The following is a 57671-nucleotide window of genomic DNA, read 5'->3' as shown; positions in this document are numbered from 1 at the left end:
CGCCTTGAGGGCAAGTCCGTGCTCATCTCCGATACGGAGCGTTTGGCCCGCCGCGCACGTTAGCTTGTTGCGCACGTTAGCTTGTGGCGCACGTTAGCTTGTTGCGCTTGTGGCGCTGCCCAAACGACTCACATCCCGCAGCCTCTGCTTTTGGATCCCCGGTTCCCGTAGGAGCACATGAAACGCATGAGGCTCGCGGGATTTTTGTTGTCTTCCCCCGCTGGCCTGGCATGCTGACCTGGTATGCCGGCCTGCCATGCCGGCCAAGTTTGGCGCACTTATCGACGCTTTTCTGCCACTTATCGATGCTTTCCCGGCACCTATCGATGCACCATTCACCGATTTCTCCTTGCATCAATCACTTATCGATGCGCTGTTCACTTGTGCGCGCGCTATAGCTCATCGACAAGTGGATACCTCATCGATAAGTGATTGAGCTGGCCCCGACGAGGCCAACCCACCCAACCGGTACTAGCCCACCCCAACCAGCACTACCCCAAACAAAAAGCGCGCAACCCGCAAAACTGCAGGTCACACGCTCTTTTCATGCGGTGAGTCAAGCTCAGCTTCACTCAAGCTCGGCTTCAGCCCAGTCTCAATTAAGCCCAGCCCAGACCAGCCCAGCAACCGGCCGAAGCCCAAGCCGAAGCCAAAGCCGAAGCCCAGCAATTACTCCCCGTGATCGCGCAGGTAGCGCAGGGTCACACGAGTCGACTGCTCAGCAGCATGACGCAGCACCGGATCGACATCCGTGTAAATCTCATCCACAATCTGGTCGACCGTAGCTTCGTCGCCCAGCTTGGCAACGGCATCCTTCACCTGCTGCAGGCGCAGCTTACGACGCTCAATGTACTTCTGCGTCATTACAGTGATGTCCGGCAGGTCAGCACCATGACCAGGCAGCAGACGAACACCCTTGCCGCGCGAATCCAGCATTTTCAGGGTTTCCATGTACTTACCCAGGTCGCCGTCGGTCTCCGAAATCATAGTGGTGTGGCGGCCAGCGATCGTGTCACCGGTAACGATGCCTTCAACATCATCCTCGCCATCACCAGTGTGGATGAAGTAGCAGACAGAATCAGCGGTGTGACCAGGGGTTGCCACGACCTCAATCTGCGGAGTCACTCCGTCGAGGACGATACGTTCGCCGTCGACAAGCGGATCCTGACCTCCCGCGCAGTACTGAGACTCCAGCTCACGAATCGGCGCGCCGGTGAGCTGACGGAAACGTGCGGCGCCATCAGCATGGTCGCCATGACGGTGCGTCAGCAGAATCAACGCAACGTCGCCGGCATAGCGCTGGAGGACGTTCAGGTGTCCCTCGTCCTCCGGACCCGGATCGATGACAATGCTGCGGCTATCCCCCTCAGCCTTAATAACGTAGGAGTTCGTACCCTCCAGCGAAGAGTAGCTGGGGTTCGGGCACAGAACGACGCCCACGGACTGAGAAATCTGACGCAGTTGGCTATACGCAGGATGCTCCATGTCCTCTATCCTACGTGGTTGTGCAATCCGGGGAGCGGGCTACGCCCTCCAATTCGGCTCATTTGGGTGTAAGCACGCTTTACGACGTCCCGGAGAACGCAACATCCCCACTGGTCACGGCACCAAATACAGCAGCTACTGGGCTACTTCAACGATGATCTCGACTTCCACGGGTGCGTCCAGCGGAAGCTGATTCACACCCACTGCCGAACGAGCATGCTGGCCGCGTTCGCCGAAGACGTCGCCGAAGAGTTCCGAGGCTCCATTGATAACGCCCGGCTGACCAGTGAATCCGGCGGCGGAGTTGACGAAGCCGACGACCTTCACGATGCGGGTGACATTGTCGAGACCGACCTCGGCATCGACTGCGGCCAAAGCGTTGAGAGCGCAGGTGCGGGCGGCCTCCTTGGCCTCCTCAGCAGTGACTTCCGCGCCGACGTGGCCGACGTGGGTGAGCTCACCGTTTACGAATGGGAGCTGACCGGAAGTGAAAACAAGGTTGCCCGTACGCGTTGCGGGTACGTAGGCCGCAACTGGCGCGGCAACGGCAGGCAGGGTAAGCCCGAGGTCCTCGAGGGCTTGGGAAGGAGTGCGAGATTCAGAGTTGCTCATTTAAGTTAAGCCTTTCCACGGCGGCTAAGGGCCCGGCGAATAAAGCCGGCCAAAGAAAGATGGCAGCCAACCGTGAGTCAGCTGCCAATCGAAAGCACAACCGCCGTTGCTAGTTAGGTGCTAGACACCGAGGTAATTAGTCAGCCTTCGGGCGCTTGAAGTAACCAACGTGGTTTTCGCCGGTCGGGCCCGGGAGAACGGTGACGAGTTCCCAGCCGTCCTCACCAAAGTTGTCCAGGATGGCCTTGGTGTTGTGAATGAGCAGCGGTGCGGTGAAGTATTCCCATTTAGTAGTCATGGAAGCTACTTTATCTGTCCCCCAGCCTCGCGCGCTGGGGGTTCAGTTTTACTTCGGTCTAAGTTCGGTTTTTACTTAGCCAGCTGTCCGCCAGTCCGGCGGCTTTACTTAGCCAGCTTTGCCTTGCGCTGAGCTGCGTACTGCACAGCGTAGAAGTCGGCCCACGAAGTAATTTCCGGGTGCTCGCGCAGCATTGCGCGGCGCTGACGCTCGGTCAGGCCACCCCAGACGCCGAACTCGACGCGGTTATCCAGAGCGTCGGCACGGCACTGCAGAACCACTGGACAGTGGCGGCAGATAACTGCGGCTTCGCGCTGTGCGGCGCCGCGAACGAACAACTTATCCGGGTCAATATCGCGGCACTTAGCGCGCGGGACCCACTCCTGACGATCGCGGAAGCTCTCTACACCGAGCTCGTAGTCTGGCGTAGTAGCAGTGCGGTTGCGATCGGGAATCGTGGCGGTCATTGTAGCCTCCTCGTGCCTGCGATTTTCGTTATTTCGAAATAGTTTCAACTAAATAGTGCTGAAATTTTGTTGTAAGTCTATTCACACCAACCAAATAATGTCGATTGGGTCACACTGGGAGGGTGGGCGTGGCGCAGCTCTAAATGCAACGATGCAGGTGGGGCAACTTTTTCCAACAAAAGCACGGGGGTGATTTACGTCACTATGAAAATCTTTTTCCAGAAACCACCACACGATGAGTTGCCCGGTATTGTAAGGGCGCTCGTAGCACTCCTCCCCCGCTCGCCAGGCGTTTTTCTGGGCTCGCCGGGCATGTCTCTAGGCGGATTTTCGAAAACTCACTTCGGCTCAATCCGCCCTACCTTGTAGTGTGATTGCTGTGAATAAAGGTTCGACGCTGTTCAAGCTCTCCGTTGCCACTGTGTTGGCTGCGTTGATTGTGGCCAGCGCCCTCTTTCCTCTTGTGGGCGGCTCGGCCTACCTCGTCGCGCGCACGGCTGATGAATTCGCGTCGGCGTCGCGGTCGGTGATTTCTAAGGACGCACCGGGGGTCACCACTATTACGGATCGTAATGATCAGCCAATTGCGTGGCTCTATGATCAGCGGCGGTTTAATGTGCCGTCGGAACGTATCTCGCCAGCTATGAAGGATGCGCTGGTCAGCGTGGAAGATAGGCGCTTTTATGAGCACTCTGGTGTGGACTGGAAGGGTACTGCTCGTGCGGCGGTAAAGAACTTCATGTCCCAGTCGGTGCAGGAAGGCGCCTCCACAATTGAGCAGCAGTTGATTAAGAACCACACGCTGCTGGTGGACGCAGAGTCGGAGTCGGAGCGCCGCGCTGCTACTGCCACGGATTATGGTCGCAAGATCCGCGAGATTCGCATCGCGTTGGATCTGGAAGATGAGCTGACGAAAGACGAGATTCTGACTAAGTACCTGAACTTGGTCCCCTTCGGCAATGGCGCGTTCGGCGTGGAAGCTGCAGCTCAGACATACTTTGGCATTCCCGCGTCCGATCTGAATGTCCCGCAGGCCGCTCTGCTCGCGGGCATGGTTCAGCAGTCCTCCGGGCTCGATCCGTATACAAATCCGGAAGGTGCGCATGCACGGCGTAACGACGTGCTTGCGGCTATGGAATCCACGGGGGCAATTGGCCCGCAGGAGGCTCAGGACGCCAAGGCAGCTGATCTCGGTATTCTTCCGGAGCCTCAGCGCCTGCCGCAGGGTTGCATCGCGGCGGGCGATCGCGGTTTCTTCTGTGACTATGTGGTCTCCTACTTGGAGAACCACGGTATTGAGACCGAGAAGCTCAAGCGCGGTGGCTTCCATGTGAAGACCACACTGGACCCGCGTGTGCAGGACAGCGTGCAGGAGTCTCTGCGTCAGCAGGCGTCACCGACTGCGGATGGCGCAGCCGAGGTTATGAGTTTGCTTGAGCCTGGGGATGACTCCAGGAAGTTGCTCGCGATGGCGTCGTCACGCGTATACGGCCTCGATGCGGAACAAATGCAGACCGTGCAGCCTCAGCCATTTACGCCGGTGGGCAATGGCGCGGGCTCGATTTTTAAGATTTTCGCGGCGACGTCGGCGGTGGAAAAGGGGCTGGGTATTGACACCAACTTCCCGGTGCCGCGTCGTTATGAGGCCTCCGGGCTGGGCACCGGTGGCGCAGAGGGCTGCCCGCCGGGCCTGTACTGCGTGGAGAACGTAGGTAGTTTCCCGCCGTCGATGTCGCTGCGTGAGACGCTCGCACGGTCGCCGAATACTCCTTTTATTCAGATTTCGGAGCTGGTCGGCGTCGATGGCGTGATGGACATGGCGGTACGCCTGGGCATGCGCTCATACACGGAGCCGGGCAGTTTTGATGGTGAGTCCTCGGTGGCGGACTATGTCTCGGAGCATAAGCTCGGCTCATTCGTGCTGGGTCCGACGGCGGTGAATAACCTTGAGCTGTCCAATGTCGCTGCCACCCTGGCCAGCAATGGCCGCTGGTGCGAGCCCTCTCCAATTGAGTCGATCACGGACTCCAAGGGCAATGCGGTCAAGCTGAATGTGCCACCGTGCGAGCAGGCAGTGGAGCCGGGTGTCGCGCACGCGATCGCTAATGCGCTCAGCAATGACGCCACCGATGGCACCGCGAAGGATGCCGCGAAAGAGCTGAATTGGGAAGGCCCAGTCGCGGCTAAGACCGGTACCACCGAGTCGAACCAGTCCGCGGCATTCCTGGGCTTCACCGGCGGTCTGGCCGGATCGGTGTACGCCTACAACGACACCCCGACGGTCACGGAGCTGTGCACGTCGCCGCTGCGCCAGTGCCCAAGCGGCAACCTCTTTGGTGGTCGCGAGCCCGCGCGGACATGGTTCGGCGCAGTCGGCCCGGTCATCGAGGACTATGGCGGAAAGAACCTCCCACCACTGGATTCGGACTACGGACTGGGTACCTCTATCACCCAAATGCCGAATGTGGTGGGCATGCAGAAGGCCGAGGCCCGGGAGACCCTTAAGAAGGCCGGCTACAAGGTAGAGGAACGCACAGTCTCCCTCACCGGCGAGTCGCGCGGAATCGTGGTCGGGTTGGATCAGCCGCCGCTACTACTCAAGGGTGGCACCGTCACAATCCGCGTGGCCGATGGCACCCGCCGTCCGACCCCGCCACCAGCGCCGTCGCCACGACCGGACTCGACGACGACCCGGCCGGATCCGCTACCGCAGTTCCCTCGCCCGAACACTCCGCCAGCGCCGAGCTTGCGGGATCTGATTCCGCTGCTGCCGTTCTAGTTCACCCTAGAAGGCAGCTCCAACGCTTATCGCCGAAAAGGGAAAACGGCGAAAGGTCGCGCTAGCCCTGCAGGGCAGCCTTAACGGACTCGGAAAGCCGCTTGCCATCGACCTGGCCAGCGGCCTTTTCCTTAGCCACCTTCATAACCTGGCCCATGATCTTCATGCTCGGCGCATCATCGCCAGCAACCTCGGCCACGGATTCCGCAACGAGGTTCTTCACGGCGTCGTCGTCAAGCTGTTCCGGCTGGTAGCGGGTGAAAACCTCTGCTTCGGCGAGCTCGGCGTCGGCAAGTTCCTGGCGGCCGTTCTCGGCATACATCTCAGCGGACTCGCGACGCTTCTTGACCTCCCGTTCAATCACACGCAGCACCTCGTCATCGGTGAGCTCGTGCTTGGAGCCGGAAACCTCTTCGGTCTGGATGGCGGCCTTCAGCATGCGCAGCGCCGCGACGGTTTCCTTGTCGCGGGCCTTCATTGCGGCGGTCATATCGGAGACAATTGTGTTCTTCAGTTCACTCATACGCCCTAGATTACCGCTGTAGTTGATAGTGTCTCTGTCATGACATCGCGCGCTTTTTCCAACCGAATTCTGCGGTCTGCCGCAGCTATCGCCACGCTTGGCTTGACGACGTTCCTCTACGCGAACCAAATCGAATTGCGTGCATTTAAACTCCACCGTGTGCAAGTTCCCGTGCTGGCACCCGGCACGCTCGCCCGGGTGGGAAAGCGCGAGGGTGAGCCTTTCCGGATTCTGCATGTCTCCGACTTCCACATGCTCCCCGACCAGAAGTTGAAGCAGAAGTGGGTTGCCAGCCTCGATGCTCTGAACCCTGACCTGGTGATTAATACCGGCGACAACCTGGGCAGCGACAAGGCCGTTCCCAGTGTCCTCGCAGCGCTCGGCCCCCTACTGAACCGTCCGGGCGCCTTCGTGTTCGGTACGAATGACTACTTCGCGCCACGGCCTGTCAATCCGCTGAAGTACCTGACAGGCAAGAAGCGCAAGCCCTCACGCGTCGAACTGCCGTGGCGCGGCATGCGCGCTGCGTTTATCGAGCACGGCTGGCAGGATGCCACCCATGCCCGGCTGGAGTTTGTGGCGGGTGGCGTGAAGGTGGCGCTGTCCGGTGTAGATGACCCTCATCACGAGTTGGAGGATTATTCGCAGATCGCCGGTGCTCCGAATGCGGATGCCGACATCGCTATCGGCCTGTCGCACTCGCCGGAGCCCCACGTGTTGGATGCTTTTGCGGAAGACGGCTACGACCTGGTGCTTTCTGGTCATACCCACGGTGGCCAGGTGTGCCTGCCCGGAGGGAAGGCCATTGTGACCAACTGCGGTATCGACCGCTCGCGGGCCTCGGGGTTGTCGCGCTGGACCGAGAAGACATGGCTGCATGTCTCCAATGGCCTTGGCACTTCCCCTTACGCTCCGGTGCGCTTGTTCTGCCGCCCATCCGCGACCTTGATTGAGGTTGTGGAGCGGGATTCGTAGTTCGTAGTCCGTCGGGGTGCAGTTCGTAGTTTGTAAGGGCGCGGCGGAGACCGCGGCTTGTTCCCACAGCCCGTTAAGCAGGCGTTTTGCATTCTGACTCAGCGTCGGGCTAAAGTAAGTCCTCGCAAGCACAGCACTGAGACGTATGTTCCCAGTTCGTGTCTGCGGCCTCGGGGTATGGCGCAGCTTGGTAGCGCGCTTCGTTCGGGACGAAGAGGCCGTGGGTTCAAATCCCGCTACCCCGACCAAGTAGAAACCCTCTCTCACCTGGAGTTATCCGGGCGAGGGAGGGTTTCGTCGTTGGCTGCTGAACCCTACTATTTGCCGCGGTTCAGGGTTGATAGCCAAAGAGTGCGTCCAGTTCTCAAGGTAGCGACTAGTCAGGCCCCAACTGCGGCAGCACCACAGCCCGGAGTTACGGGGTTACGTGGCAAAACTGTCAACCCGAAAACTCAGGGGCTGCAAATGTGAAACTGTCTGAGTTTATGACACTTTCAAGCCATTTTTCGGGCCATTTTTGTCATAAACGCAGTCAGTAACTCGCATCAATCCAACACCACCTGTCATAAACGCAGTCAGTAACTCGGTTCGACACCCCGTCCATCACTCGTACCTATGTATTTTCACTACTGGATCCGCAGAGCCTTTCCCCGCTCCCCCAAATGCCCCTTTCACCCCGCGTGGAGCATTTTCGTGGCTGTTAGTCTGTAGAAGTACGAACCTTTTTAACAGCAATGTGAAAGTAGCCCCCAAGTGACGCACCTGGCAACAGCTCTGGCATCAGCCAGCCCCTTTACAGCCAGTCCGCCGTCGGCGACCGCACCACCAGACCAGACATTGGCTTCTGAGTTTGCGTCCGGCGGCGTATCGGCAACATTGAATTCTTTAGATTCCATTCTTTCTGCCCCGGCAACGATTACCCCCCAAGCAAGCAGCTCCGCAGAGCACGCAACAACGCTCGCAGCTCAAGCAGCTCAAGCAGTCCAAGCCACCCAAGCAGCCCAAACCTCCGCCAACAGCCTGACCCTCCTTTCGGTCCCGCTGTTGGTCGCGGTTGCCCTGGCGCTGACCCCGCTGTTTGTGAAGCTCCTTGGTCGTCACGCAGGCTGGCCCATCGTCGCGTTTTTTCTCGCGTCGGTGGTCCAGCTTTCGCGTGTAACGGGCGATATTCTCGACGGCACCACCTTCACCTGGTCCCGCGTCTGGTCCCCGGAACTGAACGCGGCGTTTGCGCTGAAGCTCGATCCCCTCTCCATGGTGTTCAGCTTCTTGGCGCTGTTGGTGGGCTCGATAGTCTTCATCTACTCCACCGCGTATTTGCCGCCGAAGAAATCCGCGATGAGCTTCTACGTCTTGATGACGGCGTTCATGCTGGCGGTTTTGCTCCTCGTGCTTGCCGACGACATCATGCTCCTCTTCATCGGGTGGGAGCTGGTCTCGATGGCCTCGTTCCTGCTCATTGCGAGGTCGGGCTCGTCGGGCGAGCTGGGCTCGTTGCGCACACTCCTGCTGACCTTCACCGGTGGCCTGCTGCTTCTGGCCGCCCTCGGCGGTGCGGTGTGGCTAACCGGTTCCACGAATCTCACCGAGGTTTTGGCTTCGCCTGAGTGGGAGGCCAACCCGGCGGCGCGCAGTCTCATTGCCGCGTTGGTGGCCCTGGGTGCTTTCACGAAGGCAGCTCAGTTCCCCTTCCACGCCTGGCTTCCAGAGGCTATGGCGGCAGCAACTCCCGTCTCGGCTTTCTTGCACGCTGCGGCCGTCGTCAAGGCGGGCGTTTACCTGCTGATGCGTTTTTCCACGGTCTTCGCGGACGTGCGCGTGTGGCAGTTGCTGCTGATTGTCATGGGTATGTGGACGGCTGTTGCCACGGCCTACTTTGCGCTGCAGCAGACTGATTTGAAGAAGCTGATTGCGTACTCGACGGTCTCGCAGTTGGGTTGGATTGTCGCCACGATTGGTGTGGGCACGAAGTTCGCCATTATGGCTGCGGTTGTGCACACCATTGCGCATGCGATGTTTAAGTCTTCGCTGTTCATGATGGCTGGCGTGGTTGACCATCAGGCGGGCACGCGCGACATTCGTCGCTTGGGTCCGCTGTGGAAGCAGATGCCGTGGAGCTTTAGCTCGATGATTTTCGGTGCGGCATCGATGGCGGCAATTCCGCCGTTCTTCGGCTTCATGTCGAAGGAGGGTATGCTCACCGCGTTCGAGGGCGCACCTTTGTCCAACACCGGTGTCGTCATCCTGCTGACGGTTGCGGCGATTGGAGCGATTGGTACTTTCGCGTACTCGGCACGCTTGGTGTTCGGTGCGTTCGTGGATGGTCCGCGCGATGTTGACCACATCACTGAGGCTCCGATTTCGCTGTGGCTTCCGGCCGCCATTCCTGGCGTGCTGAGCCTGCCTGCAGCCTTCGCTGCCGGTGCTATTTTGAACCGTCCGCTGGACCGCGTGGCGGATACGGTCGGTCAGCTTCCGGCCGGCACGACTCAGGAATCGCACTTGAGCCTGTGGCACGGCGTGAATGTGCCGCTGATTATCTCTGTGATTGTGCTGGCTGTCGGCGTGGGCTTCATCTTCACTCGTGCCCGCGTCAACGACGTTATGGCCGACCGCAAGCTCTTCCCGTTCACTGGCGTGGAGGCGATCAACGCGTCGCTGAGCGTCTCGCAGCGTGTGGGACGCGCGATGGGCAAGGTGGCGCGTTCGCATCAGCCATCGCGTCACCTGTTGCCGCTGCTTGGTTTGCTCGCGGTGTACGCCCTGGCCATTGCAATCGCTTCGGGTGTCGGTGGCGCTCCTGTGCTGCCGAAGATCGACGGCATCGATCACCTGACCGATCTGATTCCGCTGGTCGTTGTCCTGATTGGTGTGTGGGCCACGCTTCGGGCGAAGAACCGTTTGCAGGCGGCTGTGCTGCTCGGCGTCACCGGTGTTGGTGTCACGCTGCAGATTCTCCTGCTGGGCGCACCGGATGTGGCATTGACGCAGTTCATGGTGGAAATCCTGACTGTCGTGCTGATGATGCTGGTGCTGCGCTTCCAGCCGCGTGCGTTCTCTGAGACCTCGAAGAACCGCCGTGCCTCGGCGGCGGTTGTGGCAGTTGCCGTGGGCTTGGCTACGTTCGGCGCGGTGTGGTTCCTCACTGGCCGTCGTCAGATGCCTGAGGTCGCGCAGTGGTACATCGATAACACTGAGAAGGTCACGGGCGAGACCAACATTGTCAACGTGATCCTGGTTGAGTTCCGTGCTTTCGATACCATGGGTGAGCTGGCGGTTCTCGGTATGGCGGGTGTCGCGATGGCGGCGGTTGTCACGTCTATGCCTCGCTTCCCGCACCTGCTCGATCAGCCTTCCCCGCTTGCGGAGCCCGCTCTGAATTCCATCATGATGCGCTGGCTGGTCCGCTGGCTGTCGCCGGTTCTGTTCGCCCTGTCCGCTGTGGTTCTCTACCGCGGCGGTACCGCTCCGGGCGGCGGCTTCAACGCGGCGCTGATTGGTGCCGCTGCCGTCATGCTGATTTACCTGTCCAAGGACCGCGACGAGCTGGTCTTCGGCGAGAAGATCCCGGCAGTGCTCAGCGCTGCGGGTGTCATCACGGCTATCGGCACGGGCTTCATCGGTTTCGCCAAGGGGTCGTTCTTGGCACCGCTGTACGGCGAGTTCCTAGGTCAGCACCTCACCACGGCATTGCTTTTCGACGTCGGCGTGTACCTGGCCGTCATCGGCATTGTGGCAACCGCGCTGAATCTCCTGGGCGGCCCGAACCGTCCTGGTGTGACCGGGTCGGACGATGTGATGCAGGATCTCTACTCAGACCGCTCGAGCTTGCGGGTGCCGCCGGAGATGGGCGTGTTCGCCTCAGAAGCGGAGAGCGCTCCCGCCCCCGCCCCAGCTCATGCCACCGTTGAGGAGGCCAAGAAGTGATTATCGCCATCATGGCTGCCGTCCTCGCAGGCGGTGGCACGTACCTGGTGCTACAGCGCGGCATGCTGCGCACCATCATCGGCATGACTCTGATTTCCCATGCCGCCAACCTGATTATTTTGTCCACGGGTGTCGGCGCCTGGCGCGGCGAACCGCTGCTGGGCAACGAGACCACTGCGGGCGCTGGCGCTGCTGAGCAGATGGCTGACCCGCTGCCGCAGGCATTCGTGCTGACGGCCATCGTGATTACCATGGCCGTCACCGCGTTCATGCTGGCTCTGTCTGGTTTGGGCCGCGATGACGACACTCGTATCCATGAGGACCGCGAGGCTATGCGACAGCTGTCGACGGCTGGTCGTCGTGCGGGTAAGCACATTCCGTCGGACTCGGATTCCACGGTCACCGGCACCCCAGGGGTCTCTTCGGCTCCGAATAAGTTCCCGCGCGAGACCACATTCGGCGGTGACGAGAAATGGTAGAAGCCTCTGCAATGACCTCTGCAATGTCCCCTTCAACTCTGTCTTCGCTACTGCCGCTGTTTGCGGCACTGCCGCTGATTCTGTCGGCGGTCGCAGCCATCCTGCCGAAGCTGTGGATGCGCGCGACGATGGGCATCGCCGTTCCGGCACTATCGTCGCTGGCTGCGTTTTGGGTGATGTTCTACGTCACTGAAAACGGCCCGGTCGGCCACGGTGTGGGCGCGTTCCCCGGTGGTATCTCGATTCCTTTCTTGGCGGACACGTTCTCCATGCTGATGCTGGGCGTGGCCGCAGCGGTGGTGGCCTTCGGTAACTGGTTCGCCCACGTCGCAGGCGAAAACACATCGCGGTTCTTCCCCTCCCTGACGCTGATGATGTTGGCCGGCATGTCGGGCGCTTTCCTGACTGCCGATCTGTTCAACTTCTTCGTGTTCATGGAGGTCATGCTGCTGCCCTCCTACGGTTTGATTGCAGTAACCGGTACCTGGCACCGCCTGGCCGCTGGCCGTAGCTTTGTGCTGGTCAATCTCTTGACCTCTACGGTGCTGCTGATTGGTGTCGCGCTGATTTACGGCTCGGCGGGCAATGTGAACATCGCAATGCTGGCCGACATGGCCAGCGAGGGCGGCCCCGGCGGCACGGGTGTGGTCGCACTCGGCATTGTCATCATTGCGCTGTGCGTGAAGGCTGGTTTGGTTCCGGCGCACACGTGGCTGCCGAGGACGTACCCGTCGACAAGCCCTGCGGTGATGGCACTGTTCTCTGCGGTACATACAAAGGTTGCGGTGTACATGCTCTTCCGCATCTACGTCGTGATTGTGGGCATGAACCCCTCCTGGCACTGGCCGATCATTATCATCATGGCGATCTCGATGCTGGTCGGCGCGTTTGCTGGGCTTGCGGAGAACACCATGCGTGAGGTGCTGGCCTACCAGATGGTCACGGGTATGCCGTTCATTCTGATTGTGCTGGCGTTCACGGACGCTAACGACGGGGGCGGCGCCAAGGCGGCGCTGGCTGCGGGTATTTTCTACGCAATCCACCACATGGTGACTGTCGGCGCCCTCATTCTGGGCTCCGGCGCAGTGGAAGAGACCTACGGTACGGGTACGCTCTCCAGGCTTTCTGGGCTTGCTCGCCGCGACCAGGCGGTTGCTTGGGTGATGGCGGCAATGAGCTTCTCCATTGTGGGCTTCCCACCGTTTTCCGGCGTGTGGGGCAAGGTGGGCATTGTCTTTGCCTCTGCCGCCACTGGCGATGCTCGCTCGATTGTTGCGATCACCGCAATCATCGTTGCCTCACTGGGCTCGCTGCTGGCCATGATTCGCCTGTGGCGCGCGGTCTTCTGGGGCCGACCCATGCAGGGCGTGGATGATTCGGTTCGTGTTCCGGGAACGCTGGTTGCGCCGTCCGCCATGCTGGCAATTGTTTCTGTGACCATGTTCGTCGCGGTCGGCGCCGTCACTTGGGCGACCACCGGCGCGGCTGATGCGCTGCTGAATATTGATGGCTACCGCGAGGCGACTCTCGGCGGAGTTGAAAACGCCATCGGAGGTATTTACTGATGAAGTTTCTGCATGTTATCCGCTATTCCCTCTGGCTGGTCTGGCAGGTTGTTGTGGCTGCGACGGACGTGGTGCTCGATACTCTGCGCCCGAACCAGAAGCAGCAGCCGGTGCTCATTGGACTGCCGCTGCGTGTGAAGTCTGACCTTGAGGTCACTCTCTTTGCCGAGTCCATCACCATGACCCCGGGCACGCTGGTCTGTGGTGCCCGTGAGACCGATGCGGGGCGGTTGTTCATCATCCACGCAATCTTCGGTGCCGACCTGGACTCACTGTACGACTCCCTCTACGACATGGAGGAGCACCTCGTCCCCCGCCTCCGCGATGTCCCCCGCCCGAAGGCGTTCGTCTTCGAGGAATACAACGCAGACCAGTTCATTGACCCGGATGCCGTCGTCGGCGTTGCTGCCGAGGTCGACCGTGGTCTGCCGCTGCCGGATGGCATTGCCTCCAATGGCGAAGACAAAGGAGCACGCTCATGAATGACACACTGATTGATCCCACCGCAGTACAGGTAATTAGCGGCATTGGCATTGCTCTGTGTTCAGTGGCGCTGCTTGTGGGCGTGGTGTTGATCTTCCGGGTCAAGGGCAATGTCTCACGCGCAGTGCTTTCCGACGCCGCTTTCTACCCCATGGTGGGAGTGTTCCTCACAACTGCCATGCTGCGGACTACGGCCATTACTTTCGATATTGCAATGCTGGCGGGCTTGCTTGGCATTCTGTCGACCGTGGGCCTGGCCCGAGTTATTTCCCGTGGCCGCCGCTAAGACCGATTAAGGACGAATCGCAATATGAGTATCGCTTCAATCCTTGTAACTATCTTGTTTGCCGTGCTGGTCATTGGCGGATCTTTGTACCTGCTTCTGGCGGGTGTGGCCATGTGGCGCTCTAAAGATGCATTGAGCCGGTTGAACCAGCTTTCGGCCGGAATCATGGTGGGCATCCCCGCGCTGGTGATTGCCAACTTGGTCTTAGAGGCCGACCAGGGCGATCTGACGTGGGGCAAAACCCTCACCGCCATTCTGGCCATTGTTGCTGTCCTGGTCGTCGCTACCGTCGCCTCCGAGGTACTTGGACGCGCGGTCCTGGGTGCCCGTGACGGCTCCGCTGAGGACTACGTCCCGGAGCGGTAGCTAGTGGCGCGGGAAACGTCCTGAACACACCGTTAGCGGCCAGTTTCACAGCGACCCCTCAGCGCGCTCCGACACCCCCTTTAGGCCACCCGGCCTACCCAAAAGGGGGTATATTTCCCCACACTTTTGGCCTCCCACAATGTGATGTACATCTCATGGGCTATGACCCGCTCGTTAACTCCGTTTATGCCCCTAAATTGAGTGGCAGTTTTTGCCATTTACTAAAGTTTGACTACCTTTACTTAGGGAACCCTTAATCATCATTTTTGATGAATTCGCCGTTTGCCTGCACCTTTGCGACACCAAGAACAAAACAATCAATGCAATTCCGGTAAATTTTAAGAAAACAACACTCTTGTCATCCGATATTCAGGCAGATACCGGAGTCGTCACAGACACCACCAAACCGCCCTCTTTCCAATATTTTTAGGCGAATTTGAGCGAGATTCAAGGGACACAACCGACCAGAAGCGGGCCGAAGCACTTATTTTTTCATTGCAGCCCCTTGCCCCATCGGTTAACTTAATTTCTGTGAGTCAGCCAAGAGCGACTCAAAATCTTTACCCCCGAGAACCTAAGGATTTTCTCATGTCCTGCTCCGCAGAAGATATCGCAACCATCCTCGAAGCCCTTCCGGCCGTCACCGTCGAGAGCCCGCTGCCGGCTTTCGAGCAGCTGGCTGGCAACGACGTCAACTTCGCTAACGTCGGTGGCGACCTGAACCTGCCGTTCGGTAACGACTTCCTGGACATCTCCGTCACCGACGACCACTCCACCCACGACTCCCACGACGTCGAGGTTTCCGACTTCCTGAACCCGGAGACCACCGTCGACAAGTCCGACCAGCGTAAGTTCGACTTCCTGAACCCGAGCATCTCTGGCATCGGCGCCAAGTAAGCTCCTGGGCTTCATGGCAGGACAATAGCTCCGCCAATCCTTGACACAATAAACCGCCAGTCTCTAAAAAAGACTGCGGTTTATTGTTCAGTTAAAACCGATATTCTTCATTTCGTTACTGTCTAAAAGGAACACCAAAAATGGACGTCACTCCTATCGTTGAGGTTCTGGAAGCAATGCCTTCCGGCCCGACCGTCAACGTCACCTTCGAGATTAACCCGACCATCGATGGTGACCTGACCCTCCTGGAAACCGGTGACTGGAACGCTCCGTTCGGCCGCGACTTCATGGACATCAACATCACGAACGATCAGTCCACCCACAACGACAACTCCACCCACGTCTCCGGCGTTGAGGCTGATAGTGTCTCCGACGCTGCCGAACAGGGTCGAGAGGTGTCCGAGTCCGCCGAAGAAGCCGACGAGGCTGCAGCTGCTCCGAAGTCGCTTTTCAGCGGCTCCCCGAGCCTGCCGGGCATCGGTGCCTAAAACAGCTCACACTTAGGGTTGTTCCTTAGCCGCCCAAACCGGGCCGGCGTGCAGGCAACCACAAAGCCGTGGCTGTCATGCACAGACAGAAGTTTTAAATAAAGCGTTAGCCCTGCAGATGGTTCAACCATTTGCAGGGCTAACGCTTTTCTATTTACTTTGATCTACCGCGTGACTGTGCAGCTCTACTCTGCGGTTTTACTGCACAGCCCTACGCGGTTGCTTTACTTCGTTGCCTTAAAGCGCTTTTCCACCTCGGCACCGAGCCAGGAATCAACGTTGGTCCAGTACTGGTAGACACGCTGCTCCACCTCTGGGGAAACACCCTGCATGGCACCGACGATGTTGTTTGCCAAGCGATCGCGCTCGGCATCGTCCATCACGTTGCGAACAAGGTCGCCTGGCTGCGAGAAGTCATCATCCTCAGGGTGCTGCACGTAGGCGCCAGCGTAGAACTCTTCGCCCACGCTCTCCCACTGACCAAAGGCACCAGCATCGACCTGGCCGGCGTGACCGGAGCGCACTGGGCAGCCAGCGGCCTTAGCCGCAGCCGTGGTATCGGCCTCCGGGCCGCGAGCGGTGGCGTTGGAGCCGTGAACCGGCAGCTTCGGATCCGAGTAGTAGTACGTGGCCGCACCATCCTGCGAGAAGGAATTCACTGGGCAGCGAGACTGGTTCACCGGCAGCTGATCGCTGTTGACGCCAAGGCGGTAGCGGTGCGCATCAGCGTAGGAGAACACACGCGCCAGCAGCATCTTGTCCGGCGAGAAGCCGACACCCGGGACCGTATTCGACGGTGCGAAGGCGGCCTGCTCAACCTCAGCAAAGAAGTTGCCCGGGTTGCGGTTCAGGGTGAAGTGGCCGACCGGAATCAGCGGGTAGTCCTTCTGGGACCAGGTCTTGGTCAGATCGAACGGGTTCACCTTGTAGCTGGCGGCCTCGTCGTAAGGCATGATCTGCACCTTGACGTCCCAGGTTGGGTAGTCGCCGCGCTCAATTGCCTCGAAGAGATCCTGGCGAGCGTGGTCGGTGTTTTCGCCAACCAGCTCGGCGGCTTCATCATCCGCCAGGAACTCCCAGCCCTGGCGAGTCTTAAAGTGGTACTTAACCCAGAAACGCTCCCCTTCAGCGTTAATCCACTGATAGGTGTGAGAACCGAAGCCATCCATATGACGGAAGTCCTTCGGAATACCGCGGTCACCCATCAAGTAAGTGACCTGGTGAGCGGACTCCGGAGAGGCAGTCCAGAAATCCCACTGCATATTGGCGTCGCGCAAACCTGTGTCCGGCAGGCGCTTCTGAGAGTGGATGAAGTCCGGGAACTTAATGCCATCGCGGATGAAGAACACTGGCGTGTTGTTGCCCACGATGTCGAGGTTGCCCTCTTCGGTGTAGAACTTCAGTGCAAAGCCGCGCACGTCACGCCAGCCATCCGGGGAGCCCTGCTCACCTGCGACAGTAGAGAATCGCGCCAGCATCGGCGTGACCGTGTTCGGCTGGAATACTGCAGCCTTGGTGTACTTGGAGACATCCTCGGTGATGGTCAGTTCACCGAAAGCACCTGCACCCTTAGCGTGAACAACGCGCTCCGGAATGCGCTCGCGGTTGAAGTGCGCGAGCTTTTCCAGCAGGTGGATGTCGTGGAGGTTAATACCTCCCTGTGGGCCATTGGTTAGCGAGTGCTGCTCTGTAGGAACCGGCGCACCGTTGAGGCGAGTGGTCGGACCATTGGAACCTTCATAGAGATTGGACATGGGGATTTCCTCCTAAAGACAGGGGCTAGATGGCAGTCACAACATGCCCTGACGTTTTCCACCCTACACGAAGTTTCATATTTTCCCTATTAGTCTCCCGCGATTGATATGTGGACTTAATTATTAGTCCGATTAGGTTCGCTGTATCAGCCGCAAACACTCGGCCCTAAAAAGGGCAAAATTCCCTCTGCGAAAACCACCCGCAATGACCGTCGAAAAGCACTTACCGCGCTTTCATGCAATACCTATCAGCACTGAATAAAAGGTATAGCCAGCACTACCACTGCCCACGGGGGGTTAAGGGTAGGATTTCACGCGTACCACGCTGTCAATTTGGATTCTGATCGGATACTTCTGCAGACATGAAAAAACAAGGGAGGGGCGCAAAAGCGCTCACAGTCTTCAAGTACACGCTGGCGTTGCTGGCGACCGTTGCGCTTCTCAAGATCGCATTCTTCCCCGCTAACGACGAGGACTATGCGCAAGCAACCGGTGATTTCTCCCAGCCCACCACGGAGCTATCCCCTCAGCGGATCAATAACACGCAGAAGCTGTCTGCCACCATCGTCCCGGACGAGCCCACCGTGATCCGCGCCAACGCTTCCGGTGAAATCACCGACGCCTATGTCAACAGCGGCGGCAACGCCGTAGAGGGGCAAAACCTGCTCCAGGTGAAGAAGACCTCGGTATCTGAGACTGCCAGCACCTCCGGCGGCGCGGATTCCGATGAAGAAGGCGCCGCAGCCGCCACACCCGAAACTACCGTGACCTGGGGCAACATCACCGCTAAGGCTTCCGGCACTGTGCAGTGGGATATCGTCATCGGCCAGACGGTTGAGATCGGCCAGGAAATTGGCACGATTTCGCCGAACAGCTTCCACGCCGTAGCACCTATTAAACCGAGCCAGCTGTACACGCTGGGAGACTCGATTAACAATGGCCGCCTCGCCATCACTGATGGCCCGGCACCGTTTTTGTGTGATTCGGTGAAGACTGTCACTGGAAGTAGCGCGGGCTCGCAGAACACTGGCGCCGGGGATGGCGCTGGCATGGGCGCCACCGCTGCTGGAAATTCCTCGGGCGGCCCACAGCTGCGCTGTGACATTCCCGCAGATCAGACCGTCTACGAAGGTGTTCCTGCCACGCTGATTCTTGGCAGCGGCACCACCTCGGAGGTCCCGGCACTGCCGGTGACCGCGGTGGAGGGACGCTTCCGCGAAGGTGTCGTCTACGCTCCGGCTAAGGATGGCGGCAAGCCCACCAAAATCAAGGTTGAACTGGGCGCCAACGATGGCACTTTCATTGAGATCAAGCGCGGCCTGAAGGAAGGCCAGCAGGTTTTGGAGTACGCGCCTTCCTACAAGGACGATTCCGCCGGCGACGGCACTGACACCGGCACTGGCGCTGGTGATGGCAGCGACACCGGCTTCGATGAGTCCGGCGATGACGCTGGCTCTGAAAAGTAGGCCCGCGCCATGCTTAGTTTGACCGCAGTCACTCGAACAGTGACGCTCCCCAACGGCGAGGAGCTGCCTATTTTGAAAGGCATCGACCTCGAAGTGCCCCGCGGTGAGCACCTCAGCATTGTCGGCCAGTCAGGTTCGGGCAAGTCAACGCTGCTGAACATCATTGGCATGCTCGATTTGCCGGACTCCGGCACGTACACGTTCGACGGCACTGATATTTCCACCTTGTCGGACAGGAAACGCGCTGCTCTCCGGGGCGATAATTTGGGATTCGTCTTCCAGCAGTTCAACCTCTTCCCCTCCCGCACCACGCTGGAAAACGTCGAGGTTCCGCTGATGTACGACCGGGGCGAGAAGTTTTGGAATCGCACCGAGCTTGCCGCCGCGATGCTGGAGCGCGTTGGCCTGGGCGATCGCCTAGAGGCCACACCTTCCCAGCTTTCCGGCGGTGAACAGCAGCGTGTGGCTATTGCCCGCGCGCTCGTGCGCCAACCGCAACTCATTCTTGCCGATGAGCCCACCGGTGCGCTCGATGTCGACACCGGCAAGATCGTCATGAATTTGCTCGAAGAAGTCGCGGCGGAAAACAACGCCGCATTGATTCTGATCACACACGATTTAGAGGTCGCCGAGCGCGGCGATCGTGTGCTTGAGCTTCGCGACGGTCAGTTGCACGCCGACTCCGTCCTGCTATCTGCTGCCAACGTCATGCACGGCTCCGAGGAGGTTGCTGATGACGACGAATAATGAAACCGAATCGAAGTCACGGCCTTCCTTCCTCTATGCAGCAACGCCTTATCTCGGCGCTCTGCTGGAAGCGTGGCATGAGCTGCGCATTAACCGTGGCCGCATCATGCTGTCGCTGGTCAGTGTGGCCGCCGCAGTGTGGGCGATGACTACGGTTATCGCACTTGGCAATATTCTCACCAGCTCTCAGGATGCGGTCACCGCACAGAGCACGGGTGTCGCCGGAACGGTCACGTTGACGGCCGGAGCGGGTAATTCCGATTCCGAGGAAGGCGGTAACTTCGGCGACGGTGGCTTCAGCGGTGACGGCAGCGCCGGCACAATGGCCGATAGCTTTGGAAGCTTCGGCGGCGAGGGCACCGGCGGAAACGGCCCGGACGATTTGAGCGTCATCAACCCAGACGGGTCTATCAACGACGCCTTTTCCGCTGCCACCCACCGCCTGGTGGAGACCACTCACGCCAACTTGTGGTCGCGAGTTCGAATGCAGCCAGCGACTCCCGAGCAAAATATGGATGACTGCGCCCCGGATGATTACGAGTGTTTTTCGCCAGGTACTCCCGAGCTGATCGCCGCTGACCCGGGCTGGTTCGATATCTACGCCCGCACCATCGTGCAGGGACGCCGTTTGGAAGATGCCGATGGCCAGCGCTTGATGAACCCCGTGGTGGTCAACGACCAGTTCTACGAGAGCCTGGGAAACCCAGCGCTAGCCGACCACCCAACCTTCACCTTGAAGGAAACCGGCAACACCACCTTCACCGTGGTGGGAGTGTATAAATCCCTCGGATCGTGGGACGCCCCGAGCATTGTCACGCACTATGATTCCTTCCTCAACGCCGGCTACGAGGGACAGGTGGGTGAGCCGCAACTTCTCGTCGCAACGCCTGAAGAATCCGCGAAGGAGAACCAGAAAGCGCTGCACAACATTTTCCAGGCGGAGCTTGGCCCCAGCTGGAAGGTGAATACCTCCCTGTCGGAGAAGGACACGCAGATTTCCCAGGAGATGAATAACACCATCACCACTGCGCTCGGCATTATCGGCGGCATTGTGATTGCGCTTGGTGCATTGGGGCTGCTCACGGTCTCGATTGTCACCATTGGCCACCGCGTCCGTGAGATTGGTATTCGTCGCGCAATGGGCGCGTCGGCAGGCAGGATCTTTATCTCTGTGTTCCTGGAGTCGATTGTCGCCACGACGGTGGCGGGTGTGGTTGGCGTGATTGCCTCGATCATCACGGTCAAGCAGCTGCCGCTGGATAAGATGCTGGCGTTGCCGCTGGAGACCGGTGCCGTGGCCTACCCCGTCACGGCCGCTGTGATTGGCGTGCTGGTCGCAACATTAGTGGGTGCCTTGGCGGGCATCATCCCCGCCACTATTGCCGTCCGCGTCAAGCCCATCGACGCCATCCGCTTCTAGCATTTCAGCCCCTAGTTCGCCTGGCTGCGTCGCCTCCTGCTTTTGCAGGTGAGGCCACGTGCAGCCAGGCGAATTATCTTTAGGTTTTAAGTTGCTAAGCTATGTCCATGACTCCCGCACGCCTCGTCTCTAATGACGAATACATCACGCAGCTGGCGCTGAAGGCCGGCCGCGGTGATCAGGCTGCGCTGACGGAGTTCGTGCGGCTGACCCAGAAGGACGTGTGGCGTCTGGTCGCACATCTGGGCGGCGTTGATGCCGCGGATGATTTAACGCAGGAGACGTATCTGCGCGTGATGGGGGCACTTCCCCGCTTTGCGGCGCGTTCTTCTGCCCGCACGTGGCTGTTGTCGCTGGCTCGGCGCGTGTGGGTGGATTCGGTCCGCCATGATTCGGCACGCCCAAAGAAGTCTGCGATGGAAGTGGAAAACGCTGCCGAGCAGTTCACGACCGGCGAATCGTGGTCAGAGCTCGCTGACGCCCGCGTGCTGCTGGAGCAGCTGCCGGAGGAACGCCGCGAGGCACTCATTCTGACGCAGGTGCTGGGGTACTCCTACGCGGAGGCCGCGGAAATCGCAGGGTGCCGTGTGGGCACCATTCGCTCCCGCGTCGCCCGTGCGCGCCGCGATCTGGTTGCCGCGCTTGACGACGGCGACAGCGCCAACGGCGACTCTGCAGCTGTGTAAACCCGCTCCCCCAATGGACGTTGATCTTTCTTCTACCCCATTTTTGGAACACTATCGCGCATGATTGCTCAGTTGAGCGTAGGTTCTGCCTTAACTGATAGTTTTATACATTTCCTTATATTCGCGATACGAAACGGGTATATGAACTGCCCCAGTACGCATACGTTCCATCTTTTCCGACGAGATTAGCTTTGTTTTGGGCCACCACCGACCAACTCACTGAGGAGCAGATTTCCCCATGAATAGACCTTCATGGATTTTCACTGTCACTGCCGTTATCACCGCTACAACCGGACTACCCGCCTACGCCGCCACCATTAACCAAGGTGATCCAGTAGTCATCATTCACGCTAATGGCCCACAAGCTAGTGTCTGTACAGCTGGCTATGTCGACAAAACCAATTCGCAAATCTACACAGCAGGTCATTGTGGACAAGAGGGAGACACAGTGACGGATGGGACATTTCAGAAAATTGGAGTTTTCCAACCGTCTCCCACATATGACCATTCACTAGATACGGGGAACGATATTGGCGTTGTCTCGCTTGACGACCCCGCTACTGCAGGCGTGAATTCGTATTCAGGCGACTCAATGCTATCCCCCACCGATGTTCAAACTGGCGAGACAGTCTGCATATACGGAAATACTACGGGGAAAGTTTCCTGCGGTTTAGCCGCTGATCGCGAGGCATACCAAATCGAGGACAACGCTCTACAGGTTCAAAACGTACAGGCTCAACGCGGCGATTCCGGAGGGCCTGTATGGGTTCCGGAGAAAGGTGCTGTCGGTGTTGTTTCAACTACCTGGAACATCATCGATGGGAACGGACAGAAGCTTGGTTCCTATATCACCGCTAATTCACCCTGGTAAGAGCGCTTTGTTTACGTAGGGCTTGTCATCCTCTGAGGTCACGTCACCCGACCGAGGAAAACAAGCCATCACCGATAGCCAAAGGCGAAAGCCCGCCTCTCCTACCGATTACTCAGTAGGAGAGGCGGGCTTGATTCGTCAGAGGGAATTGGCTCCCTCCGAATCCCTAGCTCTTAAGCGTTACGGCGTCGCATTGCGAAGACTCCGGCAGCTGCCAAAGCAGCACCAGCCATCGCCCACAGTGCCACACCGTTGCCACCAGTCTTAGGCATTTCGCCCTTGGTCACATCGGCAATCTGCAAAATGCCCACCTTCGAATCACACTCTGGAATGCCAGTCTTATCGCACTGATTTCCAGACACCGCGACACCGCCACCGGAGAGAACTTCGATAATCGCATTGCCCTTTTCATCCCACGCCGTGGAGAACTTAATGGGCTCAACGAGCAAGTTGTAACCCTGCGGTGCCTTAGTTTCAATCAGGTAGTAAACACCCGGCGCATCCAGGCCCTGGAGTCCAACACGGCCCGCAGTGTTTGTCTGAGACTGTCGCACTACTGGGTTCGTATCAAGGTTGACACTTCCGTCAGAATTCAAGTTCAGCGCGCCATTGGGGTCGGCACGGTGAACTGCAAACTCTGCACCGTCGAGCAGTCCGCCGGTTTGAATCTGATCCGGCGCATCCGGGTTGTAGCTGACCTTCTCCAAGAAGATTCCCATCTTCTTTTCTGGAGGGGTCAACGGGATGCAGTCGGTATCCTTCCAACCACCCATTTCTGCCTCATTCATAAGGCCAAAGTTGGGTTCGTAGAGACCATTCTCCTCATAGCAACGGTAGTTACCGGACGGCTCTGATGGGTGCCCTTCAGGCACAGATGTTTCATCCAACTTCGATGCGTCGAGAGTGAAACGAACAGTGACCTCATAGACATGCTTGCCGGTACTACCGTCAACACCTTCTGGTTTCGTAATCTTCGGAGTGTTGTTGCCATTTAATGCATACGGACCTGGGCCACGGAAATCCCTAGGCTCACTTAGGCGGTTAAATTCGTCGCGGAACACTACCGTTGCCCCGGTGACGGCCGCCGCACCGACAAACTTCGGCGTGTCTAGCAATTGTCCATAGACGACTTCGTTCGACTCGTATCCCGGAGTCTTGGGGTACTCCACGACCACGTTGTACCTTGCAGTAAATTCGTTTTGCGTGCCCGGTACCGGCTGAGGTTCTGTATCTACCGCAACCTTGTCTACGCAAGCTTCGGTGGAGACATTGTCCGCGTCACCCGGACCCGACTCGGAGTCTGTTGCGACGAGCTTCACACGGTTAGGGCTACATACCGTCTTAAGGTTGCCGTGTTCATCTGTACGCACTGGAGCGGATACAACGAATTCAACCTTTGCATGGGGAGGAATCGTACCGACATAGCCGGTCATGTATTTTCCTTCGCCGCCGGATGGTGCTTCCGCATTCATACCTGCCAAAATGCCACTGCCGGCACCAATCTGGTCCGGTCCAGGCTTACGCCCGTTGACCAACGAAGAACCGGGACCAAAGCCCTCGAACTTTGCGGTTGGGCCGCTCCTATTAATACCGAAATGAGTATCTGTTGGAAGGTACTCGTAGAAAGTGCCACCAGAGCTCGGGTGATCGCTTGTGTTTTCTACCGTAATCGTCCAGAAAGTCCTAGGTTCACCATTGATTATCTCCGTCTTCGAGCGGAGCTTCTTCACAGCGAGGTTTGATTGAAACTCTGGCGGTGGTGCCACCAGGCTAGAGGCAGCATCAGTATTGAACGAATCCGGAAGATTATTCAGAATGTTAACCAACTCAAAGGTCGGCTGGCTGGAGGAAGGATTATCAATCTTTAGCTCAAAACCATTTTGACCAGCCTGGTCACTACCCGCACCGAAACCTAGGTTTCCGTTCGAGTAAGTCCAAGCCTTACCCCACGATGCCGACGAAAACACAATTCGGCGACCATCGAGTGTGGTCAAATTGGACAAATCCCAGGTAGAAATTTGTCCTGTTGCAGTGTCGATGCGCTCCAGAATCACCCTATCCTTTGAACCGGCCTTACTCTGGAAGCCCCACATGTACCGTGGTGCGTCCGGGAGTACTGCCCAGTCCTCGGCAAATGAGATTTGGTTACCGAATACCCGCTCTGCTGTGGAATTGTCCGTGTTCACACGGTAGAACTTACGACTACCGGATGTTGACGCATTTGCCACAAAGTAACCATTTTCGGTCCAGACACCCGCATTCGAGAAGTCGCGGTCGCCTTCAGTTTCAAATGCGGTAGTTTGCGTTCCTGGCTTCTTAATCGGACCTAGGTTGTGTACTTCACCGGTTCCGGGATCGATTTGAAGCAGATTACCTGCCGGATAGCAGTTGTCACCATTCAGACCGCGCTTCTGACTTACTGCGTAGAGCCAGTTGTCATTGGGGTCATACATTAGGGAGTTATACACCCACGGCGAACGACCGACCTCATGGTAGGCCTTACCTTGATCAACTTGTCGGCTCAAAATCGAGGTATCGCGCTTAAGATCCTTCGGCGTACCAGTGACAACGTACACCGGGCTGCCGTAGGCAAACTCTTCTGCCGTCAGCTGACGCGGTGCAGCCTTGCGCACCACTTCCGTCTCTGGAGTCGGATTTTCACACTTCGGAATCGGCGGCGGCGTGGGAAGGTTGAACGTCGCCGAATATACGGTGTTGGTTCCGCCTCGATGCAGCCCCATAAACTGAATCTGCGCAGGACCGCCAATCGAGATCTGTGGCAGGATTACCTGGTACTTCTTATTGCTGATTCTTTTGTACGTAGCTTTGGTCTCGTACCATCCTCCATTCGTACCCGTGTAGTAAACAATCATGTCTGCCGAGTCCTTAGACATGTAACTATCAATGTTCGTTTCAAGAATGACTTCCGTGTCTTTGGGGAGAGTAATCGTCCCATTCGACAACTGGTCTGCGGGAATTACGAAGGTGGGAATGTAGCGACTGCCTTTGAGCACATACCCAGTACCGTTCGTATCTCCGTTATTCTTTGCAATCCTAAAGCTATAGGCGGCATCGGCTGCCGCAGGTGCCGCCATCCTCTGTGGCGCACGCTGCGGTTGTGCAGCACGAGGTGCCGCTACCGGATCATTAGCAGAGGGCTCTGACACCTCAAGCGGTGGCTCACCGGCCTCCACTCCCGGAACATCTGGTGCATCAGCCGCAACAGAGTCGTCTTCCCGCTCGACCCCGCTAGAAGACTCAGCTGGTTCAGCGGACTCCGAATTATCTGGCTTAGGGGTTTCAGAAGTCTGAGCAATCTCGCCTGATGCTGCTACCGACGTATCGCTGAAGATAGCGCCACTCGAAATTTCGGGGGTCTCAAAAACGAACGTTGCCCCATCGACGACCTTAGCGTTCAACCCCGTAATGCTGAACTTCACGGGATTCGAAGAAACATCGACCCCTAGATTGTCTCCCTCACGGAGAGCAATCTTTTTACCGTTGACGGTCAACGAATACTTGCCGTCGGCAAACTCCAAATCAGAGGCGCTATCTGCAGTGATCTCCATTCCGTTGAGAGTTGCATCACTGGCAAACTTTCCTTCAAACTTCGCGGTATCACCGCTGGTAACCGTTAACTGGTCGCCTGACGTCAACGCCACACCGATATCAGTGGTCTGCGCTTCCGCCACAACACCAGCCACCTCTGGCATACCTGCCGGCATGACAACACCAAAAGTGAGGGTCAGCGCCGCAGCGACCGACGCCATCACGCGCACATTTCGCCGCGCGGATTTCGGCTTGCTAAACATTGTCCAGGACATTAGCGTCCCTCACTTCCTTTATCTTTCTTCCTGCTCACCGCAATAATGATGAAGCCCGCACCAATTAATGCGGCAGCTGCCGCCACCAATCCAGCAACCTGCACACCTGTCAGCGCCAGAGAACCTGATGTCCCTGACGATGAAGACTGACCTTGACTTGAACCTGACGCCGATTCGCCGACCGGTTTCTTCGGAGGTTTGGTGGGCGTAGTAGTGGGCGTTGTCGCCGGAGTAGTCGTACCATCCTCCGGCGGCGTCGGAGGTGTGTCCGGCGGAGTCGTCGGCGGTGCCTTAGGTGGCGTCGTCGGAGGTGTCTTAGGTGGAGTTGTCGGAGGTGTTGTCGGTGGTGGAGTTTTACCTGGCGTATGCGACTTCGCTACGATGACGCCTTCGACCGGGTTGGGGTCTTCCGTCACTGTGTGGAAAGGTACCGCGACCAGGAAAGCGTTGATTTCACGGTAGTTACCGTCCGGCGCACTTGAGGTCACAAGGTAGATACCGTCGACAAGCCCGGAAAACTGAACCTCGCCGTTGGCATCTGTCACCTTGGAAAGGTTTAAGTCCTTGTTCCATTTTTGGATTTCGTCAAGGCGGGCCGATTCCACTCGCTTCATATCCGCTGGATTTTTGGGGTCAATCCCCTCCAACCGATCTAGGTGAATGGTCACTCCCTCAACGGAACCTGCGACAGTCTGACCGTCATCATCGGGGTTTCCCTTGGTCAAACGAATCTTCAGCACATTCGTGCCAACAGACTGCTCGACTCCCGCCACGCCGTCACGTCCTGCGACAGGGACAGCCTGCGCGATATCCGCACCTGCCCCAAGGCCAGCGCAGGTGAAAGCAAGCGCAATGGTTCCTGCAACTACGCTGTTCAGCCGGTTATCACGGTTATTAATCATTGTCATGCTCCCACCAGCGGTCTTCATCGTCTCCGTCTTGCTCGGAAGCTGATTGCGGTTGCGACGGATCCGATTTTTCAGCTCGCTTTCTCGTGCGCCTGTGGCGACCGCCAGCGCGATGGCTGGTAACGCTTTCGTCGGCCTGATCGCCGTCATAGTTATCAAAGGAATCTTCGGCCATATCGCCGTCGTGATTGTCTTCATCGAAGGTGTCGTCAATATCTTCCAGCTGGCGTTGACGCCATACCCACCAGGCAAAAGCGGTGCCAAGCACTAGCACGACTACAAGCAAGGTGTACATCCACCACTGCCAACCCGCACCGTGGGTCTGACTGAAAACTTCATCATCCGCTTCATTCAGCGGCACTTGATGGCCACGCACCAAAAGCCTGTGGGTGTTAATGCCATAGGGCGTACACGTAATAAGCGTGACGTAGTCCTGATTGGGCACAGGCCTCAAATCGTCAGTTTCGTGTGGCAGAACGACCTTAATTTGATCGACTACATACTTGAGCCGATGACCGGACACCTGAATATAAAAGGCGTCACCTTCACGGGCTTTGGCTAAATGGTCGAACATTGTTGAGTTCGACAGACCAGTGTGCCCAGTGATAATCGAATGCGTTCCGACGCCGCCGACCGGTAAATCGGATCCATACAAATGACCTAAACCACGTTGCAGGGTCTCATCCGAGGTTCCATGCAGTACAGGCAAATCTACATTGATGGATGGGAAAATGAACCGAGCCATCGCTTCGGTCTCATTTAGTTGATTTAAGTACTCTGCGTACTCGGGATTATCCGCATGGATGCGGTTCAACCACGGATCCAGGATTGGGCCGGTATCGCGACCCTCGTTGTACGCATGCGCCCGTTCCCACTGTGTGTTCTTCACATCTTGTGGAATGTCTTTATCCAATTGCGCATACGCTCGCGCGGCACGCGACGCATTCATGTTGTTCCATGCTGTCGACACCACCGGGTACAGCATGACCAACAAGCCGATTACAACAATAATTGCGGGCAGCGTAAGGCTTTTACGGGCCGGCTTTTCTGATTGCTGGCTAGCATCCAGCTCGACTACCGAAGCAGACGACTGTTCCACGGGACAACTCCCCAAAGATTCCTAAATACGCACAGCCTTCAACAGCCAGATACACCAAACCCGCCGCCAATTGCCACTGCGCAGACAACCAAAATCAATCACAACAGCAGCGCACTGACCACAGTGCGCTAGGCAAAGCAGGGTACACAACGCGTACCCTGCTTCACCGTCCTTAGAGCGGCTTTCGCTCTAAGGCACCGAGTACAAACTCGGATTTAGTTCTTCGATCCGCGGCGAGCGAACCATGCACCAGCTGCGACGATAGCTGCACCGATGGCAGCCAGGATGCCGACACCGGCGCCACCAGTCATCGGCAGGTTTGGAGTGTCCTGCTTGATGTTCTCAATCTCAGAAACCAAAGTGACCTCATCGTCACCCTCGCGCTCACCGGTTGCAGATACGTTGGCTCGAGTGAACTCAATCTCAGTGACATCCTTTTCCGGCAGTGCGTAGCCAGCAGGAGCCTTGGTCTCCTTCAGGCAGAACTTCTTGGTTGCCGGGGCTTCCTTGCCATCCTCGAAGTCGGTCAGGTGCAGACCATCAATGGTGATTGTGCCGTCCTCACCGGTGGTCCAGGTCTTCTCGTCCTTGACAGTTACCTGTGCACCCAGGTCAGATGCCGAGGTGCACTGGTAGAGCTCGAACTCAGCGCCTTCCAGGACCTTGCCCTTTTCCTCGCCGTCCTTCTTCACGACCTTCAGCTTGCCGTGGTAGGTCTCGACCTCATTGGTCTCGTTCTTGACCTCGTTACCGGTATTCGGGTTATTGAAGAAAACTTCACCCTTGTTCTTCAGCACAGTGGTGTCGCCAACCTCCTTGCGCTTAACCTCGAAAGTCAGCGACATCTTGGCACCGGGCTGAACCTTGGCCAGACCCTGATCGGTCAGCTTAACGACGAGCTTGTTTCCGTTCTCAGCCGGATTGTTGACATCGTAGTCACCGGCGCCCAGAACCGTGTCACCAGCCTTGACCTCGGTAACCTGCTGGAAGTCCAGGCGCTGATCCAGCTGATCCTCGAAGCGGAAAGCCTTCAGGCTCTTGCCCTCGCCCCAGGTCGGAGCGTCGGCGTTAATGGTGTAGGTGTAACCATCCTGGATGTGCTTATCCGCATCCTTGACGGTCTTCTCAGTCTTGGTCTCCGTGTTCTTCGGGTAAGCAACGACGTTGTAGTTCCACGCGTCAGATGCCTCATTGACCATCGGAACGGAAACGATGAACGGAGCACCAGTAACGATGCCGGCCGGAGCGTCTGTTTCCTCGACCAGGTAGATGCCCAGATCCAGGTCATCGAAGGCAGCCTTGCCATCGGCACCTGTGGTCTGTTCCTTGACGTCACCAGTCTTATTCTCATCCTTGACGTCTGCAGCCGACTTCGGGAAGGTTGACCAGTCACCATTCTGCAGGTCGTAGTTCAGCTTGGTGATCTTGTAGGTCACGCCAGCGAGCGGCTCGCCCGGTACGCCTTCCATCTCCTGGCCGGTAGCCGCAGTACCCGACTCATTACCCTTCTTCTTGTAGAGGGTGATCGAACCCTTCTTGCTGAAATCGATGTTTGCCTTGTTCACAGCCCCCTGCTCAACAGCAGGTCCTTCAGGCTGAGCAATAACAGCAGGAGCAGAGATACCCATAGACAGGCCGACGATTGCGGCGAACGTTACCGAACGAGCGGTACGAGAGAACTTATTCACGGAAACAGGTCCTTTACAACGGTCCAAAATGAAGCGGCACGCTTCAATACGTCTCGCGATTCACTTCAGACGGCGACATCGATATTCTCCGACCGCACAAAACTGATATTTTCCTTAAGAAAAGACCAGCCTGTCTAACCTTCTAAGCTTCAGCGTCATGAACTTTTATGTTTGTATGTTGAAACATTCCAGCTCAAGCCCATTGCCCGCTCGGTTAACAGCGCTCAGTGAACCGCTTATATATAACCTAACCGCTTAAGCATCTGACCGATACCCCAAGGAGAACGGGCCGCGACACCTGGGCATGAAAACCCTTCGCATTCACACTTCGTACTACCTCCGCGATAGCTCTTTGCACTGTTCGCGACGGGCTTTTGCCCATTCACCCAAAAAAGCGTCAAGATTTCCTCGATTTATCCCCCTTCCCCCAATCAGGGCTAACCAGTTGGTTTGTATCAATAGCTTTTACCCCCTACCGCTATCGTCGCAGCGCACGCCGGGCAAATGAGGGCTCATCAACCTTCTCGTATTTGCTGTCACGACAACGTCGTCAAGCGAAAGCAAAAGGACACCCTCAAAAACCAAGTAACGCCCCGCGACCCACCGCCTTGTGCTAGGACCTGTAAAAGCACAGAGACAGTAAGCGACACGGGGCGCGCTGTGGCGTCACAAGAGGCGTTTAGAGAACCGCCCAGTAGTGAACATCGTTGTAGCCGTTGAGCTTGAGGACGTCACCAACCTGATCGACCTTCTTCTTGCCCTCGGGGGTCATACCATCCGGCATGATCTGCACGTCAGCGCTGTGGTCACCGGTGAAGGTGATGTTGACGTAGTCCTTGCCATCGCGATGCTCAAGCTCGAAGACGTAGCGATTGACGGCCAGCTTGCCCGAGTGCAGGAACCCGCCCTTGCCCGGAGCGACAACTGCAGTGTCAGCGGAGGTTGCAGGTGCAGCTACCGCCTGTGCGGCAGTGGCAACCGGAGCGGCAAGCACGAGTGCGCCCACACCCCAGACACCGATTTTCTTCAACATGCTCATAGGTACTTCCTTATCTTCTGTGTTTCTGCAGGGTTTCTGCAGATTTGTTCTGTGTTTTTCTGCGACTGCCGGCGCCGCCGTTGTTCGACGGCGTTCAACAGCCACAGCCAATGAAATTGGTCAACTAGTTGAGGCTGAGCCCCAGCGCCCTAGTGCTCTGATCTAGCGCACTGGATTAGCGCACTGGAGTGGCCTCGACGATGATGTTGTCGGCGTAACCCAAGGTGCCGCCGACGAACTCGCCTCCGCAGGTGATGAGGACCAAGCGGTTCTCACCAACTGCGTCGTTGACAGCCTCGGGCATCTGGGCGCCCTTGACCACCTGGATTGGATCCTTGCTGACGGTGAAGTCTCGGCTTTCGCCATCTACCTTCACCGTGACAGTGTCACCAGCCTTCAGGTCAGCGAAACGTGCAGCGTAACCATCGCCCTGGTCCACCTCATTGACGTGGCCGGTAATGACGGACGATCCAGCAGCACCTTTCTCACCGGGAATCGCGGAGGCGGAATACCAGCCCAGGCGCGAAACGTCGGTCGGAGGAATCAGAGATCCCTGATCAGTCAGCTGAACGAAATCAATCGGAGCCGACTTACCGTCAATGAGCATCTCCATCTCGTGCACAGCTCCCCGAGAACCCTGTGCTGGAGTGGGCAGATTCTCTTGCGCACCTTCGAGCGCCGAATCATTGCGGTGCAGTTGGGCAATCACCAGCAGAGCGATAACGCCGATTAATGCGATAGCGGCGATATACACCCTTGGCTGCTTCCACCAAGGCACGTCCTGCAGGTCTTCGACTTGGCTGTCGGCCGGGTCTTCGGCCTGGTCAAACGGATCAACGTGGTCGAGTGCGCCAGTTTCGGTTTCCGGTTCGATGCCTGGTGTGTTTCCAGGTTCCTTGCCGGTCTCGTCCGAGCCAAACTGATCAGTCATGGAATCTCCTTAGTTGGTGGCTACCGTCGGCAGAGCGTGAGTAGCCAAACCGGTCGGGCCAGACGGAACCGAACTAATTGCACGTCGTTCCGAGTTCGGAGCCAACGGCTTTCCGTGGTTCTTCTGCTTATCCTGGCCAGTGCCACCGATGATGGTGACGTTGGTGTTGTTCTGCTCCGAGTGCTGATTAATCACAGTGGTCGGGGTGGCAGAGTCGCTGGTAGGTGCAGAGGAATCGTCGTTAGGCGTGTTCTGCTTGCCCTCATCCTTTGGATGCTCAGATGGCGTGTTCTCCGGGGTCTTGCCGTTCGTGACAGTCTGCTCCGCAGAGTTGATGTCCTTGTGGACAGCAACTTCCTTGCCATTGGCATCGGTCAGAGTCTCGAAGGCAACCTGAGAAGCGCAGTCGCCGTCGGTGATGATGATCGGAACATCAACCGTGCCGGCGGATGCCGTCGGCACAAAGTGCAGGCGGCTCCTAGCGCCAGTGGACTTGCCCGTCTCCTTGCACATCAGCTCACCGGTCAACGTGTACTTCGTGCCCGGCTTCAGGCCAGTGAAGTGCACGGTGTCGATGACGACAGCACCCTTTTCAACCAGAGCCTTGCCGGCAATACCGGCAGTAGTCGTGATGGCTGGGTTGTCCTCAGACTGCGCTGGGGTGCTCGGGTGGTTCGGCTTTTCCGGCTGGGCAGGCTTCGTCGGCTTGGACGGCTTTTCCGGCTGGGCAGGCTTCGTCGGCTTGCTCGGCTTTTCCGGCTGAGCGGGCTTAGTCGGCTTGCTCGGCTTCTCCGGCTGGGCAGGCTTGCTTGGCTTGGACGGCTTTTCCGGCTGAGCGGGCTTAGTCGGCTTGCTCGGCTTGCTCGGCTTTTCGGACTCGGACTTAGACGGAGTTGTCGTCTCAGACGGCTCTTCCGGCTGTGTCGTCTCCGGCTGCTCGGACGGCTCATCCTCGCTCGGAGTTACCGGAACGGTGGACGTGGTCGGCTCAGTCGAGCTGGTCTCCGGTGCGGTCGTCTCCTCGGACGGAGTTTCGCTTTCCTCAGTCGGGGTGTCTTCCGGCTTCTCCGGAACCTCTCCAGTCACGGTCTGGCTTGCGTCATTGATATCTGCGTGGTCAGCGATCTCATTGACCTGACCAGCGCTTTCCTTACCAGTCGAGTCGACCTCATCAGAGGTCAGGTGCTCGAACACGACAGCCTCAGCAACAGGAGTCTTAACAGAGTCAGACACCTCAAGAGTGACAGTCACAGTACCGCTTGCCGACGTCGGCTTGAACGTCGCCTCGCCATGACCAATCACAGAGCCATCAGCCTTATTAACCAGTTCACCGGAGAGGGTGTAGTTCTTACCAGGCACCAGGCCCTCGAAATGCACGGTGTCGACAACCTTGGCATTAGCCTCAATGCGGTTGCCCTGAAGCTCGGCTACCGTGCGCAGCTCCGGCTCCAGCGGCGTATCAGCTGGCTCGCTCGGCTTAGACGGTTCGGTAGTCTCAGTCGGCTCGGTCGGTTCCGTGGTCTGCGACTCAGTGCTGTCAGTCGGCTCGGTCGGTTCCGTCGGAGCGGCCGGCTTCGTGGACTCGGAGGTGTTAGGAGTAGTCGTCGAAGAGCTCGGCTGCTCTTCGCTTTCCGACGTCGCCGGAGTCTCAGACTCACTGGTCTCAGAAGTAGTGGTCTCGCTGGACGACGGCTCCGTTGTCTCCTCGGTCGTCGGGGTCTCTTCGGAGGTCGACGGCTGCTCCGGCTTTTCGCCGTGAACGGTCTGAGCTGCGTCGTTAATGTCCTCGTGGGAGGCGATCTCTACCCGCTGACCATCGGTGTTGTCCTGGCCATCGGCGGTGACCTCTGTCGAGGTCAGCTTTTCGAATGCAACAGCAGCGGAAACCGGCTCATCTACATCATCGGAGACGGTAATCATGACAGCCTGCTCACCCGAAGAGGTCTCCGGAGTGAATTCCACGCTGCCGGTACCCAGGATGCGATCAGCATTGGTCTTGTCCACCAGGGTGGCGTCCAGGCGGTAGTTCTTACCCGGAACCAGGTCGGTGAACTTCACGATGTCCTTAACCACAGCGCCCGCAACAATCTTGTTGCCGTTCAGGCGAGCCTGAGTGGAGATCGACGGCTTACGCGTGGTCGGCTTCTCCGGCTCGGATGGCTTGGTCGACTCGGACGGGGTCGTGGTCTCCGCAGGCGTGGTCGGTGTAGTCGGCTTCTCCGGCTCAGTCGGCTTTTCTGGCTCAGACGGCTTCGTCGGCTCTGCCGGAACTTCACCGGAAGACGGAGTGACATTGTCAATCACAATGATGTCTTGTTTCTTACCATTGTTGAAAATGTAGCCAGTGCGGTTCGTACCGTCGACGGTGCCCTGACCGACGTTAGCCGGACCAGTGAGGTAGTCGTAGACAGCCTTCGTCGATGGGTTGTGAATGCCCTGGGAGAAGTCAATGTCATCGGAGAAGTGCCACAGAGCGAACTGAGTTGCGTTATTGGCATCCAGCACATTCAGACGTCCTTTAACTCCAGCCGCCTTCCCCAGTTCATCCAAACCAACAGCTGGAGAACCGTGGTGCGCAATCCAGTTGAGCTTCCGGTATCGGTCAAAGTCGTTCCGCAGCTTGTTATTGGTATCTGTACTGCGCGAGAACTGACTGAAGTTCTGCACACGACCGGTGTCATAAAGATCACCGGCGACGCTGGCCTCAATGCAGTAACCCATTTTGTGGCTACCAAATGGTGTTGCAGCCTCGTCAAATGCCGCAATGAGTGGCCCAAAATCACGGACATTTCCATTGGCTTCAACACCCTTAACGGTTCCAGGAACACTCAGAATCTTCTGAATCGTCAGGGTTTCGCCAGTGTCTTCTGCATCCTGCGCATGCGCAATTATTGGAGATTTAGCGAAGAAAAGAGCGAGCACAGCCATGAAGCTAAATAGCGCCAACCAGCGCTTCTCGTTTGTAAAACGACCGAACATGAGCCCTCCCCCTTCCTTCGATTTCAGTGCGTTATACACCTTTCGCTACCTTTCCAGCCTTCAATTAACAATCAATGACCACGCATAAGCGTCTCCAGCCCCCATCACAGGTAGCCCAGTTGACATCGCCTTCTAATTCTCATTTATAGCGTTGGCCGCCCCCGAATATAACAAATACATTTTATGTTTGTTAGACCATTTAATTGGCACCCCTATTTCCTTTTATTTCAATGTCGATAATTGTTGTTTGCATATTTTTTCAGGGGTAGCCGTATGGATACCGGGCAAATACTAACGTTCCACCTTCCTCTACGACGCCTAGCCATTCAGCCCAGATAAACCTCCATTACCTGCAGATATGAAGATTTTTCAATAAATCTCCACCCATTAATTCGGGTTGAAATGTCTCCCATGTCACGATTCTTATAATTGTGAGATAAGGCACAGCCAACACCCCACCCCCCACCTAATGAAAATGCACCCCAATAATTTTCCGGACGCAATAATGACACCTCTGAGCCATTTGCAAAAACCCCCTAGGCGCATTTAATAAGCCACATAATTGTGCCTTAATTGCGGCTGCATAAATATTTGCCTCTCCGCCCTAGCCCTCTCCATCTGCAGTTAATAGACAAAAATGGGTCTGATTCAAGACATTCCAGCAGATCACGTTATGTAAATCGCGCCTGAATAGAGGGCTGCAAATGTGAAACTGTGCGAGTTTATGACACTTTCAAGCCATTTTTCGGGCCATTTTTGTCATAAACGCAGTCAGTAACTCGGATCGACCCCACGTCGCCAGCTATAAACGCAAAAAGCACCTCCCCACTCCACAAAGAGTGAGAAGGCGCTCGTGCGCTGTTACGCGCTAATCGCCGCGCAAGCTAACAGCTGCGCAGTGCAGTGCCTAAGTCGGCTTAGACGGTCTTAGATAGCCTTTGCACCGGTGAGGTCCAGGTCGACTGGCAGGTTGTCACCCGCACCGTCCTCGGCCAGCAGGCCACCCTGGTTGTTGCCACCGGTCTGGGCACCCTGCTCCTGGCCGCCAGTCTGGAGGCCACCCTGGTTCTTACCGCCGGTCTGCATGCCCTGCTCTTGGCCGCCGGTCTGGAGACCATTCTGGTTCTTACCGCCGGTCTGGAGACCCTGCTCCTGGCCACCGTTCTGCAGACCCTGGTCGCCACCGACGTTCTGCAGGCTCTGGTCCTGGCCACCGGTCTGGAAACCGGACTGACGCTCACCAATCTGGCCCTTGTCGTTAACCTGGTCGCCGCCGACCTTATCGCCCTTCTCCAGCTTGTCGCCGCCAATCTGGTCTCCGCCGTTCAGCTGGTCGCCGCCAGCGTTCTGGAGACCCTGGTTGCCGCCAACGTTCTGCAGAGCGTTGTCCTGGTCGCCACCGACGTTCTGCAGACCCAGGTTGCCGCCCTCAGTCAGAGAGTGGAAATTCGGGAACAGGGAGTCGACCTGAACCAGCGGGCCCTCCGGGAAGTTCACGTTGAACTCAGGTACCGGCAGCGGAGCCGGTGCTGGCAAGGAGGAAATCAGTTCGCAGATATTGCACAGGTTATCCATGATGATCCTTTAGAAAATGAAGTGTAGATAGATGGTGTGGCGCGATGCCCAGAGCTGAAGGTAAAGGGCTTCTCGCCTTCTCCTTTGCGGCCACTGCCGTGCTCACACGAAAACCGTACCGGTGATGAAAAACGGTCACAATATAGAAAATCGACGCACTTCAGCCAAGTAATTGGAAATAGAAAAACGGCAAAATCTAACCTGCACTTATGCCCAAACGTCGCATGTCACGGGTCACATTGCTAGCCTTTTGGTCACCCCAAACCAGGCTCGCCTTTTCCAGCAGAAAAGCCCCGGCACCTAATGAACTGCTCCCCATTAGTTGGACTGAGAAATCAGTTACCGACTAGTGGGGAGTAGTTGTCATTGAGAGCACGAAGTTCGCTAAGTGAATATCAGCGCGAGCAGTTGGTTGAACTATTTGAGCAAGGCATGGGTTATACAGCCGCTGCCAATGCCCTTGGTGTCTCCAAGTATGCCGCCCGTATGCTCTGTCGTCGGTTTAAGCTGCATGCAGGCTATGCCTTGTGGAGAAACCGACTAAGCAGCAGTACTCGTTCGAGATCAAGAAGGAAGTTGTCCAACGCCACCTTGCTGGCGAGACAGCGATGGATCTTGCACGTGAATTTGGCCTGTCATCACAGCAGCTGGTCCGCGGGTGGTCGTGGAAATGGCGCAAAGACGGCGATGACGCGTTGAAACCGAAGCCGAAGGGCAGACCCAAAGGATCGGTCACGCCGAAGCCGCTGTCGGAGGAAGACAAGCTGCGTGGCGAAAACGAACGGTTGCGGGCCGAAAATGCCTATCTAAAAAAATTGCGGGACTTGAGGAATCAGGGACGCGCCTGAAAGTCCAGGCGATTGTCATCCTCAAGTCGCACCACCGCTTGGAGTACCTCCTAGAGGCAGCAGGTATGCCACGGTCGACGTTCTTCTACCACCAGAAACGACTCAGTAAGCCAGATAAGCACGCCGAGCTCAAGCAAGCGATTCGGGAAAGCTTCGAGCGTAACAAGCATCGCTACGGCTACCGACGAGTGCTACTTGACCTGCGTAACCAGGGGTGGGTGGTCAACCACAAACTCGTCTACAAACTCATGTGCGAGATGGGGCTGCGAGCCAAGATCCGCCAACGTAGACCTTATGTTTCCTACACCGGGACGATCAGCCACATTGCCGACAACAAGCTTGACCGCAAATTCACCCCGGATCAGCCAAATACCGTCTTTGTCAGCGACGTCACCGAGTTCAGGGTTGCAGGCCGCAAGGTCTACCTGTCACCGGTGATGGACTTGTTCGACCGCTCAATCGTTGCCCACACTGTGGCTACATCGCCGTCGACAGCGTTGACCACCGATTCTTTGCCCAAGGTGATCGCGGCGTGGGCACCTGAACCCGGGTGGATGATGCACACCGATCAAGGTTTCCAGTACCAGCATGCCTCGTGGCGTGACCTGATCGGCGACAACGGCGGTGTTCAGTCGATGTCGCGTAAAGCCAACTGTTACGACAACGCGGTCATGGAGAACTTCTTCGGCCACGTGAAAACCGAGATGTACCACGGAGAAGTCTTCGACACGGTCGCAGAGTTCAACCAAGTAATCGACGAATACATCCAGTGGTACAACACCGAACGCGTCCAACAACGACTCAAGGGCCTGACCCCGATGCAATATCGAAATCAGACCCTTGAAGCCCTAACCGCCTAGAGTTAAACCAGTCCAACTTTCGGGGACCAGTTCACCTCGGATCCCCGCGGGGCTTTTTCTGCCCCTCACCCTTTCACTTTTGCTTTAGGTAAGGGTAAGTTAACTCCCACTATGACCTCGAACCCAGTTACCCTGAACACTCCGACGAACACTTCCGCCTACCGCGCGGCCTTTTCTGACCACCTACTCTTGGCCGCCCCTTCTGAACCGCACCATCGAATCATCCGCGCCACTGTTTATGACGTCAGCGCCCCGGCAGAAAACCTGCAGAGGATTGTCATCCGCTCCCCCGAGCTAGTCGGCTTTCAGCTTTCCGGCCCGGACGAATTCTTTGGCCTCTTTATGCCGGCTAAGCCCGGCGAGAATCTCCATTTACCCCTCCACGGAGGTGGCGCCAATATCCGCGCAAGCGTTACAGCCATGCCGGAGACCCAACGCCCAAATTTACGTTGGTACACCGTACGCTCACTCGATCCCGAGTGCGGACAGATAACTTTCGACGTGGCGACACATGGCGTCAAAAATCCAAAGGATGAGCACGTCGGACCAGGGCTCGCCTGGGCTCTTGCAACTCGTGTTGGCGACCAGGTAGGCATCTGGACATGCCAGGGCCTCTGGCACCGCGCGCAAAGTTCACAAACACTTATCGCAGACCCATCTGCCGTACCTTCCGTTCGCGCCATTTTGGATTACGCGGATGCGTTTGCCCCGGAACAGTTGCGCGACATACACCTCGTAGTGGTCGCCGAGAACCATGGTGACCTCGAGCCATCCCTCGTCGCCGACTGGGAGAGCAAGCTGGGCAGCCTAGAAGTGCTGTTTAGCGCTACAACGGACTTCAGCACGGCAGTGATGTCCCACCTACAGCAACTGGACCGTGCCGAACACCCCGCAACACAGTCGAAGTACGTCTGGGTCGCGGGTGAAGGACAGCTCTGCAAGGAAGTACGGCGCCACGCAATTCACACCTGGGGCCTCAATAGCGAATCCGTGCAGTGGTGCCCCTATTGGTTCCTAGGCAGGGCACGGCCTTAATTAGCCACAATCCCTCGCGGCACAATAATCGGAGCCATACCGCGGGGATCTTCCCACACCTCGGCATTCAGGCCATATGCCTCGCGCAACACATCCACCGTCAGAGCCTCCTTTGGAGAACCCTCGGCGATCTTTTCCCCTTCCTTCATGACGATCATCTCGTCGCTAAAAGCTCCCGCCAGGCCAAGATCATGAAGTACGGTAATCACCGTCTTGCCCTCTTGAGCGAGCTCCCGCACGATACTTAGAATCTCTATCGCATGTGCCGGATCTAGGTAGGTAGTCGGTTCGTCCAACAGCACAATTGGCGTATCCTGCGCCAACACCATCGCCATCCAGACCCGCTGCCGCTGGCCGCCAGAAAGCTCCGCCACGTCGCGGGCAACAAGATGGTCAACCTTCGTCTTCTTCAGCGCCTCGCGCACTTTTTCTTTATCTTCTGACGCCGTCGCTCCCCCACCCCAGAGCGATCGACGATAAGGGTGCCGTCCGCGCTCCACAAGTTCTCCAACGGTCAATCCCGCCGGACACAGCGGGTGTTGTGGCAAAAGCGCAATTAGTTGGGCGGCTTCGCGCGACCGCAAACTATGCACGTCCTTTTTCTCTACAAGAACCCGTCCTTCGGCGGGAGCAAGCAGCCGAGAAAGCGTCTTGAGCAACGTCGACTTGCCACAACCATTGGGGCCTAAGAGCGTGGTGACCTTCCCGGGCTCTGCAGTGAAAGACACGTCCTTAACAATGCTTGGGCCGTCGTTGTAGCCCACGGTGACGTGATCAACTTGAACGTTCATTGAACCATTCCTTTCAGAGTTCCGCGACGGGCCGCCAACCACACAAGCAACACCAACGCGGGGCCACCGATGATGGCGGTAACCAAACCCACAGGGGATGTAAATGGCAGTGCGCCCGCCACGACGGCGCACGCAGCTAATAGAGCAGCGCCTGCAAAAGTAGAGCACAACGGATGGGGCGTGGGCGTTCCGGCCACCAGCTTGGCCAGCTGAGGAGCCAATAGTGCCACGAATCCAATTGGGCCGACAAAGGAAACCACCACCGCGACAATGCCCGTTGCGGCAATGAGCAAAATAGCGCGCACCCTCGTGACATTTACCCCAAGTGTGGACGCGGTGGCGTCATCATGAGAAAGAAGAGGGACATCGCGCGTAACACAAAGGCCTAAAACTACGAAGGGCAACAGGCCCAACACCATAGGAAACAAAGCTTCCATACGCACAAAGCCGGTAGACCCAGCGAGCCAAGTTTGGGCATCCGTGGCACGAGTTAAGTCAGCCCGGAGCAGGAGATACTGCACTAAAGACTGCGTGAGGAAAGACAGTGCCAGGCCGATGACCACTACGCGCTGCGACGTCCCGAAGCCACCGAGTAGAACGAGCAAACCAACGATCACTAGTGCGCCAAGCAAAGCGAGTGCAGCACGCCACCAGAACGTCGGCACCCCCTCACTCCATGCAGGGCGGGTAACTACGGTGCCCGCCACAACCAAAACCGCCGCGCCGCCGGATACACCGAGAATGTCCGGGCTGGCCAGCGGATTGCGGGCCATGGTCTGAGTCCACGCACCTGCCAGCCCTAGAGCCGCGCCGACCAGAACGGTAGCGATTGCTACAGGCAGGCGGAGATCCCACACCACGTTGATTGCTTGCTGTGTGCCCCCACCGGTGAGAACCTCGATGACTTCCATCGGGCTGAGCTTCACCGCTCCTTGCCCCAGGATTAAGCAGTAACAAAGAGCCGCTATGAGGGCGAACCCTGCCGAAGCCGCCAGGACGCGTCTGCTTCGTGAACGCTTAATACTACGGATAGACGTCATATCGCTCATATCGTCAGCTCCGAGTCATTCGAGGTCGGTGAACTCTTCTTACGTCGCACCGCCAGAATCATCACTGGGGCACCGACAATAGCTAAGACAATGGACATTTCCAGCTCGTTAGGCTGCAGGACGAAGCGGCCCACAATATCGGCTAGCAACACAGCCGCGCCACCAACAATGCCGGTCGGCAGCAAGAGGCGAGTCAGGGACGGGCCGGTAAACGGGCGTAGTAGGTGTGGCACGGCGAAGCCCACGAATGTCACAAGCCCCACAGTGGCTGTCGCCGAGCCGGCGAGGATGATCACCGCTGCGGCAGCCAACAAGCGGGTTCTCGTGGGCGAGCTGCCAAGGGAACGGGCGGAGTCCTCTCCCATCGCAAGTAGATCCAGCGGGCGTGCTGCAAGCGCACCACATAGAGCACCTAGTGCTAGACCTAAAGCAGCTAAGGCCACGTCTTCCATACCCCGCCCAGCTGTAGAGCCAACGGTCCAGCGGCGGAGCCCTTCCAGGGTGTCGGAAGAATAGAGGCTCAGCATATTCGTGGCCGCTTGCAGGGCGAAGGTAACTCCCACGCCCACGAGTACCAGAGTTAGCGGGTTACGCGATACGCGGGAAATCAACAGCACGATTGAGGCAGCGACGGCCGCCCCGACGAGCCCTACAAGTGTCCGCTCCCCGACCGTCGTTGCCCAGCCCAAGGTCAGTGCCGCAGCGACTGCGAAACTTGCTCCAGCGTTCACGCCGATAATGCCGGGATCTGCCAGGGGGTTGCGGGTCCAGCTCTGAGCAATGGCACCCGCCATAGCCAGGGCTGCGCCTGTGATCACAGCCAAGAGGGTGCGCGGAACGCGCAAGTCCCAAATGATGCCGGATTGCGTAGATGGGTGCGGACCATGCATGAGGATGCTGGTCACTTCGCCAATGGAAAGATCTTTGGAACCCAAGTACAGGGAGGCAAGCAGCAGCAAAGCCAAGCCAACGAGTGCGGCCGAAGTAAGCAAACGCCGGGAAAACACCAAAGAATGTCGAGTTCTTGAAACGGACACTTTCAATTAAATTGCGTCAGAGAACTTGTCGACTGCCCAGGGGATGGTCAATGGGTTCGGCATACTCATTGCATTGCCCACGTTTTCGTCCATCCAGCGGACCTTGCCTTCGCGAACAACGTCCAGCTTGCTGAATGTTGGATCCTTCTTCAAGGTATCGGCGGCACCCTGGTAATCAAGGATGAAGAGGTAATCGACGTTGTTGAGGTCGCTGTAGTTCTCAGGTGCGATGTCGCGGTAGAACTCGCCCCCGTTACCTTCGAGCTCCTTCGGGATCTCGAAGCCCAGACTCTTGATAAACTGCCCGCGACCGTCACCGGAGGTGTACAGGCCGATCTTTCCCTGATAAGGCATGACGATAGCCGCACGCTTGCCTTTGAGCTCAGGGTGCTGCTGTTGGAAATCATCGAAGGCCTTCTGCGTTTCTTCGACGAGTTTGTCGCCTTCTTCTTGCTTGTCTACAGCGCCGGCGATCTGGTTGACCTGATCCCGCCAGGGGATCTGCCAGTCCGTGGCACCGTCTGGCTTAACGGTGGTTGGGGCGATGTCATTAAGCGCCTTCTTCGCCTGCGCGTCTACGGCAGAGTTCACCGCAATGATCTTGTCCGGATCAGCGGCGGAGATCTTCTCCAGGATTTCAGCAGTGAATCCGTTGGCAGTACCGTAAACCACTTCAGGCTTGTTGTCACCGAGCTTTTCGGTAGCCCATGGGCCGACGCCAGATGCATCAACATCTCCCTCAGCACCCCAGGGCGCTACGAGGACTGGTTGGATGCCTAGAGCGAGCAAGGTATCGCTGTCTCCCAGGCCAACTGCGGCGATGCGCTCGTCCCCGGTGCCCTCATTTTTTGACGCCGCCGCGTCGTCGCCTCGGGAGCAACCAGACAGAACAAGAGTGGATGCTGCCAAGACAGCGGCGGTCTTCAGCGCCGCTCGACGGGTCAGCGAATTGTTTCGAAACATGTGAAAACCTAACGCGTAAGGAACTCTTTGAAACGCTGTAAAGTACCCGTAGCCCCAAGAGACTGATGGCCTCTTTCGGCTACGGCCAACACAGCAATCGAGCCTATATTACACAGGTAAGGCTAACCACACAACAGGCTACCCTAAATTAGTCCGCTTCCTGCTCGGCCGCTACCGACTCCATCGCCGCCCTGGCCACCGTCGCCACGCTGGCCACCCTAGCCACCCTGGCCACTGTCACCGCCCTGGCCACCCTAGCCACCCTGGCTCTCAATGCCGAGATGCTCGCGCTATTGCAACTCGTGGCACCAACTGTCGGAAAAGTTGCACTTCGAAGGTCGAAATGTCGCTAGAACGGGAATCTGTCAGCACAGGCGCGCCTCCGAATTTTGCGACAATTCCCTGACCTGCAGTTTTGCGGAGCTGCAAATCAGTGTCTTTAACGCATTCCCGTTCTAGCGACATTCACCCCTGCTAGCGCCCCAAATACGGCGCCGTCGGCCACGCATCCCCGGTCTAGCGACATCTGCACATCCTCACGCCGCCAAATAGGGCGCCGGCGCCTCCCGTGACGCAATCCCCCCCCCAGCACTGCGCTCGCACAATCTCACATTCCGCTGGCGCTGCAGCCAAGCGGAAAGCGTGGGCGTCAATAAGAAAAAATAGGCCCCCTACCGCAACAATGTGAACTACTCCCCATTAGTTGGACTGAGAAATCAGTTACCGACTAGTGGGGAGTAGTTGTCATTGAGAGCACGAAGTTCGCTAAGTGCCGAGGCTTAACTTTTTGCGCTTTTAAGTACTGCGCTCAACTACTGGTCAGCGACCAACAACTCCGCAATCTGGATGGTATTCAGAGCAGCGCCCTTACGCAGATTGTCGCCAGAGACAACCAGCACCAGGCCACGCCCCTCCGGAACCGACTGATCGACACGGATACGACCCACCAGGGACTCATCCACACCAGCGGCGGCAAGCGGATTCGGAACGTCGACGACCTTCACGCCCGGCGCGGACTCCAGCAGTTCGGTTGCCTTCTCTACGGACAGAGCATTCTCAAACTCAGCGTGAATCACCAGCGTGTGGCCAGTGAACACCGGAACGCGCACACAAGTACCAGCAACAGCCAGCTCGGGGATAGACAGAATCTTGCGGGACTCATTGCGGAGCTTCTGCTCCTCATCAGTCTCCAGCGAACCATCATCAACAAAGTTTCCAGCCACCGGCAGCGCGTTGAAAGCAATCGGTGCGACATACGGACCAAAGTCCTCCGCAACCAGAGCCGAACCATCAGTGGTCAGCTTCTCCAGGTTGTCGATGTTCTCGCGCACCTGGCCAGCCAGAGTATTCACACCAGCAAGGCCCGAACCCGAGACCGCCTGATAGGAGGACACACGCAGACGCTGCAACCCGGCCTCGTCGTGAAGCGGCTTGAGAACCGGCATCGCGGCCATGGTGGTGCAATTCGGATTCGCGACAATGCCCTTCGGGATGTCCTGCAAAGCATCCGGGTTGACCTCGGAGACCACCAACGGGACCTCCGGATCCTTACGCCACGCCGACGAGTTATCAACAACAACAGCGCCAGCAGCCGCAAAACGCGGAGCCTGCTCCTTCGACAGCGTGCCGCCAGCGGAGAACACCGCGACATCAATGCCCTTCAGATCCTCGTCAGAAGTAGCCGCGACATCCTCGACAACAATCTTCTCGCCGCGGAACTCCAACTCCTTGCCCGCACTACGAGCAGAAGCGAAAAAACGAACCTTATCGGCCGGGAAATTACGCTCCGCCAGAAGAGTGCGCATCACACGACCAACCTGGCCAGTGGCACCAACAACAGCAATCGTGGTCATGAAAACTCCTTAACGTCCCGTACCAGCGTAAACAACAGCCTCAGTGTCTCCACCGAGATTGAAAGCGTCGTGCAGGGCCTTCACAGACTTGTCGACATCCTGGTCATTAACCAGCACCGAGATACGAATCTCAGAAGTGGAAATCAGATCGATATTCACACCCTCATCAGCGAGCGCCTCACAGAACGTCGCAGTCACACCCGGGTGGGACTTCATGCCAGCACCGACCAAGGAGACCTTGCCCACGTGATCGTCGTAAAGCACGTCCTTCCAGTCGTTGTCAGCCTGCAGCTTCTTCAGCAACGCCATCGCCTTCGGAGCATCCTCGCGCGGGCACGTGAAAGTAATGTCAGTGCGGTTATCCGCGACGGTGGAGACGTTCTGCAGCACCATATCGATGTTGATCTCCGCATCCGCAACAGCACGGAACATCTTCGCCGCCTGGCCCGGATCATCCGGAATGCCCAGCACGGTCACCTTCGCCTCGGAGCGGTCATGCGCCACACCGGTCAACACTGCTTCTTCCATAGGAATATCCTCCATCGATCCATCAACAAGGGTGCCAAGTTCATTGCTATACGACGAACGCACACGCAACGGGACATTAAACGCACGGGCGTATTCGACACTTCGCAGCTGCAAAATCTTCGCGCCAACCGCGGCCATCTCCAACATCTCCTCGAAGGAAATGTTGTCCAAACGCTGTGCGTCCGGCACAATGCGCGGATCCGCGGTGTACACGCCGTCCACGTCGGAGTAAATCTCGCAGACGTCCGCCTCTAGGGCTGCCGCGAGGGCAACCGCAGTGGTATCCGAGCCACCACGGCCCAGCGTAGTGACGTCCTTGGTCTCGCGGTTTACACCCTGGAAACCGGCCACTAGGCAGATATGGCCCTCATCGAGAGCCTCACGGACACGGCCCGGAGTGACCTCGACAATGCGGGCGTTACCGTGGCGCTCCGTGGTAATCACGCCAGCCTGTGAACCGGTGAAAGACCGAGCCGAGGCGCCGAGGCTTGCAATCGCCATAGCGACCAGTGCATTAGAAATACGCTCACCGGCGGTCAGGAGCATATCCATCTCGCGTCCCGGCGGGACCGGGTTGACCTGCTCAGCGAGGTCCAGAAGCTCATCGGTGGTGTCGCCCATTGCCGAGCAGACAACCACGACGTCATTGCCCTGCTTTTTGGTTTCCACAATTCGTTCTGCAACACGACGAATGCGTTCGGCGCTCTCCAGGGATGAACCACCGTACTTCTGCACAACCAGTGCCATGGTCGGCAACCTCCAAAAACTAGGCAACTATATGCACGTAACTATTACTGACTCAATTTACTTGAGTCGCATTCGTAATTACATAGTGGGTTACCAAAACGTAGCTTGTGGGGGTTGCGTGGAGGGTTTGGATCGGGTTGCGTAGGGGTTGCGGGGTTATTGGGCATGGGTTGGGTGCGGATCGGACGCTGCTGCGGGCTGCAAATGTGAAACTGACTAAGTTTATGACAAAAATATGCCCTGAAACTTGTCAAAACTGACATAAACCTAGTCAGTAACTCTCGGTACTGTGCCAAGAACTCCGGGCTCAGCCAGCTCCACTCCGGGCTCCCCGGCCCGAGCTCAGTCAGCATATCGGCCGAACCAGCTAATTCCCGAGGCGCTGCGGGCACCAACCACTGCCCCGCCCAACCCCTGCGAAGTGGACATGACAAGTGTTGCATGCCTAGCATTCCCTACGTGAACAATGACCTTCTCGCTGCGATACTGGCACTGCTGTCCGCACTCAGCATCGCGTGGGGAACCGTCATCCGCCACAACCTCTCCGGAACACTGGAAGAGGGCACCAGCACACTTCGCGGAGTGGCGAAGACCCTGAAGCTGCCGCGCTGGTGGCTGGGCTCGGGCCTGGCGATTGCCGGGTATGTATTTCAGGTCGCGGCGTTGGCATTTGGCACGTTGCTCCTGGTGCAGCCGTTGTTGGTCATGAAGCTGATGCTCACGCTCCCGCTGGCGGCGAAGGTCAACGGTCGGCGGATTTCGCGGTCAGAGATGATCTGGTCCGTGGCGCTTACTTTTGCGGTGGCGACGCTGGTGTTGCTCGGCAAGCCGACCGCCGGCTCCACCGATATCCCCACCTACCTGTGGGGATGGGCTCTTGCCGTCGGTGGCGTGGTCACCTGCGGGCTTTATGCCGCTGCAGTTCAGTGGCCCAACACCGGCACCGGCGCCGGTGGCGACTCAGACACCAAACAGCGCGGAGTGCTGCGCCAGAACCCGAAGGCCCTGCTGCTCGGCACAGCAACCGGCTGGCTGTACGGCTTCGTCGCGTTGCTGTCTAAGTCGGTGGTCGATACTTATGTCAATGACGGACTCGTCCAACTCCTGCTCTCCTGGGAACTCTGGCTGCTGGTGGCACTGGCGGTTATTGGCGTCGGCCTGCAGCAGGCGGCTTTTAACGCGGGACCGTTGCAGGCTTCGCTGCCAGCTATGACCGTCGTGGAGCCGATCGTTGCCTTCAGCTTGGGATACATCGTTCTTGGTGAGCGCTTCCAGGCGGTTGGTGTGCAGTGGGTGGCGCTGTTTATCGCACTGGTGACCATGATTTCTGCCACTATTGCCCTGGCGGCTCGGCCGGCAGAGGCGACCTCCACAAGCGCCACAAGCGCCCCAAGCACCGAAAACACCGCAGACACCGCGACCACCGACGCCCCAAGCATCGCAAACACCGCAGACACCGACACCACAAGCACCGCAAACACCACCACAGATTCCACCGATGCCACAGCACGGTGAGTAGAGTTCAGCTCTCCCGGGTTGCATGACCTAAATTGGTATGTGCACTTATTAAGTCGTTAGCGATTTGTCGGCCTGGCTATCCCTGCCCGGGAACTGTCCCTGGTGAGAAAGACCCGTGGCCGCTATGCACAAGGTCACCAAAGGTAGGACTCGATGGGGCGTCATTCCCATTCCAAGCGGGCAACTTCCAAGCGGGCATCTAAACCGACATCTAAGCGGAAGTCCGAACGCGCAAACGATACTAACGCCAGCGCCGCATCCAAAACCCAAGCAAAGCCCCAAAAAGGCAAGAAGCTCAACTCGAACACCATCATCGCCCTGCTGTTGATCATTGGTGGTTTGGGAGTGCTGCTGTACCCGGTTGTCGCAACGCAGTGGAACAACTTCCTGCAGGCCCGCGCCGCAGATGAATACTCCAAGCTGGAGAAATCCGCTCCTCCTGAGGTCTTGGACACCGCCTGGAATGAGGCCCACGAGTACAACGCCAGCCTCGGCGAGGTCAATCCCGGCGACGCCTGGACCACCTCCGATGACGAGTCTTCCCCGGAGTACCAACGCTACCGCCACTACCTCGACGTGCTTGGCGAGACCGACGCGCTCGGCCGCATCGTCATCCCGTCCATCAACTCTGACCTGCCCATTTTCCACGGCACGTCGGAAAAGTCGCTCTCGCGCGGGGTCGGTCACCTCTACGGCACCGACTTCCCGGTCGGCGGCGTGGGCGAGGGTGAAGGTCGCCACGCGTCGCTGTCGGCGCATACGGGTCTGCAAAATGCGACGCTGTGGGACAACCTCGACAAGGTCAAAAAGGGCGACGCGTTCTACATCGCAGTCGCGGGTCATAAGTTGAAGTATGAGGTCCACGACGTAGCCGTCGTAAAGCCGGATGAAACCGATGCTTTACGACGCGTCCCCGGAGAAGACCTAATCACCCTGATTACGTGCACGCCTTACGGCATTAACACGCACCGCCTGCTGGTGACGGGGCACCAGGTGCCGATGGATCCTGACGAGGAATCCGTGTTCGACGGCAGCGGTTCGCAGTGGCAGTGGTGGATGTGGGCCATCCTGGCAGCAGCGGCGGTGATTATTGCGCTGCTGATTTGGTGGCTGCGGAAGCTCTCGCGCGACGGCAAGAGCGAACCGGAGGCCGAGCGCGAGAGCGACGAGACAGAGAATGACGAGGCGGAGGATTAGGCCCCCTTACGAAGTCGCCATCACCTTCGTCTCCTCGATTGCGTTCTTGATCTCGTTGATTCCCTTTTCAAAGATGCGCTGAAGGCCCAGCGCCAGAATCAGCGACGGGATGATGAACAGCGCCAACATGAACATCAGCTTCCAGTAGTCTGCCTCATAGATACCGGCGATGGAGCTGCGGAACATATCGATCGCGTAGGTACCCGGCAGCCAAGGGCTAATGTTCTGGACCCACTGTGGCACCAGCGGCAGCGGATACGCGCCACCTGCGGCCGAGACCTGCATCACCAGCAACAGCACGCAGATGGCCTTGCCGGCGTTGTCGAAGGTGAAGACGAACGAGAAGACAATCATCATAAACACCAGCGAAATCACCCAGCCGGCCAGCAGCATCAGGAATCGGTGCGCGGGCTCGATGCCCACGTACACCTGGAGTCCCAACACCATCAGTGTGGACTGAACCAGGCCCACGCTGGCGAAGGTGGCGAACCGGCCGAAGTATTTCTCGACGCGGGTGTAGTCATCGGTCTGGGCAGCGTTGATTTGCTGGTCGCTGGACTTCTCGGCCTCAGCGTCAGCATCATCGCCGACCTCAGCGGCTGCATCGCTCTGCGCATCATCGAGCGCCTCATCGCTCTGCGCATCATCGAGCGCAGCTTCGACCTCATCAGCACCGACCTCATCGCCGACCTTCTGACCGTCGCGGCTACGGACCGTGGTGCGGATCAGTACCGACGACAGCAGCGCACCGATCCACAGCGCGAGGGTCGCATAGAACGGCGCCATACCCGCACCGAAGCTCTGGACTGGGAAGACGGGGTCCTCCTCGACCTGCACCGGCGCGGCCAACTGCGCTGCCAGGGCACTTGGGTCATCACCGACGGCCTCAGCAATTCGCGAGAGGTCACCGGTGTCCTTCGCCTCTTCCAGCGCGTTGTGAATCTCGTCGAAGCGAGCGGCCAAATCATCAAAGCGGGTGCTCAGACCCATCGTGGCGGCGCTGGTCTTACGCAGCGTGTCCACCGGCGAGCCGGAAATCGTACCGCGGATGCCGCGAATGTCCTCGCCAATGACCTCGATGTCGTTGCTCAGACGCGACACCGGCTCCGACAGCGCGTCGATCTGCGGGCGCAGGTTCTGCTCGTAGGAGTTTTTGGCATTTTCCACAGCGGCAATCGCAGCCGTGAAAGCGTCCTTCGCCTGGCTTATCGACGATCCCGTATCCCGGCCACCACGCAAATCCGCCGCCACGGCGGAGAAACTCTCCTGCAGCCCACGGGTGCGAGCAATCGAGGTGTTCAGATCGGAAATCGCGCGGTCATAGCCCGGCTTAGCGACACCCGGAACCACTGCCCCAACGGTGTCCTCCAGGCGGTCACGCATCGCAGTCAGACCGTCGGCCTGCTGGCCAAATTTGGCCGCCATCGCATCAAAGGTATCTGCGGTCGCGCCGCTGGTGGCCTGGGTGCCGTCGACAAGCTCGTTGACGCGATTGCGCACGCCTTCGTAGCTCGACTGCGTTGCGTCGAGCGCCGTGCTAACCGAGTCGCGAACATTGCCGACCGCGGCATCCAGATCGCCGGCGACATTGCCGTCCCCCGAACCATTGCGCAGAATGTCCATCCGCGCACCAGCGTTTTCCAAAATGGAATCCGCGGTCTCCACCAGCGGCACGGTGGTCTCCACCAGCGTAGACAGCGAACGAGCAGTCTGCGCACCGGAGCGCAGTCGCGCGGCGGTGTCATCAACGCGGTTTTGCACGCGCGTCAGTGCCTGCTTGGAGTCGGAAGTGTTCAGGTACTCATCCAGCGAGGTAATCGCGCCCAGCCCAACACTGGCGACGACCTGCGTGAAGTTCTTGTCAATCTCCTGAATAACGCCACTCGCGCCCTTACTCGTAATGATTGACGAAAGCGCGTTCTTCTTCTCATTCGTATAGAGCGTCAGCTTAGGCGCCTTGGTGCCTCGGACGTAGAAGGTCATCAGTTCGGTACTGAAGTTCTCCGGAAGCACGATTGCCGCGTAGTAGTCACCGGACTTAGTGCCGTCGATGGCGTCCTCAGAATCCGTAATCTGCCAGTCGATGTCGTGATTACGGCTCAGCTTCGACAGCACCTCATTGCCCAAGTTCACGTCAATCGCACCGATATCCGTGCGATGACCACGGTCATTACTGGCGACCGCAATCTTCAGCTTTTCGGTGTTCTCAAACGGCTCCCAGCTGGCCAGCACGTTAAAGCAGGTGAACAGCAGCGGAATCAGCACCAGACCGAAAACCATGATGCCGGTCATCGTGTTCTGGCGGATTACCCGAAAGTCATTCCGCACAATTTCAAGAACGTTTCTCATTAGGCTTCACCTTCTGAGGAAGTCTTCACGCTTGCCGACGACACCTTCGCCTGTGGCTCAACCGAATCACCAGCATTTTCCAGCGAGTACGCATGCGGATGGGAAGCTTGGTGCTCCATGTAGGCGCGCAGCTCCTCCTCCGACAGCTCGCTGAGCTCCTGGGCGTGAATCACAGACTGCTTGACGTACTCGCGCACCGCGATGTAGGCGAGGCAGAGCAGCACAAACAGGCAAGCCAGACCGAAGAACAGGGCCTTCTGATCCGGGTAGTTACGGGCCAAAATACCCAGCACCACCAGGGCGGCCACGGCGATGCCAATGGCCATGCGCATGAACAGCGTGTAGCTGCCACGCAGATTCTCCATCCGCTCGTCGACTCGCGATTGGTACTCCTCGCGGTTACGCAGCGCAAAGACGAGGTCACTGAGCTTGTATCCGCTACCGACCAGGTGGACTTCTTCGTTGTTGACCAGTCCGCCCTCTTCAAGCTGGTGGTTAACCAAGACATTGACCGAGGACAGGCTGCGGCGCAGCCAGTAACCGACCACGTAGGCGACCACTGCCATGGCCATCAAGGTGAGCATGTTCTTCAAGTAGTAATTCGAGTAGAAACCACCAATGGTCTCGCGGAGAGCATCAATGCCGTAGGTCAACGGCAAGAACGGATTCAGTGCCTGGAAGAAGTCCGGTGTCATCTCAATTGGATAGAGACCGGCGGCACCAGGGATTTGAATAAACGCGAGCACCACGGCGATACCGCGTCCCACGTGCCCAAATGCCGCCACCATACTGTAAATAATGGCGAGATAACACAACTCCACCACGACACAGGTGAGGACGAACGCAACCGCACTGACATTCTGCACACCAATGACAATGTCACCAATGGAGACAATCAGCGCCTGGAAAATAGCGATGATGCCCAGTAGCAAGGTACGGCCCATGTACGCCTGGCCGACCGTGATTTCCTTGAAACCTTCCGCATCAACTTCCACGCGGAAAATCACAATCAGGATGAACGCACCAATCCACAACGACAGGTTGGTAAACAGCGCCGCCATACCCGAGCCGTAGTGATCCACCGGGAACACGGCCTCAGTCTGGATCTCGGCCGGATCGCTCAGGAACTGCGAAATTCCCTCGGGGTCGAGGTCATTGACCATGTTCATGGCTTCGCGCTCTTCGGTGGTACCCAGGGTAAGAACATCGAGACGCGCGGTTTCCAGGCCATCGCGTACGCCATCAAGGTCAGCCTTGAAGCTCTCGAGGACCTGATCCGCAGCGGAAAGCTGCCCACTCGTAGCGTCGAGAAGCGCGGACGTTTCCTTGACGGTGTCCTTTTGCGCGCCCAGCGCCGCCGCGTACGAACCCACGCGCGCGTTGAGCTGATTAAGCGCCTTGCTCAACTGCGGGAGTGCGTCCTGGGACGCCTGACGAATCTGATCCGAGGCGGCCTTGCCGTCCTTAGTGGCCTGCGCCAATGCCTCGCTGGTGGCGTTGAGGGAGTCAAGAGTTCCCTGCGCCGAGCCGGAGACGTTCTTCAGGCCCTCCACCAGCTCTTTATTGGTGGCGTTGCTCTCGTCGAGCGCATCGATTGTGCGCTGGATTGCCTGTTTATCCGGGCCGTTGAGCGGGCTGGCATCCAACAGGGAATTCAGGCCGCCAATGACCTGATCCGCCTGCTTGACGATGTCCTCCGCCGCAGCCGTCGCGGAATCCGAACGGGAAATTGCGCCCTGCAGATTGCCAGTCATCGCGCCGATCGCGGCGTTGGCGTTACCGGTGCCCTCTACCAGGGCGGTACTGCCCTGCAGGTAGGCGTCGTTGAGATCCGCGGAGAAATTCAGGACCTCGTTGTTGAGCTCACCAGTAATCGCCTGCACCTGCGTCAACGCATCCTGGGCATCGTCGAGGGCCGTATCTACGCTGCCAAGAGTCTTCTTAATCTGCGCAATCGTCGGCTGCAGATCGCCAATCTGCTCCTGGATAGCGCCGACTTCATCGCGGCTATTGGCAACCGCATCAGCGACATCCTGGAAAGCGTCGGCGGAATTGAGACGAGCCGCATCGAACCGGCCCTGCAGCAGGCCGCCAGCTTCCTTAACCTCCTCGGTGACCGCCTTCGCAATCTCCTTATTAAAGGAAGCGGAAATCTGACCATCAATACCGGACGCGCCCTGCGCCGTGATGTGCGGCGAGATCGCGTTGATCTTCTGGTTAGCGCGGTATTTCAGCTTTGCTGGATGCCCCTGCCCTTGAATCAGGTCAACCATTTCCTGCGAGAAATTCGGCGGAATGGTGATTTCGGCATAGACCCTGCCGCGCTTTAGGTCCCGGTCTGCCTTCTCGGCATCGGGGAACTGCCAGCCCAGTTCATGATTTTGTTTTAGTTGTTTGACCACCTGGTTACCGATATTGAGGCTTCCGGTAACCGAGGAACTCGCGCCCTTGTCCTCATTCACAATTGCCACACCGATGTTCTCGGTGTGCTCGTACGGATCCCAGAAGCCCGGGATGTTGAACCAGGAGTACAAGGCAGGGGTGATCATCACGCCGATGATGATTACCCACACTCTTGGGCTATTGCGGAGACGGCGCAAGTCTCGCTTAAGAATAGACCAGCTAGTTTGCACCTTAAGGACGCTATCATCTTTAATCCACTAAATACATTGGTACTAGTTTTAGAACTATCGATGGGTGGGGCCGTCGGCAACGCCTTTCACTGCACGGAGCCCCACCGCACAGCCCCTAACGACGCAGAACTCTTACGGCACAGAAACCCGCGCATATTTCCCCCACTAAAACCCCCGAATGATGAAAATCATATAAACAAAGGGGTAAGGTACATCACATGCAACGCGGACTACTGCTTCTATGCCGCGGCGGGGCTTGGGTTTAAGGCCGGCTCCCCGTCGCGGGGTTAGTTGTGCCGGCCTACAAGAAAAGTCCGAATTAGAAAGGCCCACAACATGTCTCCTTCCGACGCTTTTATTTCCGCTCCTTCTGTAATCTCCACTCCTGCTGGCGAGATTCCGGAAGGACAGCCTGCTTGGAATAAGCAGCGCAACTCCCAGATGGCAACCAACCGCTACCTGCCTTACGACCAGGAAGTTCAGGACTTCCAGCTGAAGGACCGCACCTGGCCGGACAAGCGCATTACTAAGGCACCGGTTTGGTGTGCCGTCGACCTGCGCGACGGCAACCAGGCACTGATTGATCCGATGAGCCCGGAGCGCAAGCGCCGCATGTTCGAGCTGCTGGTCCAGATGGGATACAAGGAAATTGAGGTCGGATTCCCGTCCGCTTCCCAGACTGACTACAACTTCGTGCGCGAGATCATTGAGAAGAACATGATCCCGGACGATGTCACCATCCAGGTTCTGGTTCAGGCTCGCGAGCACCTGATCCGCCGCACCTTCGAGGCATGTGCCGGCGCAAAGAACGTCATCGTTCACTTCTACAACTCCACCTCGATCCTGCAGCGCGATGTTGTGTTCCGTAAGGACAAGGACGCAATCAAGAAGATTGCCACCGACGCCGCGGAGCTGATTAAGACCATCGCGAAGGACTACCCGGACACCAACTGGCGCTGGGAGTACTCGCCGGAGTCCTACACCGGCACCGAGGTTGAGTACGCCAAGGAAGTTGTCGACGCCGTGGTTGATGTCATCGACCCGACTCCGGACAACCCAATCATCATCAACCTGCCGTCGACCGTGGAGATGATCACTCCGAACGTCTACGCAGACTCCATCGAGTGGATGCACCGCAACCTCAACCGCCGCGACTCCATCATTCTGTCGCTGCACCCGCACAACGACCGCGGCACCGGCATCGCCACCGCTGAGCTCGGCTACATGGCCGGCGCTGACCGCATCGAGGGCTGCCTCTTCGGCAACGGCGAGCGCACCGGTAACGTCTGCCTGGTCACCCTGGGCCTGAACATGCTGACCCAGGGAGTCGACCCGCAAATCGACTTTTCCGACATCGATATGATCCGCCGCACCGTCGAGTACTGCAACCAGCTGCGCGTTCCGGAGCGCCACCCGTACGGCGGCGACCTGGTCTTCACCGCTTTCTCCGGTTCCCACCAGGACGCCGTGAACAAGGGCCTCGACGCAATGGCAGACAAGGTCCGCCCGGGCGCTGCCGTCAAGGAGCTTTCCGACGAGGACCTGCGCGCGGTGACCTGGGAAGTTCCTTACCTGCCCATCGACCCGAAGGACGTCGGTCGTTCTTACGAGGCCGTTATTCGCGTGAACTCCCAGTCCGGCAAGGGCGGCGTGGCCTACATCATGAAGACGGACCACGGCATGAACCTGCCGCGCTCCATGCAGGTCGAGTTCTCCTCCGTCGTGCAGGCAGTCACCGACGCCGAGGGCGGCGAGGTCAACTCCAAGGCGATTTGGGACATCTTCGCAGGTGAGTACCTGGACCGCGAGGCTCCACTCGAGCAGATTGCCCTGACTGTCGATGCCCCTCAGAACGAGTCGGACGCCACCAAGATCAAGGCTCACATCGTCTACGAGGGCAAGGAGCAGACCGTTGAGGGTGTCGGCAACGGCCCGCTGGCCGCTTACGCCAACGCCCTGGAGAAGCTCGGCATCAACGTCGAGGTTCAGGAATACGTCCAGCACGCTCGCACCGCAGGTGACGATGCCGAGGCTGCGGCCTACGTCCTCGCAGATGTCAACGGCACCAAGGTCTGGGGCTCCGGCATCGCTGGTTCCATCACCTACGCATCGCTGAAGGCAGTCACCAGCGCGGTCAACCGCGCACTGGCTTAAACTCCACATAGTTACTGACTAGGTTTATGACACTTTCGTGGCAAAATTTGTGCTCAAAGTGTCATAAACCTAGTCACTTTCTTTTTGGGGCAAACTATCCAGCGGTCCCTCGGCCCCGCTACCCAATCAACGGGCCGGCATTGCGCACATCCGCACGGAAAGTCACCCCACCTGCGGCTACCACGCGTTCGCGCTCGATGAGGATTGAACGGAGCGTCGATAAGCGAACTGCGTGCAATTCCACCTCTTTCCACACCACCCTCGCGACATCCAGCCCCGTTGCGCGCAGCGATCGCTCGCGGTAGGTCTCCCGCGTGAGCAGCTCGGACTGAGCCTCGGGCGTCGGCGCGACCTCGCTCGCCGAATACTTGATGTGGCCGTCGAACTCCACGACAAGCAGCAGGTCAGGGATATAAAAATCCACGCGGGCGAGAAAGTGCGGCGGATCGTGGCTGGTGCCGCGAGTCCAGATTTCGGCTTGCTCGTGGAACTTCAGTCCGAGCTCGAGAAGAGCGGCTTTAGTCAGCGCCTCACCGGCCGTTTCGCAGCGACCATGACAGACCGCGAGCGCACGGTGAAACAGCTCTTGACCCCGCACGCTGGGATAATGCACCGGGAGCTCCTCAAGCTGATCGCGCGTGGCGCCATGCCGCAGCGCACCTTCGACAGCCAACACCGCCGCCCGCCACGACACGGACTCCGGCCCCTTCTGCCTGAACCGGACGCGACACTCATCGAAGGCCGCACGCGCGAGCACCGCGACCCGCCGGTCCGCGAGCCCCTGCGTGTGATCCAGATGGATCTCCGAGCGCAAGCGCATGCAATAGTCGATGCCGTGGAACTCCTGACTCCCGCCCACGACCACAATCTTCGCATCGCGCACCAGCACCCACGAACCGTGCAAGGCCAGCGCTGCAGCTCCCGAAATGACGCCTGACGACGTCTCGGAGACCACCGCCAAAGCAGTAATAGCCAGGCGTTTCTCGCGGTGGAGCCCCTCCCAGGCGTGCGCGACTACATAGTGACCTCGGCAAAGCCGCTCCAGATAACCGGCCCGCGCTTGCCTTGCGACCTCGCGGTATCCATTCCCCGGCTGGTCATCCGGCCTAATGATTCCAAACTGGTCCGCCACCAGTTGCTTGCGTTTCTTGTTGACCATTTCTCCCCCGCCCCGTGGTTGTTGTCCTGTGGCTGTTGCCCCGTGGTAGTTATTTCGTCCCTATTTTTGTGGCGCTGTTTTGTGGCTCTATTTGTGGCCTTGGCTTGTGGCACTGTTTTGTGGCCCCTATTTAATAAGGCGCGGAAATTGCCCTCGCGGTTCCATTCCTTTTCGGCTGAGCACCCAGTCGGGGGAAAACTTTTGGGCCTTGCGTGGTTTTTGTAGTTTGCGTGGTTTACGGGACCCGTGTGACCGTGCCCCACGGTCCTTCTGAGCTTGAGGCCGAGCTAGTGCCCAAGTTACTGACTAGGTTTATGACACTTTCGTGGCAAA

General features: G+C 58.0%; 42 protein-coding genes, 1 tRNA gene and 2 pseudogenes (1 of these 45 running past the window's edge). 22 read left to right on the top strand and 23 right to left on the bottom strand.

The annotated features are described in order from the left end of the window. Window positions 1-63 carry the 3' portion of a CRP-like cAMP-activated global transcriptional regulator GlxR gene (glxR, locus tag HMPREF2751_RS09125; RefSeq protein WP_005511668.1) on the top strand. It extends 621 nt beyond the left edge of the window, so 63 of the gene's 684 nt are visible here — the last part of the coding sequence; its start codon lies off the left edge, out of view; it ends in the stop codon at window positions 61-63. Between the two features lie 606 nt (window positions 64-669). On the opposite strand, the gene HMPREF2751_RS09120 is transcribed toward glxR, so the two are convergent. From HMPREF2751_RS09120 to HMPREF2751_RS09110, 4 genes are all read right to left on the bottom strand, one after another. Next, window positions 670-1485, bottom strand: coding sequence for an MBL fold metallo-hydrolase (locus HMPREF2751_RS09120; RefSeq protein WP_070432015.1), 816 nt, complete (start codon window positions 1483-1485; stop codon window positions 670-672). Window positions 1486-1620: 135 nt separating this feature from the next. Beyond that, entirely contained in the window at window positions 1621-2097 is a 477-nt protein-coding gene (locus tag HMPREF2751_RS09115) for a RidA family protein (protein ID WP_070595909.1), read from the bottom strand. A 136-nt stretch (window positions 2098-2233) separates the two neighbouring features. Then, window positions 2234-2395, bottom strand: coding sequence for a Sp36 family protein (locus HMPREF2751_RS10780; RefSeq protein ID WP_005511670.1), 162 nt, complete (start codon window positions 2393-2395; stop codon window positions 2234-2236). A 104-nt stretch (window positions 2396-2499) separates the two neighbouring features. Next, window positions 2500-2862, bottom strand: coding sequence for a WhiB family transcriptional regulator (locus tag HMPREF2751_RS09110; protein ID WP_070595908.1), 363 nt, complete (start codon window positions 2860-2862; stop codon window positions 2500-2502). A gap of 370 nt (window positions 2863-3232) precedes the next feature. Between HMPREF2751_RS09110 and HMPREF2751_RS09105 the strand changes: the two genes are divergently transcribed. Beyond that, complete coding sequence (locus HMPREF2751_RS09105) at window positions 3233-5641, top strand: transglycosylase domain-containing protein (RefSeq protein WP_070595907.1); 2409 nt, start codon at window positions 3233-3235, stop codon at window positions 5639-5641. Between the two features lie 61 nt (window positions 5642-5702). On the opposite strand, the gene HMPREF2751_RS09100 is transcribed toward HMPREF2751_RS09105, so the two are convergent. Continuing rightward, the gene (locus HMPREF2751_RS09100; RefSeq protein WP_070595906.1) at window positions 5703-6164 is read right to left on the bottom strand and encodes a GatB/YqeY domain-containing protein; all 462 of its coding nucleotides are present in this window, start codon (window positions 6162-6164) and stop codon (window positions 5703-5705) included. 39 nt (window positions 6165-6203) lie between these two features. Between HMPREF2751_RS09100 and HMPREF2751_RS09095 the strand changes: the two genes are divergently transcribed. The 10 genes from HMPREF2751_RS09095 to HMPREF2751_RS09050 all read left to right on the top strand — a co-directional run bounded on the left by HMPREF2751_RS09095 (window position 6204) and on the right by HMPREF2751_RS09050 (window position 15630). Then, entirely contained in the window at window positions 6204-7139 is a 936-nt protein-coding gene (locus tag HMPREF2751_RS09095) for a metallophosphoesterase (protein ID WP_070595905.1), read from the top strand. Window positions 7140-7310: 171 nt separating this feature from the next. After that, window positions 7311-7387: transfer RNA gene (locus tag HMPREF2751_RS09090), tRNA-Pro, on the top strand. A gap of 772 nt (window positions 7388-8159) precedes the next feature. Beyond that, entirely contained in the window at window positions 8160-11066 is a 2907-nt protein-coding gene (locus tag HMPREF2751_RS09085; RefSeq protein ID WP_070595915.1) for a DUF4040 family protein, read from the top strand. Then, window positions 11063-11545: a sodium:proton antiporter gene (locus tag HMPREF2751_RS09080; protein ID WP_070546318.1), complete on the top strand. Its 483-nt coding sequence runs from the start codon at window positions 11063-11065 to the stop codon at window positions 11543-11545. Before HMPREF2751_RS09085 ends, HMPREF2751_RS09080 begins: the two co-directional genes overlap by 4 nt. A 23-nt stretch (window positions 11546-11568) precedes the next feature. Then, window positions 11569-13110, top strand: coding sequence for a monovalent cation/H+ antiporter subunit D family protein (locus HMPREF2751_RS09075; protein ID WP_070595914.1), 1542 nt, complete (start codon window positions 11569-11571; stop codon window positions 13108-13110). Continuing rightward, on the top strand, window positions 13110-13592 hold the full coding sequence (locus HMPREF2751_RS09070) for a Na+/H+ antiporter subunit E (protein WP_070595904.1): 483 nt from the start codon (window positions 13110-13112) through the stop codon (window positions 13590-13592). Before HMPREF2751_RS09075 ends, HMPREF2751_RS09070 begins: the two co-directional genes overlap by 1 nt. Continuing rightward, complete coding sequence (locus tag HMPREF2751_RS09065) at window positions 13589-13879, top strand: monovalent cation/H+ antiporter complex subunit F (protein ID WP_005511667.1); 291 nt, start codon at window positions 13589-13591, stop codon at window positions 13877-13879. Before HMPREF2751_RS09070 ends, HMPREF2751_RS09065 begins: the two co-directional genes overlap by 4 nt. A 24-nt stretch (window positions 13880-13903) precedes the next feature. Then, on the top strand, window positions 13904-14245 hold the full coding sequence (locus HMPREF2751_RS09060; protein ID WP_016421914.1) for a monovalent cation/H(+) antiporter subunit G: 342 nt from the start codon (window positions 13904-13906) through the stop codon (window positions 14243-14245). Window positions 14246-14833: 588 nt separating this feature from the next. Continuing rightward, window positions 14834-15142, top strand: a complete 309-nt coding sequence (locus HMPREF2751_RS09055) for a hypothetical protein (RefSeq protein ID WP_016421913.1) — start codon at window positions 14834-14836, stop codon at window positions 15140-15142. A gap of 140 nt (window positions 15143-15282) precedes the next feature. Then, on the top strand, window positions 15283-15630 hold the full coding sequence (locus tag HMPREF2751_RS09050) for a hypothetical protein (RefSeq protein ID WP_049192922.1): 348 nt from the start codon (window positions 15283-15285) through the stop codon (window positions 15628-15630). A gap of 224 nt (window positions 15631-15854) precedes the next feature. Here the strand turns inward: HMPREF2751_RS09050 and HMPREF2751_RS09045 are convergent, their stop codons facing one another. Continuing rightward, the gene (locus HMPREF2751_RS09045; RefSeq protein ID WP_070595903.1) at window positions 15855-17384 is read right to left on the bottom strand and encodes a catalase; all 1530 of its coding nucleotides are present in this window, start codon (window positions 17382-17384) and stop codon (window positions 15855-15857) included. A gap of 362 nt (window positions 17385-17746) precedes the next feature. Here HMPREF2751_RS09045 and HMPREF2751_RS09040 point away from each other — a divergent pair, with 362 nt between their 5' ends. The 5 genes from HMPREF2751_RS09040 (at window position 17747) to HMPREF2751_RS10665 (ending at window position 22574) form a co-directional block, all read left to right on the top strand. Next, on the top strand, window positions 17747-18850 hold the full coding sequence (locus HMPREF2751_RS09040) for an efflux RND transporter periplasmic adaptor subunit (protein ID WP_070595902.1): 1104 nt from the start codon (window positions 17747-17749) through the stop codon (window positions 18848-18850). A 9-nt stretch (window positions 18851-18859) separates the two neighbouring features. Beyond that, the gene (locus HMPREF2751_RS09035) at window positions 18860-19597 is read left to right on the top strand and encodes an ABC transporter ATP-binding protein (protein ID WP_070595901.1); all 738 of its coding nucleotides are present in this window, start codon (window positions 18860-18862) and stop codon (window positions 19595-19597) included. Beyond that, window positions 19584-21017, top strand: coding sequence for an ABC transporter permease (locus HMPREF2751_RS09030; RefSeq protein WP_070595900.1), 1434 nt, complete (start codon window positions 19584-19586; stop codon window positions 21015-21017). The genes HMPREF2751_RS09035 and HMPREF2751_RS09030 overlap by 14 nt, the downstream gene beginning before the upstream one ends. A gap of 101 nt (window positions 21018-21118) precedes the next feature. Further along, window positions 21119-21703: an RNA polymerase sigma factor gene (locus HMPREF2751_RS09025; RefSeq protein ID WP_172954594.1), complete on the top strand. Its 585-nt coding sequence runs from the start codon at window positions 21119-21121 to the stop codon at window positions 21701-21703. A 238-nt stretch (window positions 21704-21941) separates the two neighbouring features. Further along, the gene (locus tag HMPREF2751_RS10665; RefSeq protein WP_083276317.1) at window positions 21942-22574 is read left to right on the top strand and encodes a trypsin-like serine protease; all 633 of its coding nucleotides are present in this window, start codon (window positions 21942-21944) and stop codon (window positions 22572-22574) included. Between the two features lie 173 nt (window positions 22575-22747). On the opposite strand, the gene HMPREF2751_RS09020 is transcribed toward HMPREF2751_RS10665, so the two are convergent. From HMPREF2751_RS09020 to HMPREF2751_RS08985, 8 genes and pseudogenes are all read right to left on the bottom strand, one after another. Then, window positions 22748-26398 (bottom strand): prealbumin-like fold domain-containing protein, encoded by a 3651-nt coding sequence (locus HMPREF2751_RS09020; protein WP_070429231.1) that lies wholly within the window; start codon window positions 26396-26398, stop codon window positions 22748-22750. Continuing rightward, on the bottom strand, window positions 26398-27300 hold the full coding sequence (locus HMPREF2751_RS09015) for an isopeptide-forming domain-containing protein (RefSeq protein WP_083276316.1): 903 nt from the start codon (window positions 27298-27300) through the stop codon (window positions 26398-26400). Before HMPREF2751_RS09015 ends, HMPREF2751_RS09020 begins: the two co-directional genes overlap by 1 nt. A gap of 285 nt (window positions 27301-27585) precedes the next feature. Beyond that, window positions 27586-28327, bottom strand: a pseudogene (locus HMPREF2751_RS09010) (class C sortase); the annotation flags it as partial. 293 nt (window positions 28328-28620) lie between these two features. After that, window positions 28621-30093 carry a SpaH/EbpB family LPXTG-anchored major pilin gene (locus HMPREF2751_RS09005; RefSeq protein WP_070429230.1) on the bottom strand — a complete coding sequence of 491 codons (1473 nt, stop codon included), beginning with the start codon at window positions 30091-30093 and terminating at the stop codon, window positions 28621-28623. Between the two features lie 679 nt (window positions 30094-30772). Continuing rightward, on the bottom strand, window positions 30773-31132 hold the full coding sequence (locus HMPREF2751_RS09000; protein WP_070429229.1) for a hypothetical protein: 360 nt from the start codon (window positions 31130-31132) through the stop codon (window positions 30773-30775). A 175-nt stretch (window positions 31133-31307) separates the two neighbouring features. Continuing rightward, window positions 31308-32063, bottom strand: a complete 756-nt coding sequence (locus HMPREF2751_RS08995; protein WP_005511695.1) for a class F sortase — start codon at window positions 32061-32063, stop codon at window positions 31308-31310. Between the two features lie 9 nt (window positions 32064-32072). Beyond that, complete coding sequence (locus HMPREF2751_RS11010; RefSeq protein ID WP_070595899.1) at window positions 32073-35042, bottom strand: VaFE repeat-containing surface-anchored protein; 2970 nt, start codon at window positions 35040-35042, stop codon at window positions 32073-32075. Window positions 35043-35969: 927 nt separating this feature from the next. Beyond that, window positions 35970-36617 (bottom strand): hypothetical protein, encoded by a 648-nt coding sequence (locus HMPREF2751_RS08985; RefSeq protein WP_016421892.1) that lies wholly within the window; start codon window positions 36615-36617, stop codon window positions 35970-35972. A 518-nt stretch (window positions 36618-37135) separates the two neighbouring features. On the opposite strand from HMPREF2751_RS08985, the pseudogene HMPREF2751_RS10660 reads away from it, so the two are divergent. Further along, window positions 37136-38325, top strand: a pseudogene (locus tag HMPREF2751_RS10660) (IS3 family transposase); the annotation flags it as partial. A gap of 111 nt (window positions 38326-38436) precedes the next feature. After that, window positions 38437-39360: a siderophore-interacting protein gene (locus tag HMPREF2751_RS08970; RefSeq protein ID WP_016421889.1), complete on the top strand. Its 924-nt coding sequence runs from the start codon at window positions 38437-38439 to the stop codon at window positions 39358-39360. Here HMPREF2751_RS08970 and HMPREF2751_RS08965 read toward each other — a convergent pair. The 6 genes from HMPREF2751_RS08965 to HMPREF2751_RS08940 all read right to left on the bottom strand — a co-directional run bounded on the left by HMPREF2751_RS08965 (window position 39357) and on the right by HMPREF2751_RS08940 (window position 46328). Beyond that, complete coding sequence (locus tag HMPREF2751_RS08965) at window positions 39357-40151, bottom strand: ABC transporter ATP-binding protein (RefSeq protein ID WP_016421888.1); 795 nt, start codon at window positions 40149-40151, stop codon at window positions 39357-39359. The two genes, HMPREF2751_RS08970 and HMPREF2751_RS08965, sit on opposite strands and share 4 nt — an antisense overlap. Then, window positions 40148-41200 (bottom strand): FecCD family ABC transporter permease, encoded by a 1053-nt coding sequence (locus HMPREF2751_RS08960; protein WP_016421887.1) that lies wholly within the window; start codon window positions 41198-41200, stop codon window positions 40148-40150. The genes HMPREF2751_RS08965 and HMPREF2751_RS08960 overlap by 4 nt, the downstream gene beginning before the upstream one ends. Further along, window positions 41197-42192: a FecCD family ABC transporter permease gene (locus HMPREF2751_RS08955; protein WP_167389319.1), complete on the bottom strand. Its 996-nt coding sequence runs from the start codon at window positions 42190-42192 to the stop codon at window positions 41197-41199. Before HMPREF2751_RS08955 ends, HMPREF2751_RS08960 begins: the two co-directional genes overlap by 4 nt. Before the next feature lie 51 nt (window positions 42193-42243). After that, a complete protein-coding gene (locus tag HMPREF2751_RS08950) occupies window positions 42244-43200 on the bottom strand; it encodes an iron-siderophore ABC transporter substrate-binding protein (RefSeq protein ID WP_016421885.1) in 957 nt (318 codons plus the stop codon). A gap of 812 nt (window positions 43201-44012) precedes the next feature. Then, a complete protein-coding gene (locus tag HMPREF2751_RS08945; protein ID WP_049171166.1) occupies window positions 44013-45053 on the bottom strand; it encodes an aspartate-semialdehyde dehydrogenase in 1041 nt (346 codons plus the stop codon). Between the two features lie 9 nt (window positions 45054-45062). Further along, window positions 45063-46328: an aspartate kinase gene (locus tag HMPREF2751_RS08940; RefSeq protein WP_016421883.1), complete on the bottom strand. Its 1266-nt coding sequence runs from the start codon at window positions 46326-46328 to the stop codon at window positions 45063-45065. Between the two features lie 459 nt (window positions 46329-46787). Between HMPREF2751_RS08940 and HMPREF2751_RS08935 the strand changes: the two genes are divergently transcribed. Further along, window positions 46788-47843 (top strand): DMT family transporter, encoded by a 1056-nt coding sequence (locus HMPREF2751_RS08935; RefSeq protein ID WP_246823213.1) that lies wholly within the window; start codon window positions 46788-46790, stop codon window positions 47841-47843. A 156-nt stretch (window positions 47844-47999) separates the two neighbouring features. Continuing rightward, window positions 48000-49043, top strand: coding sequence for a class C sortase (locus HMPREF2751_RS08930; RefSeq protein WP_070595897.1), 1044 nt, complete (start codon window positions 48000-48002; stop codon window positions 49041-49043). A 6-nt stretch (window positions 49044-49049) separates the two neighbouring features. On the opposite strand, the gene HMPREF2751_RS08925 is transcribed toward HMPREF2751_RS08930, so the two are convergent. Continuing rightward, window positions 49050-51392: a YhgE/Pip domain-containing protein gene (locus tag HMPREF2751_RS08925; protein ID WP_070595896.1), complete on the bottom strand. Its 2343-nt coding sequence runs from the start codon at window positions 51390-51392 to the stop codon at window positions 49050-49052. Beyond that, on the bottom strand, window positions 51392-54025 hold the full coding sequence (locus HMPREF2751_RS08920; protein ID WP_070595895.1) for a YhgE/Pip domain-containing protein: 2634 nt from the start codon (window positions 54023-54025) through the stop codon (window positions 51392-51394). Before HMPREF2751_RS08920 ends, HMPREF2751_RS08925 begins: the two co-directional genes overlap by 1 nt. Window positions 54026-54361: 336 nt before the next feature. Here HMPREF2751_RS08920 and leuA point away from each other — a divergent pair, with 336 nt between their 5' ends. Continuing rightward, the gene (gene leuA / locus HMPREF2751_RS08915) at window positions 54362-56179 is read left to right on the top strand and encodes a 2-isopropylmalate synthase (RefSeq protein ID WP_049193461.1); all 1818 of its coding nucleotides are present in this window, start codon (window positions 54362-54364) and stop codon (window positions 56177-56179) included. Window positions 56180-56297: 118 nt separating this feature from the next. Here leuA and HMPREF2751_RS08910 read toward each other — a convergent pair whose 3' ends face one another. After that, complete coding sequence (locus HMPREF2751_RS08910) at window positions 56298-57311, bottom strand: hypothetical protein (RefSeq protein ID WP_224783818.1); 1014 nt, start codon at window positions 57309-57311, stop codon at window positions 56298-56300. Between the last annotated feature and the right edge of the window lie 360 nt (window positions 57312-57671).

It is taken from the genome of Corynebacterium sp. HMSC063G05 (assembly GCF_001810555.1).
GTDB lineage: Bacteria > Actinomycetota > Actinomycetes > Mycobacteriales > Mycobacteriaceae > Corynebacterium > Corynebacterium jeikeium_D.
This window is presented reverse-complemented; position numbering and strand designations above follow the sequence as displayed.

Coding starts and splice junctions, on each gene's coding strand:
- HMPREF2751_RS09120 (WP_070432015.1), bottom strand. CDS start 1,485: ATGGAGCATCCTGCGTATAGCCAACTGCGTCAGATTTCTCAGTCCGTG.
- HMPREF2751_RS09115 (WP_070595909.1), bottom strand. CDS start 2,097: ATGAGCAACTCTGAATCTCGCACTCCTTCCCAAGCCCTCGAGGACCTC.
- HMPREF2751_RS10780 (WP_005511670.1), bottom strand. CDS start 2,395: ATGACTACTAAATGGGAATACTTCACCGCACCGCTGCTCATTCACAAC.
- HMPREF2751_RS09110 (WP_070595908.1), bottom strand. CDS start 2,862: ATGACCGCCACGATTCCCGATCGCAACCGCACTGCTACTACGCCAGAC.
- HMPREF2751_RS09100 (WP_070595906.1), bottom strand. CDS start 6,164: ATGAGTGAACTGAAGAACACAATTGTCTCCGATATGACCGCCGCAATG.
- HMPREF2751_RS09095 (WP_070595905.1), top strand. CDS start 6,204: ATGACATCGCGCGCTTTTTCCAACCGAATTCTGCGGTCTGCCGCAGCT.
- HMPREF2751_RS09075 (WP_070595914.1), top strand. CDS start 11,569: ATGTCCCCTTCAACTCTGTCTTCGCTACTGCCGCTGTTTGCGGCACTG.
- HMPREF2751_RS09070 (WP_070595904.1), top strand. CDS start 13,110: ATGAAGTTTCTGCATGTTATCCGCTATTCCCTCTGGCTGGTCTGGCAG.
- HMPREF2751_RS09065 (WP_005511667.1), top strand. CDS start 13,589: ATGAATGACACACTGATTGATCCCACCGCAGTACAGGTAATTAGCGGC.
- HMPREF2751_RS09060 (WP_016421914.1), top strand. CDS start 13,904: ATGAGTATCGCTTCAATCCTTGTAACTATCTTGTTTGCCGTGCTGGTC.
- HMPREF2751_RS09055 (WP_016421913.1), top strand. CDS start 14,834: ATGTCCTGCTCCGCAGAAGATATCGCAACCATCCTCGAAGCCCTTCCG.
- HMPREF2751_RS09050 (WP_049192922.1), top strand. CDS start 15,283: ATGGACGTCACTCCTATCGTTGAGGTTCTGGAAGCAATGCCTTCCGGC.
- HMPREF2751_RS09045 (WP_070595903.1), bottom strand. CDS start 17,384: ATGTCCAATCTCTATGAAGGTTCCAATGGTCCGACCACTCGCCTCAAC.
- HMPREF2751_RS09040 (WP_070595902.1), top strand. CDS start 17,747: ATGAAAAAACAAGGGAGGGGCGCAAAAGCGCTCACAGTCTTCAAGTAC.
- HMPREF2751_RS09035 (WP_070595901.1), top strand. CDS start 18,860: ATGCTTAGTTTGACCGCAGTCACTCGAACAGTGACGCTCCCCAACGGC.
- HMPREF2751_RS09030 (WP_070595900.1), top strand. CDS start 19,584: ATGACGACGAATAATGAAACCGAATCGAAGTCACGGCCTTCCTTCCTC.
- HMPREF2751_RS09025 (WP_172954594.1), top strand. CDS start 21,119: ATGTCCATGACTCCCGCACGCCTCGTCTCTAATGACGAATACATCACG.
- HMPREF2751_RS10665 (WP_083276317.1), top strand. CDS start 21,942: ATGAATAGACCTTCATGGATTTTCACTGTCACTGCCGTTATCACCGCT.
- HMPREF2751_RS09020 (WP_070429231.1), bottom strand. CDS start 26,398: ATGTCCTGGACAATGTTTAGCAAGCCGAAATCCGCGCGGCGAAATGTG.
- HMPREF2751_RS09015 (WP_083276316.1), bottom strand. CDS start 27,300: ATGATTAATAACCGTGATAACCGGCTGAACAGCGTAGTTGCAGGAACC.
- HMPREF2751_RS09000 (WP_070429229.1), bottom strand. CDS start 31,132: ATGAGCATGTTGAAGAAAATCGGTGTCTGGGGTGTGGGCGCACTCGTG.
- HMPREF2751_RS08995 (WP_005511695.1), bottom strand. CDS start 32,063: ATGACTGATCAGTTTGGCTCGGACGAGACCGGCAAGGAACCTGGAAAC.
- HMPREF2751_RS11010 (WP_070595899.1), bottom strand. CDS start 35,042: ATGTTCGGTCGTTTTACAAACGAGAAGCGCTGGTTGGCGCTATTTAGC.
- HMPREF2751_RS08985 (WP_016421892.1), bottom strand. CDS start 36,617: ATGGATAACCTGTGCAATATCTGCGAACTGATTTCCTCCTTGCCAGCA.
- HMPREF2751_RS08970 (WP_016421889.1), top strand. CDS start 38,437: ATGACCTCGAACCCAGTTACCCTGAACACTCCGACGAACACTTCCGCC.
- HMPREF2751_RS08965 (WP_016421888.1), bottom strand. CDS start 40,151: ATGAACGTTCAAGTTGATCACGTCACCGTGGGCTACAACGACGGCCCA.
- HMPREF2751_RS08960 (WP_016421887.1), bottom strand. CDS start 41,200: ATGAGCGATATGACGTCTATCCGTAGTATTAAGCGTTCACGAAGCAGA.
- HMPREF2751_RS08950 (WP_016421885.1), bottom strand. CDS start 43,200: ATGTTTCGAAACAATTCGCTGACCCGTCGAGCGGCGCTGAAGACCGCC.
- HMPREF2751_RS08945 (WP_049171166.1), bottom strand. CDS start 45,053: ATGACCACGATTGCTGTTGTTGGTGCCACTGGCCAGGTTGGTCGTGTG.
- HMPREF2751_RS08940 (WP_016421883.1), bottom strand. CDS start 46,328: ATGGCACTGGTTGTGCAGAAGTACGGTGGTTCATCCCTGGAGAGCGCC.
- HMPREF2751_RS08930 (WP_070595897.1), top strand. CDS start 48,000: ATGGGGCGTCATTCCCATTCCAAGCGGGCAACTTCCAAGCGGGCATCT.
- HMPREF2751_RS08925 (WP_070595896.1), bottom strand. CDS start 51,392: ATGAGAAACGTTCTTGAAATTGTGCGGAATGACTTTCGGGTAATCCGC.
- leuA (WP_049193461.1), top strand. CDS start 54,362: ATGTCTCCTTCCGACGCTTTTATTTCCGCTCCTTCTGTAATCTCCACT.